Below are 57,671 nucleotides of genomic sequence, written 5' to 3' on the forward strand. Positions count from 1 at the left end.
ATTTGTTTTTTCTTTTTCACGTCTTGTTTAAAACCTGAGAGAATATTTTTTTATAAAGGCGTGTTTCGTTCAAAAATATGTTCAAGTAGACTTATCGGATGATTATCAGGAGTTCAATAGACTATACCCTGTTGGTTTTTTTGTGTCGAAATATATTTTTTTAATCATTGTATTAATAAGCTATATAAAAATATTATCTAAACTTCTACAGGCGTAAAATTGTACCCCTACATATTTTCTTTAAACTCCTTAAGTTGTTGAATATTAGTTTGAGCTTGATCACTTATTTCTTGAATACGAACATCGTAATCGCTTTGTTCAATATTTTGACTATTCACTATTTCTTGTACTTCATTAATGAGATTTTTTAAAGTATTTCCACTATGAACCGGTAAGCTGTCAGAAGTGAATCCAACCATTGTTAAATCATAGTTTTTCCCCATTAAATCATTATTAATATGCTTAATGACATATTCACGAGAAAAACTTGTAATATCTTGTTGGAAAGCCACCCAGTTGGTTATTAGATTCTGTAAGGCTTCTTCTTTTCCTGTATATTCTTCACTTATATCTTTTTCAATTGTATCTGACGAAGATTCCTCTTGCTTGACTATTTCACGGGAATATTCTGGAATAACATTTTCATTTTTCTTCTGTGTTGTATTCTGAGTAACGTTAGATTTTTCGGGTTGACTCAGACTAATAATTACTAAAATGATTCCTACTCCGATAATTAGAGCTATTTTTAAACCTCTACGAAAATTTTCAATATTATTTTTTCATATTTCCATGTTCTCTCCTTAACTTATTATTATATATAATATCATTATAAGTTCTTTGTTTGTATTGATTAAACGTCAAATATAGAAATATATTTATTCCAATTTTAGAATGTTAAAATGAATAGTCGCCTATCCTACAGTCTTGTGACTGGGAGGAGGTGTTCACATGTTCTTAGCTTTATTTCTGCCCCCTTCTTGTCGGCTTACTAGTAGCCACATATGAGTACTGGATACATACTCGCAACAAGAAGTAAAACAAATATGGCGACATTAACCAAAACAGAAAAGCCCTAGAGTATCCTACTACTCTAGGGCTTCAGTGTTCACATGTTCTTTTTCTGCAAAACAATCATATCATGATTTGTTGTTTTTTTAAATGGTGACCTCACCTATCGTTTTCCTTTGTATGTTCGCTTTTAGTTTAGAAATATTCATCATCTTTGTACCGATCAATTATTACCACTTCATCTATAACATCTTCTTTCATCTGTTTAGCAACCAAGCTAGGACGAATTTTTTCTAACCAGTCCTGATCAGGTACTTAGTCAATAAAATTTCCAAACGTCGTTAGGTTAGAACTACTTCATCACTAGATAATTCCGCTAATCTTATAAGCTTAAAAGGTGGGATTGCTGCTACGTAATTAACAAAGTTTTTATCAGTGTATTCAAAAGACCACATATATTTTAAACTTTTATTATCGTAAAGATCGATTCATTTCATGTCGTCATATTCTAGTCCTTATTTTTCAACGGTTCGATTTGTGGGTGGGACAAAAAATAAAATTCATTTTTTGTTGCATACCTTAAAACCGAATAAACGGTGTTTGCAAACCAGCTCCTTCAACATTGAGCTAAAAAATTGTCAAATATAAAAAGCAATTTTTCAGTTTTCTACCTTACTACTCAGATCAAAACACTTCTGTCACAAACTCGTCGAACCAGTGACCAGTCATCTAAAGGCTCACTTGGTGTGCTAACTTTTTCGCTAACGTGGGCGAGTGATATCAGATTGGCGCTCATGGTATTAGAGCGAAAGAAATTAGTGAAACACATGGATAAAAAATGTGTATATTACAAAAAACGAGTCCGATTTTGACAAAATACATCAAAATCAGACTCGTTTTTTATTTTCGAGAAAGGACAACCTGACTGTCCTACACTCTATCAACGCGTATGAACACTTAAGTTCTATCTAAAACAATTAAACATTCAAGATCCACATGAATCCTATAAAGACAAAGAACAGCGCGTACATGATCGGCGAAACTTCTTTGCCACGTTTTGCTGCTAGCATGGTGATTGGATAAAAGATGAATCCTAGTGCAATCCCATCTGAGATACTATAAGTCAACGGCATACCGATCAAGATCAAGAAGGCAGGAATAGCAATCTCCATTTTTCCCCATTCGATCTGACGTAATGATTGTGCCATCAACACACCAACTAAAATCAGCGCAGGTGCAGTCACTTGAGAAGTCACCACTGATAATAATGGTGAGAAAAACAAACCAAACAAGAATAAAATCCCTGTAGTGATTGCAGTTAAGCCAGATCGTCCACCGACGGCGATCCCTGCGGATGACTCAACAAAAGCCCCAACTGGCGATGTACCTAACAAAGAACCAGCTAACATCGCGGTAGAATCCGAAGCCAATGCTTTCCCAACACGTGGCATTTTGTTATCTTGCATGAAACCAGCTTGGTTTGCTAGACCAACCAATGTTCCAGCTGTATCAAAGAATGTCACTAACAAGAAAGTCAAAACGACTACCCACATTTGTAAGCTATTGATATCACCAACGTGTTTCAATGCAACTAGGAAAGTAGGTTTCAAGCTAGGTGCTGCCGCAACAAGCTGTGAAGGCATAGGAATCAGTCCAGTGACTAGTCCTAGAAGCGTGGTAGCTACCATTCCGATAAAAATCCCTCCTGGTACGCGACGGACTAACAATACCGCGGTAATGACTAACCCAAAAATCGTCAACCAAGTGGAACCAACACTCAATGAACCTAATCCAACAAGAGTTGATTCATTTGCCACGATCAAGCCACCTTCACTCAAGCCTAGAAAGGCAATAAACAAACCAATCCCGCCAGAAATCGCAAACTTCAAGTCTGTTGGAATGGCATCAATGATCATCTCACGTAATTTAAAAATGGTGATCAAAATAAAAATCAACGAAGCAACAAACACTCCTGCCAATGCTGTTTCCCATGGAATCCCCATACCTAAACAGACCGAGTAAGCAAAAAAGGCATTGATTCCTAGCGCAGGCGCTGTTCCAATCGGATAGCGTGCAACGACCCCCATCAAAATACAGCCAATGGCACTGGCTAATGCTGTCGCAGTAAACACTGCCCCTTCATCCATCCCCGAAGCACCGAGCACTGTTGGATTGACAAATAAGATATATGCCATAGAGATAAATGTCGTAAAACCAGCCAGTATCTCACGTTTCACCGTCGTACTCAGTGCGTCAATCTCGAAGTAGGAAAGTATCTTTTCCTTCATCATCCATCCCCCTAAAACCGAACATTTATAAAAAAGTTCTTACTATATTAGATTTATTAATAAAACAACGTGTTTAATATTAGCCCAAATAAAGAAATAAGTAAACAAAAAATTCGGATTTAATCAAAAATCCGAACATTACTATTTACCTATTCCGCTTTCATTTAGAGAAGAGTATGTCAATTACTAATAAATAAAACTAAGTACACAATAGTTGAAGAAGCTTCTATCTATGGGTTTCTTTACCGATTCGCTTTTGTTCTTCCGCACGAAATTGCTGATTATCGATTTGGCTGATTGGTAAATTACTCCCTTTTCCACGATAATCCAAAGAATTTAAACCGCCGAAGCCTGTATCGACCATTTTGTTCCATCCTTTGGTAGGATTTTTCCCAGTTTTCAAATTCTTCATTCTCAATTTATCACTCTTTTTCATCCGTTGCTTTTTGAAATAATCTTCTAGTGTTTCGGTGATCGAGATTTTCATCTTCTGTCTCCCTTTCATCTACTTTTCTGTCGATTCTAATTTTGCCATCACAAAAAAATTTCCTTCAGGATCGGAAAAGTTAAACGTCAACAAGCCATTATTCTCCAAGATTTCCCCAGCTGTTTCGATTTGTTCGTAAAGTTCGTCAAACTTATCTGTAAAGAAAATCATAGACGGTGGTGGTCCTAACACTTCTGGTGAAAATCGTTCAACGAATGTCCGTGGAAAAATAGCCAACTCCAATTCTTGCGACATACGCAAGACAATGCTTTGATATTCCTCTGGCAATTCCAACGTTTCAACGATTTCTGCCTTCAATTGTTCAACGAAAAACCAACTGACTAATGCGACATCTTCGACGTATAGCATGACACGAGATTTATGGATCATTTAACAACGCCTCCTCTAAATAAAAGCTTGTTTTCATTATAGCACGAAAGCGGAAACACACTCAGTGGAAGTCACTGCTATTAAGCACAAGTTGATTGAGCGAACGTTGCTGATTTTCGTGTTAAGCTATCAAAAGGCAAATCACCTGCAATCTTCAAGTTTCCTTAGTTTGAAGATTACGAGTGACTCCATCGTTTTGGTTATTTCCTACGTGTCCGGTCACAAAGTGATTTCTGGTTGTTCTTTCGACACTGTTTGTCTAGTACTCGACACACCAAATGTTCGTTCAATGTCTTCTTGCAAAGCAGATATTGCTTTTCCGGCAACATCTGCTTGTTGTGCGTTGACTGCCTCGATCACCAACACAGCGTTCGTCGTTTTTTCTGTTAACATGGTCCGTTGCGCTTCACGCCAGTTAAAGCAGCGACAAACTGCGCCTTCTTTGTCATAATAAATGATTTCTTCTGGTAATGCGGGAGCATCTGCTTCTGCGCCTAATGGCAAGAAATTTTCTCCACCTTGAGCTTTACCTAAATGAAGATCCCCAACGATCGTGTCAAGATCTTCTCCGCCACAGGGGACGCCAAAGCGTAAAGAGATACTATTATAGATATCCACTAACGGACTGATCGGGAAAAATTCGCGACCTTGACTGGCTCTTTTTAGCAGTGCTTCGATCGATGAACGTGCGCCTTTTTTTGTCTTGAACTGGGTAAACGCTTGACGCCATTGTGCAATCACTTCGTTTTGACTAAAAGGTTCTTCTGTTAAATAATTTCTTGCTTCATTAGCAGCACGATTCAATTTGTCATAGTAATCCGCTTTGTTTTCTTCAACGACTTCGTTATTGATCCCTTCTACCGTTAGGATCTCAATTTTTGCTTCTGGGAACACTTCCCAAAATGATGGATCTGCTACAAATTTTTTCATTCATTACACCTCATTAATTTTTTTTACTAAGATATGATCGATCTGTGCATCGTCTCCCATATAAAACACATGTTGTCCTTGGCGTATGAAACCATGTTTACGGTAAAAAGCTTGGGCTGGATCGTTATGTTCCCACACACCTAACCACACAGCTGTTTTCCCCTGTGCTTTCGCTTGAGCCAACGCCCACTTCATCAAGTGAGTGCCGATCCCTTTTTTCTTATAAGGTGGTCGAATATAGATCCGTTCAATTTCTAGATGATCCTCAGGCATATCCTCGGATTGTGCTTTTCCTATGTTCAGTTTTAGATAACCCGCAATTTCTCCATGATCTAGCGCCCAGAAAAAAGCTGAGTCTGGATGGATCAGTTCTTTTGTTAATCGCTTCAAATCATACGCTTGCGAAAGATATGCATCCATATCTGCCTGCGTGTTATATTCACCAAAAGTATCTGTGTACGTTTCAATGCTGATAGCTTGGAGACGTTCCACTTCACTCCCCACAATCGGTCTGATTTCTACCTTCTCCACTCCAACATCCCTTTCAATACAGGCGTTTATTGCCCTTTTTTACAAAATTCCAGTCTTCGCTGATATTTTTCCTTACGTGTGTCAATAATCTTTCCAACTGTTGGATTTCTTCTTCAGACAAGCCAGCTAAAGCGACTTTCGTAGAATAATGGTGTTCTCGGATGATCATCGGATAAAGTGCTTCTCCTTGCGCTGTCGGGTAACACCTTTTGTTTTTCTTGTTCTGTTCGTCAGTTACCCGTCGAATCAAGCCATTACTTTCCAACTTTTTCAGCGCACGGGCAGTTGTCGTTCGATCGACTTTAAGCATTTCGGCTATTTTTTCTTGAATGATGCCTGGATTTTCACAAATTCGAACGAGATACAGGTATTGCCCCCTCGTCAAAGCGACTTCCTTGAACTCAATATTACTGATCGAATCTAACGCTCGTGCTATCGCGCCAATTTCTCTTATGATCTCAGCCATCTCTTCTCTCCTTTAGTTGTACTTTTATTGTACTGATTTTTGTTGCAAATGCAACAAAAATATATTGATCACTCAAAGTAAGGCAAATCACCTTTCGCTAAGATCACAAGCTGTTCTTCTGTCGTCCGTTTTTGGGAAAGGATAGGCAAATCATCCAATGCAAAAAAGGCACTATTTGAAGTTTCATTATTCGTGATAAAAGAACCTCCGATTATCGAACATCCAAAAATGACTTTATAGTATTGAAAGGCTTGTGGAATATCTTTTCGGGTATTGGTATCAAAAATTGCCAGTAGTTGATCCACCGTCACCGTTAGCCCGGTTTCTTCTTTCACCTCTTTTCCAATATTTTCCTTTGGTGAATAGCCGATTTCTGCAAAACCACCTGGCAATGCCCATTCTTTTGTATGACTATCTTCCACTAGCAGTATCTTATTCTCTTGTTTGATGAAGGCACGCACATCGACTTTTGGTGTGGGATATCCTTCATTTTGGTCTAAAATAAAAGCAAGCTGATCTTCGATTTCCTTTTCGCCATTACTCAATAAAGATAAAGCAATCGATTTCAATTCTTGGTAACGTTCTTCGTCAAATGGATCTTTGCCATAGAAGAGACCGGCTTCTGCTATCGCTAATAAGCGTTTGTATTGTTCGATTTTTGTTGCCATTTTGATTCATTCCTTTCGATAAATCCGCGTTGCTATCTCTTACTCCAAAACTACAAGAAACCGCTTATGTAAGTCAAGGATTGTGTTATAATTTGTTTTAAAAGGAGGGATGTTGGATGTACTCGCTCATGCACCAAATCATCACTGAAAAAGATTTACAACGACAAGTCACGCTGATTGAATTACTTTTGAACCATCCCAAAATCACTGTCAATGAGCTTGCTGAAGAAACCAATACAACGGAACGTACGATTTTTTCCGACTTACAAGTCATCCGCTCACAATTACCTGATGGCTGGTTGATCGATAGTGATCAGTCAGGGATTCGTTTACTCAATCAAAAAAATCTACTTGCCAATGATCTGTGGGAATTGTTTCTAAAACAATCCGTGAGTGTACAATTGATCAAAGAACTATTGTTTACAAAAGAATGTTCCACAACCAATTTTTTAGCAGTCAATGGACTTTCTTACGAAACGCTGAAACGTCATACAAGAAAAGTCAATCGCCAACTCCTTCGTTATGGGTTACAGATCAAGCTGACAAAATATAAAAGTACGATGAGTGGTTCTGAGAATGCGATTCGCTTGTTTTATCATCGTCTTTTGATGCCATTTACTCATAATAATTATTTTTTTGAAGATTATTCCATCCATGAATCCCATTACTTTCGTTTTTTGAAACGCTTGAAGCAAACCCCTTTTTCTGTTGAAACAGAAGAGATCTTTGGAATTTGCTGGTTTTTCATCAACACGATACGTGTCAAGGCAAATTGCCGTATCAAGGACTCTTTCTTTAAACCTGAAGATACTCTTTACTCCACGTATGCTACTGAATTAACCGAACTTTATGAATTAGAAGGCGTGTATTTACAAAAAGATGAATTGATTTTTGCTTTCTTTTGCTTTTTAGAAAGTTGGAATTACAACAATCAATACCAAGAACCCGTGGCAGATATCTTGCAAAGTTATCCTTTTTCAGGCAAGATCAAACAATTCGTTCAGGATTTAGCTGATACCTTGCACTTAGAAAAACTAAACGAAACAAAACTTGCTGATAACCTGATTTTGTTACTGTTGAAATACCATGAATCACCTATCTTGATCGAGCAGCTGAATTTGCAATATCACTATTTTTTGGAAGAATATGAGCAACAATATCCGCAGTTGTACCCATTCAAACAAGAATTACTTGAGCAACTGAAACAAGAGTTGCCTATTCAAGAAGACGAATACTTTCTACGCCTACTATCCTTCTTGATCCAACAAGCAATCTTATCCGTTCGTCCAAATAAATTGAACCTGTATTTCTTCTTTCAAGGCGAACCCTCTTGGAAAGCCTTTTTGCAACAAGAATTAAATGATTACTTTGGGAAACGAGTTCAATTGATCCCAGTAGAATTATCTCAACTTTCTGATATCACGTTCCATAAAAACGACTTGTTCGTCTCGAACACCCCCCTCGACCAAGTCCCAATACCAATCATTTACATCTCTACCATACCAACCAAAAATGAGCTCGACCAATTGACCGAACTCACATTTAGAAGTTATTTGTAAGGTTGTGAAAGAAGCGTTCAGCACTGAGTAATAAGACAGGAAAATCGAAAATGGCTTTTTCATTTTTGATTTTTTTGGCTTATTATTGAAGTGTTGCTTCTTGAACACCGTTTATCTAGGTTGTGAAAAAGCCGTTCAGCTCCAAGTATTAAGGCAGAAATTGAGGAAATAGCTCCCCATATTTTTTGATTTTTTAGCTTAATGTTGAAGGTCAGCTTTTCGAACACCGTTTATCAGGTTTTAAAAGAAGCGTTCAGCTCCAAGTATTAAACCATAAAAAGCGACAGCCTTCCTCTACAGTAACCTAGGGGGAAGACTGTCGCTTTGACTTTATCTCTTAAACGATCGACGATTCTCAGTTACCGGCAAAAGCTTCTCTTTCTTTTCTTTTGATCCATGTTTTACTGATTCGTTTCTCGACTTCTACGATTGTAAATAATAGAAGTACATTTACAAGGATTGGTAAATGTTGAGCAAAGCTCAAACTTGTTGTTTCAATGACTTGTTGCGCAAAGGGTAGATAAATGACTCCAGTTTGGAGGACAAATAAAATACCTAATGAAATAAATAAGAATTTATTTTGGAAGAAGCCTTTATTCAATGAAGCATCGACTTGCTCACGGCAATTGATCATATAGACGGCTTGGGCAGCAACAATATTTTGTAAAAGAACAGTTTGTTGTAAGGCTTGACCTTCAAACTGCATTGCCAACCAATAAGCTGGGATAATGATCAAGAGGGACACATAGAAAATCCGAAAAACATTGTACTTCGTCAAAATCCCTTGGTTAGGATCTCTTGGTGGCCGACTCATCGTGTCTTTACTTGCTTGTTCAAAACCTAAAGCATAGGATAACGTGATTGTTGTCACCATATTGACCCATAAGATTTGGATCGGTGTCAAAGGCAATGGCTGATTCGCAAGTAATGCCCAGATGATCACCAAGCCTTGTGCTAAAGATGTAGGTAAGAAGAAGCTGATCGTTTTTTGTAAATTATCTAAAATCCGCCGTCCTTCTTTGACTGCTTTAGCGATCGTATGGAAGTTGTCATCGCCTAAGACCATATCTGCGGCTTGTTTACTGACTTCACTTCCTTTGATCCCCATAGCGATTCCTACATCTGCTCGTTTCAATGCTGGCGCATCATTGACACCATCACCAGTCATCCCAACGATTTCGCCATTTTTCTGCAAAGCTTCTACGATTCTTAATTTATGCTCCGGAGTAGTTCTAGCAAAGACATCGACTTTGCTCACTCTCTTCGCTAAATCTTGATCAGAGAGTCGATCGATATCGATTCCTTCAAGGACATTACTCGTATGCTTCAATCCGATTTGATCCGCAATTGCTTGGGCTGTGTCTTTGTGGTCACCAGTAATCATTTTCACTGAGATCCCTGCTTGCTGACATTCTCTTACCGCTTGGATCGCACTCTCTTTTGGTGGATCAATGATTCCTGCAATCCCAACAAATGTCAGTTGTTGCAACTGTGCATGGTCTAACTCTTGCTCAATAGGCATTTGCTTGTAGGCGAACCCTAATACACGTTGGCCTTTTTTCGCTAGTTGTGATGCTTGGTTGATCCATTGTTGCTGTTCTGACTGTGACAAAGAAGATCTCGATAATAAAACTTCTGGCGCTCCTTTGACAAACACTACTGCATGGTCCTGTTCTTCATGCAGTGTTGCCATATATTTGTAACTTGAGCTAAATGGCAATTTAGCAAGCGACGTTTTTAGGGGAAGATTTTGTTCAGCTGTGTATCGTAATAAAGCTAGCTCAGTTGGATTGCCACTCAACGTTTCCACTACTTGATCCTCTTTCGTTTGCACTTCTTGACAATTTTTCATGATTTCAAGTAAGCGTGTCTCATCTTCTGTCATTGTTTCCACAACAGTCATTTCATTTTTGGTCAACGTACCCGTTTTATCTGAACAGATCACCGTCATTGAACCAAGTGTTTCAACAGAAGGTAATCCTTTGATAATCGCTTGTTCTTGTGCCATTTCATTGACCCCAAGTGAGAGGATCATCGTCAATACCGCTGGCAAGCCTTCTGGGATCATAGAAACGATCAACGCAATGATTGTTGAGAATAAAAAGTTCCACTCTAAGCCATACCTAAATGAGGTAAAGAAAATCAAGAATAAACTTAGAAAAACGATTCCTCTGAAGATTTGCTTGTTTAACTGATGGATCTTGCGAACCAAAGGGGTTGTTTGTTGTTGGACTGATTGTAATGCTTGATTGATTTTTCCAATCTCCGTCGTATTCCCTGTTTCAACGACGACACCAAGTGCCGATCCAGCTTGGACAAGTGTACCTGAAAAAGCCATATTGAGTTGATCTCCTGCGCCTAATTCGTCGACTAACGGCTCACTTATTTTCTCGACCGCATCGGATTCACCGGTCAACGCAGCTTCTTCGATCATCAAACCATATGTTTCGACTAAACGAATATCGGCAGGCACGACATCTCCAGCTGTTAAACTAACTATATCCCCTTGCACGATCTCAGTGGCAGGGATACTTTTCTTGACGCCTTCAGAAAGAACCACTGCGTCTTGACTCATTAAACTTTTTAGCCCATTGAGTGACTCTTCTGCTTTTCTTTCTTGCCAATAACCAACAAAACTATTGATGATCACTACAAGTAAAATAATACTACCTTCAATATAATCACCCGTTAAAAACTTCAAAACAGAAGCCACCATAAGGATGATCATCAACAAATCCGTAAAATGCTTCAAAAATTTCCGAAGCGGACTGACTTTCTTTTTTACCTCTATTTCATTTCTTCCTTGTATTTCTAAACGACTGGTACGTTCTTGATTTGAAAGACCATCTTTGGTCGTCTTTAATTTATTCATTGTTTCTTCAGCAGTTTCTTTGTACCATGTCATCGGCAATCCCTCCTGTATTTCATTTGATAATACTTATTATACGTAAAAAGGAGGGTTTCTTATGTCGATTATTTCAGGCAAACATGAAATAATTAATGTGATTTAATATGAGCCAGGTTTCTGGGTTTGCTTTTCAAACGAAAATTTTTGCCTTTACTCCGATTGCTTCGTTGATTTTTGTTCACTCAATTTATTTTTTATTTCTTGTTCCCAAGAAGGTTTTCTAACTTTTTCGATACATAATGGAGCAACAAAAAGAATGCCGCTGATCAATGCGACAGCCACAAAGTTGATCCACGTACCAGCTTTTAATGTAAGTCCGACAGAAAAAACGATTGCTGCAAATAAGACTAGTACAACAAGCCATGCACCAAGATTCCCATTTCCCTCTTTTTTACCAATTCGGAATGGACGTGGGGTAGCTGGGTTTGTTTTTCTAAAGCGTAAAAATGCGACACCCATGATGAGATAGACGATACAATAAATCACTGTCGTTGCATTTACTAGCATCAAAAATGCTTGATTGACTCCTGGAATCAATAAATAGAATAGTGCAAACACAGAAATGATAATGGATTGTGTCAAGATCACCGCTTTTGACACATCAAATTCATTGGTTTTCCAAAAATTGAAACGAGGAGGATACGCACCTTTTCTTGCACTTTCTGTAACAGTTTTGGCTGGACCAGAAGCCCAAGCGGACAATTGTACAGCGACACCGACAAATACAAGTAAGCTGAATAGGTTCACAATCATATGTGGTAAGCCAAGAATTTGGCAATCGATCGAAATGGATTGGGCAATATTATTCAACTCCATTTGACCCTTTGGGACCACATTGGCAACGACCAACGCATTCAGCGTGTTTACCACAAATAAAAAGACTAACGCAGCGAAAATACCACGTATATAAGTTTTAACTGGATGTGTCAATCGAGTGATATAAACAGAAGACATTTCGATTCCAGTAAAAATGAACATGATCGGTGCAAAATAAACGAATGATTTTGCAGTACTTGGATCGGGAACTAAAAGATCCCAAGAAAATTCCCCTAATGTTCCATTTGGCATGATACCAACCTTGATCCACGCTGAGACACCTAATAGGAGCATCAATGCCAACGGGATATACAACCCCAACCAGACACCGATTTTCCCTCCAATTTTTGCCATGTCGAATTTTAAGTTCAATAGTGTGATGATCCAATAAACGACTAAAATCACGAGTAATGTGAATTTACTATTCAAGCCCAATGGGACGTTATTGACCATGTTGCCAAACAATGGGGCAAGTGCTGAGGCAACCATGACCATCCCTGGAAACATTTGAACCCATAAAAGCCAAGAGACGACAAATCCCCATTTTCTACCGAGGGATTGAGAGACCCATAGTTCTGGCCCTCCCTTTTGAGGAAACATCCCTGCAAACTCTCCTGAGATCAGAGAGATCGGAAACGCATAAAAGAGTACAGCAACTAACATATAAAACAACATCGTCCAACCGGTGGCAGCGACATCAGGAATATTACGGACGCTTGCGACTAAAGCGCAAGTCATCCCAATAAACGTTAACGTTGAAAGTTGTTTGGTAGATTTTGAGTCTGTCATGATCGATCCTTCTTTCTATCACTAAAACTACGCAAGAACTTCTCTTAATTTTTCTTCCATTGCGTGTTTGATGGCTTCGGTATAATAATCAAAGATGTTGTCATCGGTTAAATAGGGGGTCATGATCGCAGCTCGCAACAAAGTAACTTGTTGTTCTTTTTGCCATTCTTCTTGTGGAACGCCCATGCTTTCTACAAATGCTACTGGAGAATCGCCATAATCCGCTTGCGTGAAGGTCGTATGAGAAGTGATAAAGCGTTCTGCGTACACATCACCTTCCATATAAGACGACACATCAAACATTTCTTCATTCAAACGGTTGATTTCTTTTAAATCTGTACAACCTTGGACTTTGAATGCCCAATCGACCATATTGAAATCTGGATGATTCAATAGATAGACTTCGATTGTTTTCCCATTGACAGTAAAGCTTAATTGATCAAGAAATTCTCTGAAACGTTGAGCGGCTTCAATGGATGCACCAATCAATTGACCATAGCCAGTGACATTTAAAGGCAGAACTCGGTGTGCTGTCCAAACTGCCGCAGCCGTTGCCCCAGCTTTTGAACCTTCTAAAATATAGGCACCTAACATATCCGGTGCTTTAACGGATTTTTCAAACACATAAGGTGCAAAATAAGAGATGATATTCCGCATACTTTTATGTTTGATCGTGATTCCTCCTGCCGCATAAGGTACATAGCCCATCTTATGGGGATCAACAGTCACTGATTCTGCTTCACTGATTGCCTTGAATCCTTCATAAACACTTCGTTCGATTTTCACTTCATGATGGAAAACATGATGTTCTTCATAAAATTCTGCTAATGATGCGTAAGGCACAAATTCATACGCTTCATTCATGAACAAACAACGAGCATAGCCACCATAAGCTGCATCCACATGAAGGTAGAAATAAATGCTTTCATCTTTCAATTTTTCTCTAAGTTCAACGATTTGATCGACACGATCGACTTGTCCTTCTTCCGTTGTACCTACAACAGCGACCACACCTAGGATGGGAATATGTTGGATAGCTAGTTCACGAATCGTCTTTTCCAATACTTGGACATCCATTCGGTAGCAGTCATCAACGGGGATCGCGATCATTTGATCCAACCCAACACCACAAATATCTAGTGCTTTCATCCATGAATAGTGTTTTGTTTGAGGAACAAGCCATTTGCCCAATTCTTGGATGTGTTTCCCACTTCGTGAAGATGCAGCTTTGACTCGATCTAATTCTTCATCAGTAAATGTTTCGATCATTTCTAAGATTTCTTCTACAGATAGATTAAGTAATTCCCAACCCGATAGGTCTTTCACTTTTTCAGGGTAAGTTTCTTTGACCGCTAAAGGAATCGATTTGATACAACGGGCATACCATAGACCTTCTAAATTCGCAATTGAACCATCCGCTGTCAGATGGCCCCAACCATTCGGCATACTGAACAGCTTCGCAAAGTCTTCTCCGATTTCTGCTTCCATTTGTGACGTGGCCATTGAGGATTCCAATGCCACGTTATTAGGATTCCAAAGCATCGCAAAGTGATAAGCCAACAAAGCTGGCATCAATGTTTCTGCATTCATTTGTCCCCAATAACGTCCGGCTGAATGCCAAGGAATTGAACCGGCACGCATTCGTTCACTGACTTCATCTAAGACCTCCATCATATGTTGTCGAGTCGCAAGATAAGATGTTGTTGATTTGTCTGCTTCACTGATTGCGGGAAGGTCAGCTGGGAAATAATTTTCACGCCAACCTAAATGTTCATCCACCATCTTATTCAATAACATTTTATACACTTGGCCATTTTCTGCTTTGTCGCCAATAAAGACGGCTTTGATGTCCATATCTTTCATGATTCATTTCTCCTCTCTTGTTACCTGATCACAGGAAATAATCAGCCGGCTGTTGTTTCTTGATCAGTTTACGTGTTTGACTATACGCTCAAATTTCACATTTTTTTTTTAATAACATACCTTTATAGTTCTTACTTTGAAGACAAAAAAAATAAAGTCTGATTATTCTGTATTTTCAGCTCAAAAAAAACGAACGATGTGTCTAAACTTCCTACTAAAAATGGTTAAATTTATTGATTATAACGTTTAAGTCACGAACAAAAAAAAGAAATCAAATATACTTATTCGTTGAAAAATATTCATATTTGTTTTTTCTATTTGGTTCTTTTTATCAAACAGTTCCCAATTTTTTTAATTAAAACAGATACAATAACAAAAATAAGTAAATTTAGCATCTTGTTTGCTAAGAAAGATTGGATGATAGGTGCGTATCTACAAAAAACATGGCATAATAGCTAAGTGCTTGTGCATGACTATACAATAGGGAGGATTCCCCATGATTGAACATTATCTTGAGAAAAATCTCTTACGCCAACTCTTTCTTTGTGGACAATTTTATGTAAACAAAGAAGTCCATCTTCCAACGACTGCTACTTTGTTACATGTTTGTCAAACCACTTTGTTGAATGATATCAAATCATTAAGTAGAGAATTGAGCGACCAAATCATTTATCAATCCAAAGAAAAAGAAACTTATTCTCTATACTTCGCACCAACAACTTCTCGCTTCCAATTGATGCAACGACTCTCTCGGCCGTCTTTATTTTTAAAAACCTGCCTTCTTTACTTAGAAGATGAACCAGATTATATCCAACTAACCGAACTCGAATTTGTTTCAGTCAGCAAAGCTTACGCATTGAAGAAACAAGTGTTAGACTACTTTCAAGCATGCGATATCGCCATTGAACATCATTCCCCTCACTTTACTGACATCGAAAGACGCTTGGTTTTGCTAAATGGGAGCTATCGAACAGGTACGTTACCTGATTTCTCTGTTCCTGCCTCTTTTGACACCCAGGCGCAAGAATTTATCCAAGCAGTCACGAAAAAAAGTGGGCGGATCTATGATCGGGATACCCAAGAGATTTTGCAAACAGGCTTTCTGATCAGTCTGTTCTATCAAAAAGATGCCCCGCTATCAATCGATCAATCCTTCATCGATGAAATCAAAAAGAGACCGATTTATCATTTCGTTCTTGCAGCTTGGGAAGAAAGTCCGTTTAAGCAATTTTTTCAACCAAATGAATTTTATTTTATTCTGATACTCTTCAATTTATGTGATTATGGATTTGATTCTTATGAAGCAATCGAGCAGGATTTTGCCCAACTGCATCAGGTCTTTATTGAAAATAATCCAGAGACAAAACAATTGATCCAACAATTTGAACAACATTTTGATCATGCTTTTCTTGGAAACAAAGCTTTTGAACGTGCTTTGATACGTATTTTGCGTTCTGCTTGGAAAAACTATCAATTGTTCTTACCTGAAAAATTTCATTTATTAACCGATGAACAACGAGAGTTATTTGAAGAAGTAAAACGGATCGTTAGCGATTGGAGCCATGCACTTCCTTATCAATTAAAGATCAATCCAAATTGTCTGCGGTCATTCGTTATTGAATTGACTGGCATTTTACGCTTAGATAAACAAAAATTAACTGTGCGGATCGTGACCAACTCAGATATCAAATACCTGATTTATCGCGAAGCTTTAGAGGCTGTTACGACATGTGACATTTCCGTCGAGCCAATGATTTATAAACAATTAAGTAAAGAAGCTATCGATTTTGTGGCAGCCTCATCTAACCGGCTGTTGTGTGAACGTACACTCTACACACCTGTGGCCTTGTCCATGGAACAAATTATTCCAATCTCAGTCGAAACAGTGGAACAAGCAATTATACTGCTTGTAAAAAGTAGTTCATGAGGAAGGCATACTTTCGTAATAGTAACTCTTGCACACATTTATTCTGTCGTATAAAGTGTGTGAAAAGCTAGACAATTCCATAAAAAAAGCTAGAAAACCAAAAATTCATCCTACAAGATTTTGGCTTTTCTAGCTTTTTTTATAATCGTTACTTTCTGAAAAACTATTCAATTTTAAGAGACGTGATCACTAATATCATTTACCCATTCTGCCTATGATGATGCAAACTTAGACATCTGCTGGACCGATTTCTTTATTCAAGAAGTAAGAGATGATCGTACGAATCACAACTAATGCGGCCAACTGAAAAATATCTTGTAATGTCGGTTTGATGATCGACTCGATGATCCCAGCAGAAATCAATATCTCTAAACTCAACAAGATATACCCACACAGCATTTTTTTGATGCCATTATTTTGATGAATCTGTTCATTTTGTTTGAATGACGGGTTCAAGGAATCTTTCAAAAAATCTTTGATTGAAAGAAAGCCTCCCCATAATAAGACCACAATGGCAAAAATATCTAAAATCAAGACCAACCATTCAAGATATGGATAAAGAAGTGTCATCCAACTGATCGCCATCAAACTTCCCTTCTTTCATGCGATACATGACTCGCAATTTCTAAATTTAAGAAATAAGAGATGATCGTGCGAATGATAATGATCAATGCTAATTTTAAAATGTCTGTCCAAGTTGGTTTAATGACAGATTCAATGAGATCTGCCACGATCAGTACTTCTAAACTCAACAAAATGTAACTAGCTAGTAGTTTTCGAATATCCGCATTGCGCCGATTACGCGTCGCATAATCTTTAATCAATGGACGTTCCAACATCAAATTTTTTAAAACTAAAAAAATACCAACCAACAAGACTAAAATCGAGAAAATATTCAAAATCGCAGTCACCCATTCCAACAAATGGACTAACGTTTCACTAAACATCTTTACACCCCACTTTTTCTTCTACTCCTATCCCACTAAGAGTAAAGAGTTTCGTCCAGTTTTAGCAAAGCTAACCATTAGCTATTGAAAGCTGATCTTCATCTGACATCGCTCAAAAATATTACCGACCAAAATAAGCTGTTTCTTTTTATCTATTCGGTAAAATATGGCATATTTGTTTCCGATTAATATACGATATGTACATTCATGAAAATGATACAACGCAGATATTTCTTCATGCATTTCGGGAAAATTTTTAGTAAGTTCTATTGATTGATAGATCATCCTGATAAAACGATGTATATTTTCTTTAGATAAAAATAATTCATTTTCCCATTCCTCGATCAACTGCTCTAACCTCTGGCGAAAACTCTCCGAATACACTATCGTATATGCCATCTACTCACCCCAACCATACTTACTAAAAGTATCTTTCATTTCAGATTCGGAAACGATCAAACCTTTTGAGAAATCATCAAATGCTTTTTCTATTTCTTTACGGTCTTGTTCTCTCATCACTTCTTTTGTATCAATTATCAAAGTTGTACCTTCTTTCGTATAGCTCAAAATGTCCCCCTCATGTAACTCAAGTTCCTTGGGTAAAATGACACCGACACTGTTTCCAATTTTTCTCACCTTTAGACTCTTCATCTTTTTTCACACCTTTCTAATTCAAATAAATTATAACACGTTATAACTTAATTCCGAAAATTTCTTTACCTCTATTTTTTAAGAATCTATTACAAAACACACGAAAAAACAGACACTTCCACTAAACTGTCAAAAACCCATGTTACTTCCTTACCCTATCATTTGGCTTATTTTTCTAAACGCTCTATGCTTTGAAGTAGAAATAGTTCACAAACTAAAAGGAGGTTTTTTTATGAGCAAGAAATGGTTGAAAGTAGGCATTGGCTTAGGACTAGTCGCTATAGGTGCTGTTTATCTTGGCAAAAAAACAGGCTTACTAGAAGATGATCGTCACCTTTATGATGAATTTGAATCCATCTAGAAAAATCGCTGTGAAAATGAATTGGTAAATATTGGAGGAACGCATGATGCAAAAAAAGAAAGCAATTATGATTGGTGCAGGAATCGCGAATATGGCAGCTGCTGTTTATTTGATCCAAGAAGGCAAATGGCGTGGAGATCAAATCACTTTCTACTCCTTAGATGACCATGGATCAAATGATGGCGCTCCTGTGGACACAGTGACTGATGAATATTGGAACAAAAATCACCCATTAGAAAATCAAAAAGGCTACGTTGCACGTGGTGGACGTATGCTGAATTACCGTACGTATGTCGATTTGATGGATCTACTCAGTCGTATCCCTTCTGCCACAGAACCGGGCATGACAGCCGAAGAAGATACACGAGATTTCGATGCCAAACATCCGACATTTGATAAAGCTCGCTTATTGGAAGGTGGCAAGGGAATCATTGATGGCGGTAAATTAGGCTTCAACAATAAAGATCGCGTATTATTAACGAAACTAATCGCCATGCCTGATTCAGAAGAAGAAAAATTAGATAATGTGACGATTGCTGAATATTTCAAAGATGATCCTCATTTCTTTGAAACAAACTTCTGGTTTATGTGGGAAACGACTTTTGCTTTTCGAACACGTAGTTCTGCACAAGAATTACGTCGCTATATGCACCAAATGATTTATGAGTTTACTCAAATCGAGCATTTAGTTGGGGTCAATCGAACACGCTATAATCAATACGAAAGTATTATGTTGCCACTGATCAATTATTTGAAAGAACAAGGTTGTAAAATCATTTTGAATCGTCGTGTCGTTGACTGGGAATTCAAAGAAACAGCGATGCAAGATGAAATCACTGTGACTGGCTTGAAGATGATCAATACAAAAACACAAGAAGAAGAACATGTCGTCGTTGATGGAGATACTGGCGTATTATTTACGAATGGTTCGATCACTGATTCGGCAACACTTGGCGACTACGAAACACCCGCAGAGGAAAATATGGATTACGGTGCTGCTTCGAGTTTGTGGAAAAAAGCCAGTGAAAAATTCTACAATTTAGGTAATCCAGATAAATTTTTCGCAGATCGTGATGCAAGTGAATGGGTCAGCTTTACGTTGACAACGAAAAATCATGTGTTGCTAAATGAGATCACACGTATCACGACACAAGAACCAGGTAATGCGTTGAATTCATTTATTTCAACAACACCGATTACCCCACTTGGTCAAAAAGATGTCAATATGTCGATCGTCGTGCATCACCAACCGCACTTCACTTCACAAAAACCAAATGAAACAGTGATTTGGGGCTACTTCTTGTATCCAAGACGTCGTGGTGAATTTGTCGACAAAGAGTATATTAAAATGAACGGAAAAGAAATGTTAGAAGAATTACTTGGTCAGCTTTCAAAAGTTGATCCTGGTCCAGTAAACATTCGCGAAAAAGAAACCGAAATCTACGATAGTGTCATCAATAATATTCCGGTTTACATGCCATATGCTTCTGCCTTATTTAACAATCGTGCGAAAAGTGATCGACCAAAAGTCATTCCTAAACATTCAACAAACCTTGCCTTTACTGGTGAGTTCGTTGAACAACCTTATCAAATGATCTTTACCGAACAAAGTGCTGTTCGTTCAGGAGAAATTGCGGCATTCCATTTTGCAGGTATTCCAATGTCACGTTTGGTGAAAACACCACGTTATGACAAAGATATCCCTACGTTGATGCGTGCAGCGAAAAAAATGTTTGATTGAGGTTCACTAAAGGAATTCACTTTCCTGTGCTACTTCAGTCCTAAAACAAAAGTCCTCCACCTATGAGAATAGGCGGAAGACTTTTGTTTTTTCACTATTTTTGATTTTGCCCGACAGTTCTCTTTTTGTTTTCTCTTTTCGCAAGGAGCCATGCGAAGCCGCCCACAACAATCTCACTTCCTCCGATCAGTAAAACAATCAGGGTAAAGTTAGTGAGATATGTTCGCATCAATCCTTGAAGTGACGCCATTTGCTCCTCCGTCTGCAAAATCTGCGCATAGTATAAAGTTGCGGCAAATGCTAGACTTATCAGTCCAGCGCCCATCAGACTACACGCAAATTTTTTGATACGCGAACGGATAGAGCCTGGATTGAAATAAATGAACCCTGCTAAGATCAATAGGCTCACACTCACAATGCCCCAGGCATAGTGAAGTACCTGTTGGCGCAGCTCATTGATTCCTCGAATAAAAAGATGCAGATAACTTGGTTGGACACTTCGTTCAAAGATCCCGCCGATCATATGTAAAGCGAGTTCTTCTCCCGCAATCCCTTCTTCGATATTGATCTCATGTTCTGTTTTATATGTATGGATCGTCTCTTTGATATGTTCTTCCAAGTCCGTTGCTTGGATCAAGCTTGGTTGCTTGTCACGATAAGTTTCTTTGACAAAATGCTCGATATTCTTTTTGACTAATTCCTCAGATATACTGTCGGCAAGCACCTCTGGAGTGACTCTTGCTTCTTGGTGATAGCTCTGGACACGACCATTGATCTCTTTCGTTACCTTTTGTATGTAGTTTGCTTGTTTGATTTGTTCATTCATAAATCCTTCATTTGCTAAAGTCGTATAAAAAAGTCCGGCAATTGATAAAAAAAAGAGCCCGACTGTACACACAACTCCTATAATTATTTTGATTAATCGACTATTTCTCATTTCTCTCCTTTCCTAGGTCAGCACAAAAAATTGTTCTTTTACGTTTTATTTTGTTGGAAATCAACTACTATAATTATAACTTTCAGTCAATAAAACTACAACTTCCTTTTTTCGTCAAAAGTTATTTTACTGTTTTAAACTAAAACTAAAAGCGCGTTTCATTGTGAAAAAAAGTAACATTCCCTTAGAATGAGTTTATAAATAACTATCGTTAGTTTTATTAACGAAAACAGGAGAGGAGCACTACGATGAAAGCAGTCACTTGGCAAGGAAAGCAAAAAATGGAAATTAGAAATGTTGATGATCCAAAAATTTTAGCACCAACCGATGCAATCATCCGTATCACTGCGACAGCGATTTGTGGATCTGATCTCCATCTTTATCACCATGGGGAATCCGTTATGGAAAAAGGCTATGTCGTTGGACATGAACCTATGGGGATTGTTGAAGAAGTTGGTTCTGAAGTGAAAAAGTTGAAAAAAGGACAACGTGTAGTTATTCCTTTTAATATTAGTTGTGGTCATTGCCATTTTTGTACAAACCATATGGAAAGTCAGTGTGATAATTCCAATCAGGAAGAATTATACGGCGGATTATTCGGTTTTGGTAAATTGAACGGAAATCACTGGGGTGGGCAAGCAGAGTATCTTCGGGTACCTTTCGCCGACTCTACGTCATTTATCGTTCCAGATAATGATTTACCTGATGAAAAAGTTTTATTTTTATCTGATATTTTACCGACCGCTTATTGGAGCGTTGCAAATGCAGGGGTTAAAAAAGATGATACAGTCGTCGTCTTAGGTTCAGGTCCTGTTGGTTTATTTGCACAAAAATTTGCTGTGATGGCAGGAGCAAAACGTGTCATTGCGGTCGATCCAGTCAAACACCGATTAGACAAAGCAGTCCGCTATAATCAAATCGAAACCTATCTATTAGACGATGTGAACCAAGCCGGAGATGATTTATATGAGTTAGCTCGTGGCGGTGCAGATGTCATCATTGATTGTGTCGGAATGGATGGTTTAGAGCCAACAAAAGAAAAAGCTAAAAATTTAGTTAGTTTACAAAGTGGAACGATCTCACCTATCCAAATGGCTGCTAAAGCGGTGAAAAAATTTGGTACAGTGCAAATCACTGGTGTTTATATGACACCTGCTTCTTCCTATCCACTTCAAGAATTCTTTATGCGCAATATTGATGTCAAACATGGGCAAGCACCAGTTGTCCATTTGATGCCAAAAATTTATGACATGATTACAGAAGGAATGTTTGATCCAACTCAAATCATCACTCATTCGATGCCGTTAGAAGAAGCGGCTCGAGCATACGAGATTTTTGATAAAAAAGAAGATAAAAATATCAAAGTTGTTTTGAAACCGTAGAAATAAAAACTAGTTAGGTGATTTTATATGCCAAGAATCAAACGAAATACCCATGATGTCGAGATTGGCAAAGAAGAAGATATTGAGATCCGCGGACGGCGTTTTCGCTTGTATTTCCAAAATCGTTACACATTGATTTCTTTAGCGGTTGATTTGCTTACAGGGATTTTTTATGTCTTAGGGAGTATTGCTTTGCTCACGAAAATCCCTGATTATTACAGCAATTACTTATATTTAGCAGGCGCCATCTTCTTGACCACTCGCCCCATCTTACGTATCGTGCGAAATGTCTTTATTTACGATGAAAAGAAACAACGAAGAGAACAAGCGAAAAAAGAGAAGCATGAGATTTGATACAACATCTCATGCTTCTCTTTATGTTGTTGTAGTGATTTGATACAACCGGGTAGTTGTTCCACTTTCTTCCTTGACCATAGTTAAAAATGACCAATCATATCGTTCATAAAAGGAGGTGTGGTCTGTCATCAAATAAAGTTTCTTGAACCCTAATCGATGCATCTCTTCTCTGGTTTGTTCTAATATCCATTTTGCTAATCCCTGATTCCGATACTCCGGTTCAACATATAAAGCACAAAGATTAGGTGCTAAATCTGGACGGTCGTGGAAGTCATTTTCGATGACACCTGCTCCTCCAACGATTGCACCTTTTTCATCGAGAATGACATACCATCGAGAATGACATACCATTGAGGAATACTTTCCTTCTCGATGATTCCAGTACGTATACTTTCCGCATAAACCTCAGCAGGGATGCCCCACTTTGAGGAAAACCAACTTGCGGTTTCTTCCAGTAATTCTGGGTGTTCATTTAATTTGATCCATTGATACATATTCAACTTTTAAATCTCCATTCATTATTCATGCGTCGTGTAAAATAGATGCCTAAGCATGTTTATCTATGTTTGAATTTTTGCTTCTTCTTCCGACCTAAGCTAGAATAGATGTCAAAGGAGTGAGCGAGATGATTGCACACAAAAGAGACGGACTCCATGTAGTTTAAGCAAATAAAAAAATTACATGGAGGAATCAAACATGACAAATATTTACGATGATCAACAATTTTTTGACCGATACAAAGAAATGCCTCGTAGCAAAAATGGCTTACAAGGTACTGGAGAATGGCCAACGCTTGCATCTATCTTCCCCAATCTCCATGGTCAAACAGTCCTTGATCTTGGATGTGGCTATGGGTGGCACTGTCGTTACGCTGCTTCGCAAGGGGCAAAAAAAATCATTGGTGTCGACTTGTCTGAGAAGATGCTAGCAGAAGCTAGAGCTCGAACAAACGATACCACGATCAGTTATATGCAAGACGATATTTCAACGATTCGGTTTGCGAAAGACTCATTTGATTTCGTGTTCAGTTCTTTAGCTATCCATTATGTAGAAAATTGGGAACAACTCGTCCAGCATGTCCATCACTTCCTAAAACCGAATGGGCAATTTCTTTTTTCAGTTGAACATCCTATTTTCACAGCAGATGGTCGGCAAGACTGGATTTATACAGACAACGGTCAGATCATGCACTTTCCAGTTAATCATTATTTTGACGAAGGGGAGCGTGACACAAACTTCCTAGGATCTTCTGTAAAAAAATATCATCGAACGATTACAACTTATCTTGAGACATTATTGTCTAATGGCTTTCAAATCAACCATGTGCTTGAACCAATACCACCGTCACATATGTTAGATATGCCTGGTATGAAAGACGAATTAAGACGTCCGATGATGTTGATTATTTCTGTGACAAAAATGTAGCGGCGAATCATCGATCCAAACATTCTTATTCTTAGTCCATCTGCACAAATTTTATTGAGCGTCTGGAAATAGGTTGTCCCTATTTCCAGACCTTTTTCATCGACTAGAAAATGATTTATGCCCTTCAAGCTTTCAATCACTTTCTATCACTGAGTTTTTGATTTCTTCTTGTTTCTTTTTAGCGAATTTAGCTAGTACCAATTTATAAGAAATCAAAATCATTTTCTCGATTTCCTCGTCTGACAATTCATCTTTGACTAACATGATCGAATTCCAATGTTTCTTATCGGCATAGTAACCAGGTATAATGCTCTCAGGGTACATCGTTCGTAATTCCTCGTTTTTTTCTGGGAAATGTTTTAACGTGATCAATGCTTTTTCATTCGCTTCTGGACTCATCATCCCAAACTGTTTACCATCTAAATCAAAATAAAGCGTTTTCCAATCTTCGCGAAAATATACCCTAGCTCCTGGAAGGGTGTTCCCATATACTTGGAATCGTTCGATCCTTTTTTGAATATCTGTTGTATTCATATGCTATCCTCCTATTCAAAAAAAATACTTACAAAAACTATACGTTGCTTTCTGAAAAATAGCAATGATAACAGTAGTAACACAAAAAACGGAAAGCAATCACTTGCTCTCCGTTTTTTATTTTTACGCGTTCAATGCCTCTTTTTTCATTTCTTGGATCGTTGCTACTTTAACGAATGGTAGATAGATCAGAATTGAAATCAGTAAGTTGACCGCAGATAACACTGCGCCTGAAAGACTGTTTGTTGCTAAAAATCCGCCGATCACTGGTGGTGTTACCCATGGTGGCATTACTGTCGCTGCTGGTACAAGTCCTGTTGATGTCGCAAAGTACGCAACAGTTACTAAAACCATTGGTGTTAAAATAAATGGAATAAACATCACTGGATTCAAAACGATTGGTAGACCAAACATTGTTGGTTCGTTGATATTGAATACTCCTGGTGCAATCGATAAGTTCGTTACGACCATATAAGGTTTGTTTCTACGTCCTACTAAATAGATCGCAATCAGTAATCCTAGTGTCGCACCTGTACCACCTAAATTGACAAAGCTGTCAAAAAAAGGTTTATTGACGATAAATGGTGCACTTTGACCGTTGGCAATCGCTTCGACGTTTGCTTGGATCGCTGGCGCATTGATGGTTTGCATCAATGGATCGACCATGTTTGCTCCATGTAATCCGAAGAACCAAAGGAACGGTGTAATAAATGCAAGCAATAATGCAGATGGGTAAGAGTTAGCAAGCCCCATAAATGGTTCTTGAACCACCGTGTAGAATGCGCCAACAATATCAGCAACACCGAATGCTGCAAAAATCGCAGCGATTAGTGCGAAAAATGAGATCGTGATCATTGCTGGTAATAATGACGCAAATGCTTTTGCTACTGCTGGTGGCACTCCGTCTGGCATTTTGATGATCAATTTTTCATTTCCACTTAAACGAACAAAAATCTCTGTTGAAATAATTCCGACAATAATTGCAATAAATAATCCGTTTGAACTCATACCTAAAGCGCCGCCTAGTGCGAAGAATGAACCTAATGAAATCACTCCAGCAGATACGCCATCTTTACGGTAACCGTTTGCTAAATGATAAGCTAATAAGAACGCAATCAAAACAGAAAGAATCGCAAACGTTCCGTTCCAAGCAGCCGCACCGAATCCTTTCCATGCTTCACCACCAAAAATCGAATTCATCAATTCTTGGAATCCAGGGATCGGCAAGTTATTGATCATTACAGCTAAAGCGCCTAAGATCATTAATGGCATACTGACCATAAAAGCGTCACGAATGGCCACTAAATGGCGTTGTGCACCGATTTTTGATGCGACTGGTATAAAGTGTTTCTCCATAAATGCTACAAAGCTATCCATATCTTTTCCTCTTTTCTCCTTTAAAAAACTTTTATTTAAGCATCTATACGACGGTATAGATCAATGATTTCTTTTGCTAAATCTGTAAACGCGATCGATGTCATCAAATGATCTTGACTATGAACGGTTAACAAAGTAACTTCCATGTGTTCCCCTTGTGCTTCTTGTGTTAATAACCCTGTTTGCGAATGATGCGCTTGAACCAATGATTCTTCTGCATCTTTGATTTTTGCATCTGCTAATTCAAAGTCACCTTTTTTCGCAGCAGCAATCGCTTCCATTGCATCGCTTTTTGCGTTGCCACCGAACATGATCAAACCCATGATCGCTTCTAAATTTTTTTGATCTTCCATTTTCTTTCCTCTTTTTCTTGTTTTTATTTATTGATCAATGATTCTGCTTGTTCCAATACTTTTGCCCCGTTCATCATGCCATAGTCTTGCATGTTGATAACATCTAACGGAATCCCTTTTGGTGCTAGTTTTTCAGCAAATTGACTTTGCATGAAACGTACTTGTGGCCCTAATAATAAAACGTCTACATTTTTTGATTCTAGTTGGCTATCAGCTTCTGATGCTGAAACTGCAAAGATGTCCGCTTCTACACCTTTTTCTTCTGCTGCTTTTTGCATTTTTGTCACTAATAAACTTGTACTCATTCCTGCAGAGCAGACAAGCATGATTGTTCTTTTCTCCATTTTGAACACTTCCTTTTCTTCTTCTTACACTTTTATATAATGCAAGTATCGTGCCAACTTTGAAATCGCTTTACCACTTTGATATAAAAGGGTTTTCATGTTGTTTTTTATCAAACACACTCTAATTTTTATGTCGCACACTATTTTTAGTGTGCAAAAAAAGAGAATGGAACACCAAAAACCACCAAGTAAAAAATAAGTCTGCTCCTCACTTGGTAGATTTCAATGATTGTTTGCTAGAATTAATCAACAAGTAGTTACTTCGTTGATTGATTTTTTGATTCAATCGCATCGATTCTTCCCATAAATTTCAATTCTTGTAACACTTCTATAGAAGTAACACGTTTTTTTGCCAAGACTTCAAATTTTTGTCGTTTGTAAGCCCATACGATTTTATCTAAAAAATCAGTATTTATAAACTGAAATTATTGAAAAAACCATTTTTTTAACTTTTGATCATCAACAGTTTACTAACTATTGCATTGACCTTTTGTGTCTACATGCTATTTGAACTAGAAAATGCGCGAATAAATGCCCATCAGACTATTCTCGAGTTTGTTGAACAGGTCGTCAAAGAACCAAAAAAACGTTTGGAATAACTAACAGGACCATTCAAGTAAAAAAAGGGGATTGTTTTCTTGTATATCTGGGCGAATGGTCAACTTCAAAAAAAAGAAAGGGCCATATATCTTAATATGGCTGCTTTTATGTGTTGTTTTTACTTATTCACTTCATCGCTATCACTTTCGACAAGTTACTGGAACATCGATTTAGCCAACGGCAATATTGTGATCGTAGACAAGTTTTCGGCACTCACACGTTATATCATCATCGCTATTCAGCGATCCTCTACGGATGAAATCATTAAACGAATCATCGGAATCCCAGGAGATTCTATAAAAGTACATGACAATGAACTGACCTTGCATTTGGGAAACGAGCCACATTCTCCTACAGATATTTTTTGGCTGAGTCCAGAAGTAGTTGCGCAAATGAACCATTCACAAAAAAAATAAGTGAGCTAACGCTAGAAACAGCGATAATGTCAGAAAACAAAACAGGAACCGATAGCCACTCGTCCCCCGAATCTTTAATACAAACCGGAGAGGATAGACGTATTTTGTATGTTAAGGCTCTTTCTGCTGCGTCGGAAACGAATTTGAAACAAATAGAAAAGGAACAAAAAAGCAAGACGATAAAACCTTCACTTTAGAAGAACAAGAAGGTAAGCTATTGTACCAAGTAAAAATGAAGAAAAACAAGCTACGCCGTCTGTCTCTACATCACCTCTCAAACACAAGATATGATAGCATAAGCAAGAGGAGGTCGGAACAGAAGTATTCAGCCTCGATAAATAAGGCGCCAGCCACTAAAATTGTTCTACAAATTTCCGTGGCTGGCGCCTTATTTCCGAAGAGGTTACTTCTGTCCCTACCGTTTATTCGGTTTTAGAATATGCATGAGGACTAATCTCCCAGACACGCTTGCTTTTGTTGTATCCACTTCAACGTGATTTTCTCACACGTTAATTTTCTGCCAAAATCATTTCGATCGTTGCTAGTTCTTCTGGTGCAAAGACGAGATTATCTTTCATTTTGACACTTTCCTGCAACTGACTCAAACGGCTAGCACCGACTAAAACACTTGTCACTGATGGTTGTCGCACATTCCACGCCAATGCCATCTGAGCCAATGTTTGTCCTCTCGCTTCCGCCACTTCCTGTAACTGTGTGATTTTACGTAGTGTCGGTGCAATCTGTTCTTCTGAAAGAAAAGGGATTTCTTTTCGATGCGCACGTGAATCTTCAGGAATCCCATGTAAGTAGCGATTCGTTAACAAGCCTTGTGCTAATGGACTAAACGTGATTGCACCTAGTCCATTTTCAGCAAGGACAGGTGCTAAGTCCGTCTCAAGCAATTCTCTTGAAAACAGATTGTAACGCATTTGATGGATCACGAAGGGCGCATCTTTTTTGCGTAAAATTTCCGCCATTTTCTGTGTGTCCGCCCCATTGTAGTTAGAGATACCGATATAAAGGGCCTTTCCTTGTCGAACTAATTGCATCAATGCCTCTGCGGTTTCTTCCAAAGGCGTTTCAGGATCTGGACGATGATGATAGAAAATATCCACATAGTCCAAACCCATACGTTGCAAACTCTGGTCACAACTGGCAATGATCGACTTACGAGACCCCCAATTGCCGTAAGGCCCATCCCACATATAATAGCCTGCTTTACTAGAGATAATCAGTTCATCTCGATAGGGTTTGAGATCCTCTTTAAAAAGTCGTCCAAAGTTTGTTTCCGCTGCTCCAGCAGGTCCACCATAATTATTGGCTAGATCAAAATGGGTGATGCCTAAATCAAAAGCCCCCTTTAAAATTTCCCGCTGATTACTGATGGGATCATATTCCCCAAAATTTTGCCATAATCCTAAGGAAAGTAAAGGCAGTTTTAATCCAGATTGACCGCTTTTACGATACTCCATGTTTTCATAACGCGTTTTATCAGCTACATACATTTCATTCACTCCTTATTTTATGATTATCACAGAAGTCTTCCACTCCAAAAAAATAAAGAGTTACTTCTGGAATGCCGTTTTTCATTTTCAAGAATAGCAGATGACTACTGACCAAGATTTTTTAGCCATCTCTATTTCAAGTCCCCATAGATTACTTTCAAATTTATATCTCTTCAACAGAAAACGCTACCAAAATTATGTTGCTTGTTTTAGTTCTTCGCTTTTTTCCCCCAATTGGTAGTCATTTTTTGCAAAAATGCTAATTGACGACGAGTTTGTTTTATTTTTTTGTAACGTTTTGGTTGCTTCCGATAAAATTGCTGATGGTAATTTTCTGCCGGCCAAAAAGCTGTCGCTGGTAAAATAGCCGTAACTATCGGTTTTCTGTAGCGACCTGATGCGCTTAATGCTTGTTTCGACGCTTCAGCAGTTTTTTGTTGCTCTTCATTTTGAACAAAAATGATTGGACGATATTGTTCTCCGCGGTCTTGGAATTGTCCAAATTCATCCGTCGGGTCCGTTACTTGCCAGTAAATCTCGACTAGCTCTTGATAACTGATCAATCGCTTATCAAATATGATCTCCACTGCTTCCACATGACCGGTATAGCCGCCACTGACTTGGTCATAATTAGGGGAATCAAACTGCCCGCCTGTATATCCAGACATCACAGAAATAATTCCTGCTTTTTTCTCAAAAGGCTCTACCATACACCAAAAACAACCGCCAGCAAACACTGCTCGTTCTTGAACTGCCGGATCTGTCAGTTCGTGTTTAGAAAAATCATACCGCGCTTCCCCTAACGGATCGCCGACCATTTGCAAATAGAAATCCATGACATCTGGAGTTAGATTTTGTCGTAAAGCCAATGGTCGCAAAGAAACTTCCAACTTTTCAAGTACCTCTTTTAGAGAAACAGAAGTTGCTAACGCTTCTTTCGCTGTCATTAGTTGTTGTCGCTCCCAGTCTCGCGTGTTTGGGTTTAAAATCAAATTGTAGAGAGTGGTGATTTCTTCCTCTTTCTTCATCGGGTCTCCCCCTCCCAAAGTGTCTACTGCCGACCCAAGGAAACAGGAAAAAGCTGAGATTGCTTTTCCCCTATTTTCTTTGAATCATTTAACGTCTCTTAATAATACACTTCATCTAGAAAAAGCGCATGGGCGGGAACTGTCTCGCCTGCTTGCTGTCTGACTTTCGTTTCAAAAATCGTATCGATCAAAGATAAATCAGCTTTACCTGAACCAATATCTAAAATCGTTCCCATTAAGATCCGTACCATTTTATACAAAAAACCATCCCCTACAAATGTAAAATGAAGCATATTACCTTCTTGTTGGACCGATAATTTTTCAATTGTACGTACTGTTGATTTTTTTGTTTTTTTCAATGCTGAAAATCCAATAAAATCATGTTTTCCTTCTAGTTTCCGACAAGCTTCTTCCATTTTCTCCAAATCAAGTGCCTTAGGATAATCAAAACTATGGTTTCTTTCAAACACTGTTGGAATTGGAGCATTCCAAACGTAGTAACTATATTTTTTCCCTTTTGCATTATATCTAGCATGAAAACGTTCAGGTACTTCTTCCACTTTTTTGACCACAATATCTCTTGGCAAATAACGATTGAGAAAATCCAGCATCTCCATTCGACTCATTGTACTAGCTGTTTTGAAATTAGCTACTTGACCTCTGGCGTGTGTTCCAGCGTCTGTTCGACCAGAACCGATAATCTCAATCGTTTCCCCGGTCATTTGCGAAATGATCGCTTCGATTTTTCCTTGGATCGTTTTTTCATCATTACCAAGTCGTTGCCAACCAGAATATCTTTTTCCATCATATTCGATCGTTAATTTTATATTTCTCATGTATTCTCCCTCTATTGGATCAAATGATCCATTGTTTTCATTTAGTGTCAGTATAGCAGATAACACCATCTTCTTCTCAAAAAAAAACGCAATCCAGAAATTTCTCTGTTTTGCGTTTTTTTCTTTTATAATTTTGATCAACCTAAGAATTTGAAGACTTCTTCTCGGTCGTAAAGTTTCAAGACTTTTTCAAATACCAATTGCGTAAATAAAGCAGCCGCGACTGGTACGACGAACCAACAAATCAACACCATCACGATATTTAGTCCAGCATCTAATGAAGCAAGAGGGCCAACTAAACCTACGATCCCAAAGCCCGCAGAAGCTGGTGTTCCTGATACAGAGAAAAGTGCGACAGGTATCGCTGTGATAACCGCACTGACTAAACATGGAAGCAAGATGATCGGTTTACGGAATAAGTTCGGCATCATCATCTTCATCGCACCTAAAGCAATCGCGATCGTGACACCTGATTTATTGACACGCCAAGAATTGACGATCAACACAAATGTTGTGGCAGCAACACCCATAGCAGCAGCTCCTGCAGAAATTCCATCCAATTGGATCGCTAAACCAATTGCAACGGTTGAAATCGGTGAAATGATCAAAAAGGCAAATGAACAGCCGATCAAAATAGACATCAAAATAGGTTGCAATGTCGTAAAGTTATTGATACCTTCACCAATTGCAGAGGTGATCGCTGTCACATAAGGGAATAAATAAAACCCAATAAGACCTGCGCCCACACCGACTACGATTGGTGTTAATACGATTGCGACTGAGCCAAAGCGGTCACCGATCAATAGGATCAGACCAACAGCAATCGCTGCAGTGATCATCGTATTGATGATATCTCCTGTACCTGCCCCTACATATACCCCTGCTTCACCAAGGTCTGGCATAAAGCGGACAACACCAGAGCCGACAAATGCAGCACCAGCTACTACCATCATTTGCATCGGATTAAACCCAAATTGTAACCCGATCAAACCACCAATGATCAACGGTGTCGCTAATTGGAAGATCACCGCTAGTTGTGCGATCGTCACAGCAACAGGATATTCACTGAAATACTTTAAAATAGCTCCTAAAACAGCATTTGGAATCAGACCTACGATGATCCCTGTTGCTGTTCCAGCTAATACTTTGTTCAAAAAAATTCTTGGCGTCAATTTATTCGTCGTATCCATTTATTTGTTCCTCCTATTTCGCCTCTAGAATCTGTTCTTTTGCATGCACGAGCGCTGTCAAAAAGTCACAGTAAGGCGTAGCGATCCCGTATTTCTTTCCTTTACGTGAAATCGCACCGTTGATATAGTCGATTTCTGTCAATCGGTTGTTTTTGATCAAATCTTGATGCATCGATGGGAAATGCATACCGATCGTCTCAGGATCAAAACAAGTTTCACAGTGTGCGACTGCTTCTGCCACATCTAAATCAATATTTTCTGCTTTTGCTACTTGACCAAATTCATTTACGATAGCAACAACCATATCATGAGCCGTAGAAGTACGACCAAGTCCTGCCATATTCACGTCTAAAATCGTACATAAGCCGTTCATCGTGCCATTGACACAAGCTTTACGATAGATCGAGTAATGGATATTACTTGAATACTTCGCATTCAAACCAGATTCAGCTAAAGCTTCTGCCAATTCTTTCGCAGCTTCTTCTTGTCCGTCTCCTAAGTTTTGTAGTTCTACTGAACCACTACCGAATAATTTCACACGTCCAGGACCTTCTAGGCCTGCCGTCCACATTGTATTACCAATAAAAATATTTTTCATTGGTACAAATTTTTCAATAATATCTTCATGGCCGATTCCATTCAATAAACAAAGGACTTTTGTCTCCTCTTTGATCATTGGACGAATATCTTCCAACATTTTTTCTAGTTGCATTGCTTTTGTGAATAAGACGATCAAATCAACTTTTTCTGCGTCATTGATTTCTGATTGAAGAACGACTGGGATATCGACAACGATGTCCTCACCGTTAAAGTTAGCTTTCAATCCGTTTTCTTTGATTGCTTCTACATGGTCTTTCCAACCATCGATCAATGTCACGTCATTTCCACCTTTTTGTAACATGAGTCCAAAGCGACTCCCCATTGCACCTGCACCAGCAATTGCTATCTTCATTTCTTTGTTCTCCCCCTTTAATTTAGTTATACGACGAATAAGCAAATAATTCCCCTCACGATCATTCAATCATTCACAATGTCCGCTAGTTATGAATGATCAATCGCTTGAAAAACTATTTTACTTGACTCATTTTCCCATTTCCTTTGATTTATTTCAAATAGCCTGATTGATTACTCACAAACGTAAGCGCTATCTATCCATTTTAAGCCCTAGTAGATGGGTTGTCGTACGACACTAAGGAGTATTATACACTAAAAACAGCTCGTTTTTTTAATATAACCTCGATTATTTTTGTTAATTTTTTAAATCTACTACGTTATATAACAAATCAGATACAATTGTGAACCATCACACGATCCTATCCAAAAAACAGGTTATCTGGTACTTTATAAATATATATTTCGCTAAAAAATCCTATTCCTCCTATTTGTTACAAAAAAAGCAGCTGCCAGAAAGGATCACTGGTTTGCTGCTATTCATTACGCAATCTTGTCTATTTTTTTCAATCAGGATGCCGCATCAATCGATTGATATGCACACCTAGATAGGTAACTTCCTCTTTCGTGATTTCCTGTTGGATCATTTTCTGGATATATTGCCTTACTTTATCTGCGTTTTCCATCGCCAATGGATACAAGGTACACATTTGCTGATATAGCCCATCATCTTGTCCATCCAGCATCTTATTCGCAAATAACCGTTCAACGAAAAAACGAACATGAGTAATAAAACGACTATAATGGATCGAGTCTGGAGCAATGTCGATTCGAATCGAATATTTTACTAAGTTGACGATACCACCAATCATTTTCGCTTGTTTCATACTATCGTTTCCCTGACTTTCTTGGGACAATGAATTAATGACATGAAAGGCAATATTTGCCGCTTCTTCATTGGGTAACTCGACATCAGATTTTTCATTGAAGATCGTTAGCGCTTGCTCCGCTGCTTGGTATTCTTCCGGATAGTAATTCTTGATCTCCCAATATAACCGGTTGGTGATGATGATTCCTTTAGCCATACGTTCAACTGAAAAATGTAAATGATCAGGTAATGTTAAATAAATACTAGAGTTTAACCGTTTCCCTAGTCGTTTTTCCATACTGGAGACCATTGCTTTCGTTAATTCAAAATAGGTTAAAGGAACCTCTTTGATCAAATCCAATAATTGCATAGCTTTGCCTTCATCATAGGGCAGATAGATTTCATCAATCGAATCATCCGAGATGATCTCACCGGGCTTTTTACCAAAACCGATCCCTTTTCCTAAAGCAATCATTTTTTGCTGATTGCTGTCGATCAATACCACACTGGAGTTAAGCACCTTTAGTATTTTCCTCATGATATCCTCCTTCGCTCAAGGTTACTCCTTAAGCGCATCGAACAGTTCCTTCACTCGATGGATCGACCGTTCGTTCTAATAACTTCTTTATACCAGTAAAATGAATCTTTACGCAAGCGATCATAACTTCCATTTCCTTCATCATCCGCATCTACATAAATGAATCCGTAACGTTTTGACATTTGAGAGGTTCCGGCACTGACTAAATCAATAGGTCCCCAACTTGTATACCCAATCAAATCAACCCCTTCATCGATGGCTGCTTTCATCGCTTTGAAATGTGCAGTAAAATAGGCGATTCGATAGGGATCATGGATTTCATCGTCAATAACTTCATCAAAGGCTCCCATGCCATTTTCAACAATCATCAAGGGTACTTGATAACGGTCATATAATTCTAGTAAAGAAATTTTCAAGCCTAAAGGATCAATTTGCCATCCCCAATCTGTCGCTTCTAAATAAGGATTTTTAACACCCAAAACGGTATTCCCCGGTGTCCGCTCTGCCTTTGGATCTGCGGATTCACACATCGACATATAATAACTAAACGATAAGAAATCTGCCGTATGTTCTTTCAATAATTCCTTGTCGCCTGGTAACATATCGATTGTGATATGACGGTTGGCTAAGTCTTTCAATACGAGTGGCGGATACGTACCTTTGACTTGAACATCCGCATAAAAATGATTGTTCATATTCTTTTTTAATGTTCGTTCCACATCTTCTGGTCGACTCGTCAACGGATAGGTCATCAATTTCGTCAACATACAACCAACTTGGCTACCAGGGATCTTTTCATGGCAATGTTTCGTTGCTAAAGCCCCTGTCACAAATTGATGATGTAACGCTTGATAGATAACCGCTTCGATTTTGTCTGGTTCGATCCTATCAGTCAAAATCCCGGCAGTCGTAAATGGATGTCTAAAAATACTATCCACTTCATTGAACGTCAACCAGTAATGAACATACTCCCCAAATTCGTCAAAACAAGTATCTGCAAATCGAACAAAGTCATCCACCACACTGCGTTGAATCCAACCGTTGCCTTTCATCGCTAATGCTAGTGGCATCTCATAATGAGATAAGGTCACAATCGGTTCGATTCCTAAGCGCTTCATTTCTTTAAAAACTTCTTTGTAAAATGAGACACCTTCAGGATTAGCTGTCTTTTCATCCCCATTTGGAAAGAGTCGGGACCAAGCAATCGACAAACGTAATGTAGTAAACCCCATTTCCGCAAATAACGCTAAATCCTCTTTGTAACGATGATAGAAATCGACCCCTCGTCGTTTAGGGAACCACTTGTCTGTAGGGTCAGCTATTGCTTCTTCTACTTTTTTGATCGTCACACCTACATGGGCTGCGTAATCTTTGTTGTCTACATCGGGTTTGTAGGTTGCAACATCGGCCACAGATAGCCCTTTTCCACCAATATTCCATGCTCCTTCTACTTGGTTTGCTGCAATTGCACCTCCCCATAGAAATCCTTCGGGAAAACCTGTTTGTGTTGTATCCATTTTTCTATTCCTCACTTTCATTTTTTCATTTTACTAAAGCAGAAATCATCAATAACTCAGTTTCGGGTGTCACTGATTGATTTTCTACTTGACGATCAATGTGATACTCCTTCTGATTGGTCACGACCACCACAACGACTGGATCAAATCCTGCTTGTTTGATTTTTTCAATATCAAACGCAAGCAAACGCTCACCTGGTTGTACCATCTGACCTTCTTTAACAAAAGCCTGGAAGCCTTCACCTTGTAACTTGACTGTATCGATCCCTACATGAATCAGTAATTCTACTCCGCTCACCGTTCGTAAACCGATTGCATGACCTGTCTCAAATAGCATGGTCACTTGTGCTTCTTCAGGAGAAAAAACAATACCTTCTTCTGGAATGACTCCGACACCTTCGCCAACCATCCCACTAGAAAAGACATCATCTGGTACTGTTTCAAGAGGAATCACTTGACCTTTGACTGGGCTCACGATACCCCAAGTTCCTACCCTACGACTCTCGTTTTCTTCTTGTGAAGTTGCTTCTTCTTGATCTTTAAAAAATACCAAGCCACCTACAAACGACACGACAAAAGAAAGGGCTGTACAGACAAATGCCCAGACAAGGTTCATCGGTTGATCTGCACTAGCAAACATCGTGATACTCGCAATCCCTGGTCCAACCAATGCGAAAGCTTCTAAAGCCATGATCCCGGCAAATATCCCGCCGATGAAACTAGAAACCATCACGATACTCAATACCCGTTTGTGTAAGATCGTGACCCCATATAATGCGGGTTCAGTGATACCAAATAAAGCTGAGATTCCTGCAGAAATCGCTGTTTGTCGCAATTTCATATTTTTTGTCTTTAAACTTACGGCAAAACATGCACCAGATTCAGCGATATTATGTGCCAAAGAAGCCGGTAAATAGAGCATCTCTTTTCCTAACTCTCCCATTGAAGAAACAGCATAAGGAATCATTGCTTTGTGCATACCAGTAACGACCATCAATGGTAGAACTGCGGCAAGTAAGCCTGTCGCTAACCAGCCTAATCGTTGATATAACTCGACGATCAAATATGAGAATGCGCCACCAACGTTATAGCCTAACGGTCCTAAAATCAGCAGTGCAACTGGGACAGTCACTAATAAAGCAACCATCGGTACAAAGAAAATACGAATCGGCTTCGGAGAGATTTTCGTGACATATTTTTCGACGATACTGTAAAACAACACCGTTAAGATTGCTGGGAAAACTTGAGAAGCATACGCAATATTTTCAATTGAGAACCCTAGAAAGGAGGTTCCGTCTGCTAGAAGGGTTGCCATTTCTGGTAAAAGCAAGGCACTCACTGCTGAAACAGCTACGATTTCATTGACTTTTAGCTTTCTTGCCGTCGTCATCGCAACTAAAATCGGTAAGAAATAAAGAGGTGCTCCTCCGATCAAATTCAATAGCAGGTAAGTAGATGAGTTTGCATCCATGACACCCAATAAAGATAAGAGCAGTAAAAGTGATTTTAAGACACCGCCACCTGCAATCGCGGGAATCAACGGTTGAAAAACTGAAATGATAAAATCAAGTAAAATTGTTCCAACAGGTTTCTTTTCTTTATTTATGTTCTGATCTGCAGAAATTTCTCCGATCAGTTTGGCCAATTCGTCATACACTTCCACTACTTCATTCCCAATGATTACTTGGAATTGAGCATTGCTACGAACACCGATGACCCCATCTAAGCGTTCTAACTCTTCACGATTTGTTTGTTTGACATCTTTCAACGTAAAACGAAGTCTAGTTGAACAATGTTCCAAATGAATGATATTTTCTTTTCCGCCAACGAATTGTAAAATATGCTTTGCTAAAGTTTGATAATCCATTTTTTCCACCCCTTCTTTCGTTTTTCTTTTTCGCTGCGCAGACAAAAAAGAAAAAAGCAGGCAAGACCATAAGAAATAACAACAAAGGATTCTTTGTGTGTCGTTCTTTAGGTCCTGCCTGCTTTACCAGTCACATGCCTGTTTTATTTACACTTACTAAAACAAGTATTTCTTTTGATTGCAACCCCTTTCTTTTCATTCATTTAGCTACGGCTAAAAATCTCATAATCGATTTCATCGACTGATTTCGCCACTAGGATCGCTGAATACACATCAGAATTGACATTCAAAATCGTACGCAACATCCCCACCGACCATTCGACACCGCCAAAAATGGCAATACTTTCAATAGGTAACCCCATTTGCGGCACGATGATGGCTAAAGAAACGAGCCCCGCACCAGGAACTACCGCATTGGCTAAAGAAATAAAAGTGGCTAAAATTGCAAGATAGACCATGGTCGTCCATCGAAACTCTACTTGGTACATCTGGGCGATCGTGATCACCGTCAGTGCCATGTGCATGGCTGAGCCATTACTGTTCAATGACATTCCTAATGGTAAGACTAAGTGACTGATTCGCTTACTCAACCCTAATTTATGTTGTGCTTCTTCTAATTCGATTGGTAAAGTGATGGCTGAAGAAGTCGTTGCAAGTGCCATGATCGACATATTCTTCATATTCATGATCAATTTTAACGGATGTAATCGGCCGTATATACTGACAACAACTAACCATCCCAGTAAGAACAATACTGTAGCTAAGCTATACACCAGTAGATATTTCACCATTGGCAGAATGACTTGTGCCCCTAATTGACTGATACTGCTACTCACCAAGGCAAATATCCCAATAGGGGCAAAATGCATCACATACTTGATGACTTGGATAATCACTTCGTTAAAATCAATGATTAGTTGAAACAACTTCGATTGGGGCTGTTTTTGTCCATAATGATTCAAGGCTAGGCCGAAAAAAATCGCGAAAACAATGATTTGGATAATCGAACCTTGCGTAAGGGATTCAAAAATATTTTTAGGCACAAACTGGAGAAACGTTTCTTGGATCGACAGCTCTTGCGCCTCAATCGTAGGACTTAATCGCTCTATATGTTCCATGCCAGATCCAGGCGTAAACAAAACAGCCAATAACACACCCCATAAAGCTGCCAATAAGGAGGAAATCCCAAAGATGAGCAAGGTGCGTGTCCCAATACTTGCTAATTCCTTCAAATCAATACTACCTAAAGCTTGAATGATCTGACCAAGAATCAATAATGGAATCGCCATCTGCATCAGTCGTAAAAATACTTCGCCAAGCGGTTTTAACACAGACGCACTTATTGGCCAGAACATCCCAACCAGAATACCTAAAGCCAATGCAAGGCTAATTTGAATGATCATGGCATTTTTTTTCATCACTCGTTACCCCGTTTGTTGAATCACTGTTCCCGCACCTTCAGTCAAATGGTTCAATTTTTCAATTGAAGTAATGACTGCTTGACGTTTTGGATCCCTTGCAACAAAACGGACCGCTGCCTCTACTTTTGGCAACATACTTCCAGCTGCAAAATGACCACCAGCTACGTATTCTTTTGCTTCTTCGGGAGTCATCGTCCGTAAAGCTTGTTCTTCTGGTTTTCCATAGTTGATATAGATATGCTCGACACCAGTTAAAATGATCAAACGATCGGCACCCACAGCGTCTGCCAATACGGCTGCTGAGAAATCTTTATCATTGACTGCTTCCACGCCTTGATAAATCCCAGATGACTCGATCACTGGGATACCACCTCCACCTGCACAAATCGTGACAACATTAGCTGCCACTAATGCTTGGAGCGCTTCTTTTTCCACAATTTCTTTTGGTTGAGGAGATGCAACGACTTTACGGTAGCCACGTCCTGCATCTTCCACGTATGTCCCACCATTCTTTTGTGCCAAATCCTTTGCTTCCTCTTCTGTATAAAATGGTCCAATCGGTTTCGTTGGCTTCTGAAACGATGGATCATTCGGATCAACTAGCACTTGTGTCACGATGGAGACGACCGGTTGGTTGATCCCATGTTGCGTAAACGCATTGGTTAACGCTTGTTGTAACCAATAGCCAATACTTCCTTGCGTCATTGCCACACATGTATCCAAGCTCATTGGAGGATTTTTTTCGCTTATTCCTGCTTGTTGCTGCAATAATAAATTGCCAACCTGCGGACCATTGCCATGACAAAGAATGACTTGTTCTCCTTGTTCAACAAAAGCTGCGATAGCTTCAGTCGCCTGTTCGACTACGGCTTTTTGTCCTTTATCAGTTGGATCAGTTTCTAAAATCGCATTCCCACCTAAAGCAATCACATTTAATCCCATGTCTTTCCTACACCTCTTTCTATTACTTCAGCGTTTGTGTACGATCCTCTTTTGCCAATAGGGCAAAGAGAATCAACCCGATGATCAACAAGACACAAGAGAGGTAAAAACCAACTTGCATCGAACCTGAAGTATCTGCTAAATAACCAGTAACGTAAGGCGCTAAAATCGAGCCTGACATCCCGATAAAATTATACGCACTTAACGTCGTTCCTAAGGCTGCTCTTGGTGCATGTTTCGTGACAAACGTCACCATGATCGGGTCAAGTGCTAATTTCCCAGTCAATCCATAAAGGATCAGCACTGTGATCAATAAGGTACGATTGGTTACAAAAGCGATAGCAAAAACTGAAACGATGGCTAATGGAACCAAAACAAAGACTAGTTTCTTCGTCGCTCCTGTTTTATCGTTGATCCGTGCAAAGAGTAAGGCGCCTGGTATCGATGCCCAAGGAACTAAAGAAGAAATAAAGCCAACACTCGCTCCAGTAAATCCACGTTCTGCAATCAAAAACTGCGGCAACCAAGTAAGAATCACAAAATTAGCATAAATGCTGGTAAAACATAAGATAAAGGCTGCTACTAAGTTACGATTTGTAAAAATCTGTTTTAAAGAAATTTTTTCTTTTGGCCCTTCTTCCACTTCTGCTTCTTCACCCGGACGGATCACTTTTTCTTTCAAAAACACATAAAACAATATGCCGACAATCAATGTAGGGATCGCCATAAGATAAAAAGGTTTACTCCAATCATCCCCGTTTTCTAAGACCAATTTACTTGATAGAAGATAACCGCCTGATGTTCCAAATGCCATACCACTATTAATGATGGCATTTCCAATCGTCCGTTTACTCTTTGGAATCGCTTCTGTCGACAAGGCAAACTGTGGACCGTAGTAAGCACCTTGCCCGATACCAGCGATGGCACGAATCACTAAGAATAAAATAAACGTCGTGGCTAATCCGGTGAAATATGTCGCTACTGCCAAAAGTAAAAATCCTACCGTAATGACTAACTTTCGTCCAATTTTGTCTCCGACGATCCCAAAAGGAATCTGAGCGATGGCATATGTCAGAAAGAAGATACTATTTGCTAAGCCTAATTGCGTATTGCTTAAACCGAATTCTTCCCCGACCACCCCCATGATCGGGTTGAAAATCGTTCGTGTGGCATACATCAAGATCCAACCAATAAAAAAGATTGCTACTACTTTGATCCAGTAAGTATCACTGACTCTTACTGCTTGTTTTTGTTTACTCGCTTCCATGTTTCACCCTCACTTTCTTCTCCTCCGATTGCTTGTAGCGCCAACCAAATACCAAAAGCTAGATCCTTTCCCGAAGAATGACCAATTCTCATGATTTTCTCTAACTGTTCTTCTATTTTCTCCTCTTGATTTTGTACTAAGTCTGAAAATAATTGATACACTAGTGAATTGGCGTACCCCTTTGTCGCACAAGTTAGATATGCTTGGCTGATTGCAGTCGTTGCCGTTTGGGCTTCTCCCAGAGCAACCGCGAGCGCGATTCCTCTGGGATCTGAAACAGTCCCTAAAACAAGCTGATAACCCATCAATAGGTCATCACCACTAGGCGTCAACCCTTTGCCTCTGCCTAAAAGATAACCAACGACTTCTTGCCATTCAGTTGTCGTCCACTCTCTGTTTGGCTGTGCCATTCGAGCAAACAGCGTGGATGCACGTTTATCTAACGGTAACCCGATTTTTGTCTGCCAGTTTTTTTCAGCCAAAAATGGTTTCAATAAAAGTAGTTGTTTTTTTGATAGACCTAACGTGAAGACGTTGAGAGGAACCAGCCGACACGGTTTTAATGTCACTTGTCTGACACTTGAAATACTGTAAATCGTCAATACATCATCATTTATTTTCACACGATTTCCTGTTTGAAGAGCCGGAGCAAGTGTGTTAAATCGATCTTCAGGAAGATTGATACCAAAACTAGATAGATAGTCATGAAAACAGGCGATATTGATCAATTGTTGCTTGATTTCAACATTAAAGGAATGCTCAAATACGCTGTGGATCACACCTATTTTTCCAAATTGCAAAAGTGGAGATAAATACTCGCTCAATTGAATTTCTTGATTACTCAACGTTGATCCCTAGCTCCTTAGCATAGGCCTCTAAGGCTTGCTCAAAACAAGCGAGTGGTGCCCGAACTGTACCTGCGCCAATTTGCCCCACTCCAGCATTTTTGTGCGCGATCCCAGTATTTATAACAGGAGTGATTCCTGTTTCCACCACTTTGCGAATATCGATTCCTAAGCAAGTTCCTTGAAAATCCCAAGTTGGTATCGAAAACGTTGGGTTGTGCCCTTCGCAGATCTTCGCCATTTCATTTGAGGTTGCTAACGCATCTTCAAAACCACCTGCGCCAACAAAACGGGTCACACCTGGTGCTGCCACCATGGCCATTCCACCTACACCGACAGTTTCAGTGATCGCACTATCGCCAATATCGGGATTACCATCTTCTTCATTGAATCCTGTAAAGTACAAGCCCTTTGGTGTATTTACAGGTGCTAGATGCCATGTATCGCCTGTTTCTGCGATTCGAACACCAAAATCAACACCATTACGTGTCATCGTTGTCACGATTGTTCCTTTAGTCCCTTGGCGCGCACCATCGACGATTGCTTTTCCCGTAGCCATCATGATATTCAAGAAAAATTGATCCGTATCTGCTAAGAACTTGATTACATCATATTTTTGTTCTTCAGGAATCTCCGTTTGAATGATCAATGGCGCGATTTCTTTCAGGAAATTCAAAGAAGCAGCAATATTTCTTTGATGGAATTCATCCCCCATCGTAATCGACCGGGCGATCAAAACATTTAGATTCAATCCTTCCTCGGTGAATGCCAATGCTTGATGGATTGTTGGTCCTAGTACTTCTTTGATCCAATCTAAGCGATCAACGACTTCTTGGGAATACGCACCAAAACGTAATACCTTACCGATACCTTCATTCAAGATACAGAAGGCTTGATTGCCTTCTTTCCGGTTTTCAACAATGAAGACCGGCATATTACCAGAAGTGATCCCTCCCATCGGTCCTACTGCTTGTACATGATGACAAGGAATGAATCGCACGTCATTTGCTTCAAAAAGTGCTAATGCTTCTTCTTCGTTTTCTGCCCAACGTTCGAATAACGCTGCACCTAGACACGCGCCTCGCATCGGTCCGGTCATCGCCTCCCAAGTGATTGGCGGGCCTGCATGCAATAGTGTTTTTTGCTTTGGATCATTTAATTCAGGAATCACCGTTTTTGCAGGGACCACATCAACCAGAAACGGCTGTGCGTTCTTGATTTTTTCTGTCACTTTTTGATTTTCTTCGTCAATTTGCTCCTGATGCTCTTCCAACGCATCTAAAATTTTGATCATTTTCTTGTTACCGCTCGCGCGAGGCCGCCAATCCAACTGGACTGTTTGTCCACCATAAGTGACAATCGATTCGTTGAAGCTTTTCAAACCGACATTCACTACACGCGGTTTCGTCGTCAATAACTCCATGACTTGCTCACTCGGTTGTGGTACAGCAACTGTTTTTCCATCATATGCTAAGACTTCTTTATCTGCTTCAGACAATCTGATGCCTTTTAACAACAATGCCAGTTGAACCGCTTTAGCATTACTCTCTGCGACAAAAACACCTGCTTCTTTCAAGCGTTCCACTGATTTTTGGTAGTCTTGTGGATCATTCTTCGTCCCACACACTGTCGCCACGAAATAAAGTTCACGTCCTGCTTTTTCCGCTTCTGACTGCGCAGATTGGATCGTTGGTAACAACGCACCCACCATGTCTTCATGTGCACCATATCCTAAAACAATATCAAATAAGATAACGCCAGTTTCTTCTTCCTTGGCATACTCTTCTATTTTATGGATCCGGACTTCCGGATCGATCATTGGGTGTGGTTTACCTTGTGTATAACGATCATCTCCTAAATCAATCACTTCATACCCTTGAGATTTCAAGATATACCCATCTTCTTTGACCAGACCACCTAAATTTAATGCTTCTGAAATCAGCATGCCTGCTTCAGCTGCGAGCGTTCCTCCAGAATATAGCCCTTTGACGACTTTTTCTTTAGCAAGCGTCAAGACATCCGGCTGTTCTAGTGCTTCAAAGTAATTTTTTTTCACTGTTGCTTCGTTTGCTAAATCTACAGCGATACGGGCAGTTTCCTCTAACGTATGTGCCAGATAGACTTTCCCTTCATGATTCGTTGGTTTTTCTCCTAAAAATATAGCGACGACTGGTTTTGAAATACTCTGCAATAATTGCACTACTTCGTCACGTACCTCTTTTGCAGGTGGTTTAGAAATCACACAGATCACATCTGTTGGTTCATGGTTTTCAAGTGCCACGATCGCATCTTTGACCGTTATTGCTCCCACCTTGTCGCTCAGATCACGACCACCGGTACCGATGGCATGAACCACACCTCCACCTAGACGATCAATGATTGTCGTCACTTCTTGGATACCCGTACCAGATGCACCAACTACACCAATATTTCCAGGTGCGACAACATTTGTAAAAGCAATTGGAATACTCGATAAAATACCTGTCCCACAATCTGGGCCCATCATCAGTAACCCTTTTTCATGCGCTAGTTTTTTCAGACGGACTTCATCTTCGATCGCAATATTATCCGTAAATGAAAAAACATGCAGATTATGCTTCAACGCACGTGCCATTTCTGTTGCGCCGTATTCCCCCGGAATACTAAACAAAGCGACATTGGCATCTGGTAATTGTTTCAATGCTTCTTTCCACGTGGTCACTGATTTATTCGGTTGCGCTGTCTCTTTTGCTGATAGATCCGCTAAAAAATCATCAATCATTGGCAGTACCTTTTCCATGATTGATTCATCCTCACTTTCTACCACGATCATTAGATCGTTCGCAGACGCAGTTTGTGCCTTTTCTGTTAAAAGTGACGTGTTATTCAAAATATCTTTATTCGCATCCGTTCCCATCATGATCTGGCTCATGTTGACTTCCTCAAGCGAATTGATTTGATTAGTCAATAGCATCAAGTTGATGGAATCTTGATAATTATTTGGTAAAACAACCGTTTCTAACATAATGCCCCTCCTTATTCATTCTTACACTGTCATTGTAGAAGATTAAGAAAGTGTTCTCATCGGACGTATTTCTAAAAGAATGCTATACTTTTTATCCATAAAAGGAAAAAAGGAGAATATGATGAAATTAAGGGAGTTATTATTGCTAGGTGAACTAAAAAAAGGGAAGATTCTAACGAATGAGATCGGTTTAGATAATGAAGTCGAAACTGCAATGGTCTTAGAAGCCATTGATATCGAAAATTGGAGCAAACAAAATCAGCTGATCCTGACCTCGTTTTATGCATTGAACGACTTGTCAGAAAAAGAACTGGAAGATTTTTTCATCAAGATGTGTCAAATCGGGATCAGCGGTCTTGTATTAAAAACCGATCGTTTTATCAAGGTGATCCCCGAATGGTTTATTGAGTTATGCTTCAAATATGAAATCCCATTGATCAAAATCAGTCAAGAGATCAGCTATGAAAAAATTCTATTAACGATTTATGAGCCGTTACTCAATGCACATGCCCATACTTTACGAACCTACTATGAAGCACGCCAAAGATTCAACCGTCTAGAAAAACAGTTTTCTTCTTTAGAAACGATCATGCAAGAGTTTTATCAAATCATCGAACTTCCTTTTTCCTTAAAATTGCTTGATAAAGAAATCGAAATTTGCGAAGGGAGGATTCCAACCGATGCCATCGTACTCTCACGTGAATCGCTGCCACAAACAGATTTCATGAAAAACGATTATTCTTTACTGACACTTTATGCTCAAACAGACTCGAAAAAACGCTATGCATTAGAGATTGCGATTTTCAATAACTATTCTCTCAATTGCTTATTGCTTGTTTATCTGAACAACCAACAAATCAAAGAAACGGACCTAGTCATTATCGAAAATGCCATTGACGCCTTGCAAGAAAAATTCAATACAGAAAGCCTATTGAAAAAAGAACGCTATACCCGTTTAAATAATTTAGCTGATGCGATTTTACAAAATACACCACGAAATCCTGAAGAACTAGATAGCTTGCTACAAGAAGCGCATATGCAGTCAAAAGATACTTACCAGACAATCGTCTTTTCAACTAAAGAGATGCAAACGCAATTAATGAAAAATCGCATCCTTACACTTTTACGGACACTGAAAAAAGAGGCGATTTTCTTTGACCAACATCAATATTCAGCTGTTTTATTCAACTTTGCTCAATCGGAAGGGCCTATCACTAAAGATCAGATTTCACGTCTGATGGTAGAAATACTTGCAGAAAATGAACAAGTAACATTTGCCATCAGCCAAGCAAAACCACGACAGGAAATCAAGGAATTGTTGTTTGAATGTTTGGATATTTTGAATTTCAATACCTCATTTTACAATGGTCCTGTTGTGACATCCGAAGATATCGGCATATTCAAACATTTTATTCGAGAAAATCAGATAGCAACATTACAAGAAGCAATCCCTCTAAAATTGGCGCAGTTGGCTCAAACAGACTATGACTTATTTGAAACTTTTTATTGTTTTTTACAACACAATCGGAACTACAAACAAACAGCAGAAGCAATGTTTTTACATGCTAAAACGATTCGTTATCGTCTCCACAAAATTTCCGATTATCTATCAATTGATTTAACAAATCCGTTACAAATGATCAATCATGAGATTGGCGCCTATATTATCAAAATGAGGAGACAGGCAAATGAAAGAAACCAAACAACTACTCGATGACATTACAGTAACCATTTATCCTGCTCAGAGTGATACACCGAAATATATCCTTTATTTGCATGGTGGCGGATTGATTTACGGATCAAAAGGTGACATACCCAATAGGCTAAAAGATCTCTTTTTAGCTCATGGCTACACTCTGCTAGCTCTTGATTACCTGTTGGCACCAAATACATCTGTAACAGAAATCATTGCAAAACTAAATGAAAGCTTTGATGCCTTAAAAAAGACAATCATCCATGAACACCCCTTTGGTATTTGCGGGCGTTCTGCCGGAAGTTATTTGATGTTCCACCTAACCAAATATTTGCGTGTGGATCGAGGGCTTTCACCCAATTTCCTAATCAACTTTTATGGCTATGCTGATTTTGAATTTCTGAAGAAACAAACCACTCCCACCACACACACATTAACAGAAGAAATGCTGATAGGCATTGATCAACAAACACCCACGGCAGATGATCCACTGATGAGTCGCGCCTTACTTTATTACTATGGACGACAACAAGGAATCTTAGCCGATTACTATCGCTTACCGAAATCACTGGGTTGGTCGGATTATGCCATTCGTGAAAAAGAACTTGCAGTTTTTCCTCCTTGCTATAGTACCGCCAGCACCTCAGACCAAGAAGTACCTTTTGCTTCAAGTAAAAGGATAAGTAAACAGATCCCGAATAGTCGATTCAAACCTGTTTATGATCTAGAACATGATTTTTTGAAACAAACAAACGACCCCCAAGTCCAAACAGTCTTAAAGGAATTATCAGATTGGTTATCCACCAAAGAGTCGCTTTGACATATGGCACGGAAATCCAGTAATGAAAATAAAAAAGCCTATCTCTTGATAAATAGGAGGATAGGCTTTTACTTTTTACGATTCATTTTAAAACTTGAATCAATCAACTAGATATTAATTTTTATTGGTCATTCGCCACTCGCCACTCTAACTCGTTTAACAGTGGCGTATAATCCACTTTGGTGAAATCAGTCACATCGAATGTATAAAGCGTTCCAAGTTCAAAGTGTTCATACTTTCGATCATTTATAACAGATCTAAATTCTTCTTTGGTGATATGATTGGTTCCTAACGATCGATCGTCCAACGTATCCCCATAATGATAATGGTCCATAATATAACTCAAATGACGTTCAGGATCACGATCTCTTTTATAACGTCGTTGCCATAGTACATCAAAGTCTGCGTGCAAGCGAATCGTGATCACTTCATATCCATATTTTTTTGATAACGCTCCTAATGGTCCTTTTTGTTTGTCACTGAAAGGATATTCTGAAACAATCACTTTCTTCCCTGCTTCCATGTACAGTTCCAACGCTTGATAAAAGAATGGATACACCTTGTTTTTTTCTTGCTCTGCTCGTTCAGCTAAATTATCGAATCCAATTGATTCAGCGTAATACTCTTTGACTTCATCTAAGGTAAGACGATACATCGTTGGAAACCGTTCGAATAGACGTTCCATCAAATAAGTTTTTCCTGTCCCAGGACTTCCTGCCAAAAGAAACAAATATTTTTTCATTTTAGCTCTTTCCTGCATAGATCTCACTTCCTGTGTTCAAAAACAGGCCGATTTTATGTTTGATGATTGCCTTTACTGCTTCGTTGGCTGGAATCACGTTGTGGCGTAATGATCGGCTGACTTCTGTTTCCCCAAAGCTTTCTTTTGCTGTTTTCGTCCAGTTGACAAGTAGCTCTGTCCCAACATTGAATTTGCGGATTCCGTGGTTGATCAACTCTGGATAATCTTCCTCTTTCACTCCAGTACCGCCGTGGATGACCAAGGGAACATCGACTACTGCGTCGATTTCTTTCAGGAGTGGTAGATTGACTTCTGTTTTTGATTTGAATTGCCCATGGTTGGTTCCAATAGCAATTGCTAATGCGTCTACTCCAGTTGCTGCTACGAATTCTACCGCATCTTCGGGTTTCGTATACACTTTATCATCTTCTGCCACATGGATTCCTTCTTCCGTCCCACCAATTGTTCCTAGCTCCCCTTCTACTGAGACACCACGAGCATGGGCGTATTCAACGACTGCTTTTGTTTTCAAGATATTTTCTTTAAAAGGTAGATGGGAACCATCATACATTACTGAAGTATAACCGCTATCGATTGCTTGCTTGATATCAGAGAAATCACGCGCATGATCCAGATGAAGAACAGCGTCCACCATTTCTTCTTCAGAGATCGTTTTCACTACATTGACTAAGACATTCATCCCAATATATTTCGCCGTATCCACACTTGTTTGGATAATGATCGGCGCACCCATTTCTTTGGCTGCTCGTAACATTTCTGGCAACATCTCTAAGTTATGCGTGTTGAATGCGCCCACGGTAAAATTCAAAGCTTCTGCTGTTTTTGTTACCTCTTTTAATGTCGTATACATTTTTTTATAGCCACCTTTATTCTTATTTATTCCCTGTAATCGTAAGTTGTTTAGCAATTTGTCGCATCTCGTCCATTTTCCCCATATAATGATCAATTCCTTGATCGTCCCCACCTCGTGCAGCTTCTGCTCTTTTTGCATTATATAAAGACATCAACTTCTTGTACCCATCATTGATACTTTTCTTCAGTGATAAACTTTTCTCAAGGTGTTCGATTGCCTGATCGTTATCCCCTAACTCAGCGAGCTTTAGTCCTACTTGTTCAAAAAGAACAGCTCGTTGGTCTGCTTCTTCTGTCTGGTCGATATCTTTCTTTAGTCGTTCGATCGCTGTTTGAAGTTCTTCTTTTTCTTCGATGGAAAGCGTCTGTATTACTTCATGTTGCTCTTTTTTCTTTTTCAAAAAACCAAACATTATGATCCCTACTTTCACATTAGAATGCTTTTAAAATCGGACTTAAGATCCAAGCGTACAGTAGCGCTACCACTACTGTATCGACATCTGTCGCTGTTGCACTAACAAATCCCATTGAATTGAAAATCGTTACTAGTAATGCTGGCAACAAGGTAATAAAGAAGCCATGAGCGATTCCACCAATGATTGCTCCTCGTCGTCCCCCAACTGCATTACCAAAAATACCCGCTGTCCCCCCAGCAAAGAAATTCGTCAACATCCCTGGCAGAATCATCGCTAATCCAAACATCGGCAACGTAAACATCGCAATGACCGTACCGATCGTTGTTGTGATAAACCCTAAAATCACTGCATTGGGACTATAAGGGAAGAACACCGGACAGTCTAACGCTGGAATCGCATCAGGAACTAGTTTCATCGCAATCCCACGAAACGCAGGAACGATCTCGCCTAGTAATAAGCGTACCCCTGAAAGTAATACGTATACACCAACAACAAACTGGATGGCTTGTAAAAAGGCAAACATGATATAGTTTTGCCCCCCTGATAGCTCAGCCGCAAACGTCTCTCCTGCAAACAACACAGTCACAATATAAAGTGGTACCATCACCATCATGACTGATAAATACGTATCTTGTAAAAATTCAAAGTGAGCAGGCAACTTAATGTCTTCAATCGATTTCTTGTTCTCGCCTCTTTCACCAAAGATTTTTGCTACCCCAGCTTCAAATAAATAACCGATCGTACAAAAATGCCCTAAAGCAATATCGTTTGAACCGGTGACCTTACGGATGATTGGTTGCGCCATCGCTGGCATCGCAATAGCAAACACTGCCCCAATGAAACCACCAACTAAAATCAAAACAAACCCACGTAACCCAGCAAAGTACCCAAATACAGTGGTCATCGTCGCCATCCATAAGATTGCTTGACCAGTCAAGAAGATATATTTCCACTTCGTAAAACGGGCAAGTAAGATATTAAAGATAAAAATAGCTAAAAATGTTAACGCGATATCTCTACCTAGACCAAGTTCATTCATTGCTTGACCATTGATTGCTTCAATTGACGGGATGATCCCTTCCATTTGGAACCCTTCGGTAAAAATTTGCCCAAAATACGTCAAACTACCGACGATGATACTCGAACCCGCACTTAAAACTTGAAAGCCTAGCAATGTTTTCAATGTACCCGAAATAATTTGACCCGTTGATTTCTTTTGTAGGATCAGCCCTAGCATCGCAATCAAAGCAATCGTGATCGATGCTTGAGTCAAAATATTTTCGATAATAAAATTGATAACGACCATGTTTTCTCCCCCTATTTTTTCTTGATTAGATAGCTCCCTTACTTTGTAAAACTGGTGTTAACTTCTCTTCGATCTCAACTTTTGAGACGATATTTTTCAAGTAAATCATGGCTGTTGTCGGATCAATGGTAAATTTTTCAAATTGTGAACGAAAATTCTCTGCGGTAATGATCACATCTGGCTTCATCGAAACGGCCGAAGAGATATCGCAGTGATCCAGCTTAGCTGTTACGCCTAATTTATTCAATACATCCTCGGCTGACATTTGAGCGGCAAAACTACTTCCTAGTCCTGCGCCACATACAAATAAAATATTCAATTTGTTCATTCCATTCTCTCCTTTTAGCTACTTAAATAGTAGTTTTTTAAATGAATCTACATTTGGACTTTCGATCAAACGAGTCAATTTCGTTTCGTCATTGATCAACTCGATCAACTCCTTCATGATGGTTAAATGGGAATATGAATCCACTGCTGCTAAGCAGAAAATGATTTTTACTGGGTCCATCTCTTCATTGCCAAAATCAACTGGCTGACGAATTGTCGCGACACTCACGCCTAACTTATTGACGCCATCTTCTGGTCTGGCATGGGCTAATGCCAGATGCTTGCCAATAACGATATAGGCGCCATACTCTTCTACTGCACGGACCATCGCATCAACATAACTTGACTCAACGATATTTTCTTTCAACAATGGTTTAGCCACTCGTTCAATCGCTTCTTGCCAATTGTCTACGTGTTCTTGGATCAATATATGATTATCTGTCAAAATGTCTTTTAGCATTGGTTGGATCTCCCTTTTATTGATTTCTAAATGATTTTGCTCAAATAATGTTTCTAATTTGGTGTAGATTGGCCGATCAATCTTGCCTCCACTTTCTTCCACGATCCGCAAAACGTCGGTAAACAATTCTGTTTGCCCACTCTCTGTCGGAATCAGTCGTTGGACCTTTTGGTGAGCATTTAAAAAATCTGCAATGATCGGACGATTCGCATCGGTTAAAATAGGCTCCAACACGAGCAACGGCTTGTTCTGATCTGATAATTGGAACGTACTGAAAATCAAGTCGACATCCAACTTATCCACCAACTCTGCTTCTTTAGAACTCAATACCGCGACAACTTCAATTTGTGGGAACTTCTCTTTTAAATTTTCTGCTAATAGATTGCCTGTCGCCAGTCCATGGTGACAAACCACCACTGATTTATACATGTACGTAACATTCTGTTTGATCGTGCTAGCAATCGTCGAAAAATGGATCACTAGAAAAGCAAGTTCATCTTCGATTATCTCTCCACCAATGACTTCCTCGATCGTTGGGACAAACAACTCAACGGCTTCATAAATTGGACGGTAATTAGCCCGAATATTTTCTTTCAAAGGATTCGTGACTTGGATTCGATGTTTCATGCGGATAATCAAAGCGGTCATATGTTTATAAAGATTTTCACACAGGATTTCTTCTTTTAAGTGAAATGGGATACGGGTCTGTTCCTCGACGAATTGGATCAGTTGGATCGTCAACAGTTGGGCTTGGACCCATTCCAATGAATTACTGATATCTTTTGAACTGAATGTCTCAATCGTAAAACGAAGGTAGTTTTTTTCAACCGGTGGAACGTCTGTCAAGCGAAACTCAACGATGACTTTTTCAATAAAATCAGTGAAACAGTCTTTTTTTTCGTTATTATTTTTCCAATTGATTGCTGAAATAAGTTCATGCTTTCTGACTCGCTGGACCCAGATCATTGTAAACAGCAACAGTTGATTTTTGTAGATATCATCTTCTTGTCTGATCATAGTATCTGTATAGATGGCTTCGAGCTTTACAATCTCCGAAGGTGAAAAATACTGTTGGAAAATTCTTTGAGCCGCAGTGATTTTCGTACCGTTTCTTGCTGAAAAATCAATTCTCCCTAGATTTTTATTAATCAAGTCATAAATCATCGTGCGGATGGAGCGCTCCGCTCCTTTATAGACCAATCCCTGTCTGCCAAAACTCACGATCTCGATACCGTATTTGATCAAATCCGCTCGCAAACGACGCATATCTTCATCCATCGTACTTTTCGAGATCATGAATGCTTCTTCCTTACGATTCAAATAAACTGGCTGTTGCTCATAAGCAATTGATAACACTAAATCAAAGGTCCTCTCGTCACGATTCAACAACTCCTCTTGATAAGTCACCAATGCTTCTGTCAGTCTTTTTTCTTCCTCATCGCTTAAACGCAACAGAAACCCTTGCTTACGAACCGTTTGGATCTCTGCTAATTGATTGGCTCGCAACCAACTATTGACATCCAGCACATCTTGACGAATCGTTCGTTGACTGACTTGATACTCTAACGCTAATTGTTCCGCTTTGATTGGATAATGATATGCTCTAAATCTTTGAAGTAACTCAATCGTTCTCGTTTTCATATGATTGATTTTCCTTTCTGAACCAAGTATATGTTTGCGCTTCCAAAATAAAAAGTAGAGATTTCTGCCAATTAAGTTGGCAGAAAAGTAAGAACACCTGTACTAATTTTTCAAGCAAGAAAGTAGCAGAAGTACCTACTTTCGAGAAATGAGCCGCACAAGTCGAAAATAGTCTCTCCTATTTTTGGCTTGCGCGGCTCATTTCTCGAAAAAATCCTCTTCAGGAAGCTCGCTTATTCGATTGTTTAGAAATAACCATTTCGCTCACCCAAACAGCTATTTTGTCACTCGTTTTAGTTGGTTGGTACCTACTGATATGATCGTTAAATAATTGAAGAAGTAACTCAATCTTTGACAAAAACCTAGTTTATCTAATAGTGGAAGGTGATTCAGCACTGGGATCCTTGCCAGTCCGTAAATCATCGCACTCAGCAGACTCAAGCTGATTAAAACGATATACACTCGACGGATTGGTTGATTCGCTTCTTTTCGATAAAGCAATAAAGCAAAAACCGGAAATAAAAGAAAGCCACTATAACCTAAACTAGAACCAACATTATGTACCCACGTTGAGAAATCCCACGAAGTAGCTTGGGTGTTAAGACTAAACAATCCTGTAAAAAGGCAATCGCCTATCGCATAGAAACCTAGTGAAACAACCAACCATTTCGCTAAATGAGTAGATACTTTTTCAAACGAAGAATACAGTGCAGGTAAGGATAAGCTAAAAAAGATGCCTGAAAAAACAGAACAAACAAGAAAGAATGTTCTCACTGGACTTGTGACGTCACCGAATACACTGATTGGCAACCTCAATTGATCTAAGCCTGGATAGAACAAGCCCAAAATATAAGGTGTTGAAAAATCACTCAATACTCCTAGAAATAAAAAATAAAGCCCATAACGTCGTAAAAAAACCATGTACTCCTCCAAAACACTTTTATTCTTATATACAGAATAACATTTTCAATTTAATTGCAAAACAAAAAATCCTATTGATTCTGTCACACTCAGTGGTTTAGGATCAAAGGATTTTTTGCTTTGATAGAGCTTATTAACTATATTCTCAAAAAAGTTATCATTTTAAAATCAATGGTTCACGACGAGCTAGTTTAAATGAATGGATAATGAATGACCTCTTTGTACGTTTCAAATAATTCAGTATTCAATTGATCGCCACCGTCTATATTGGCAGAATAAAAAATCGGTGGGTGTTTCACTCCCTCAGAAATTAACTGTCCACAAACTTCTACGATGATCGTATTGAGAATGGTCCCTCCAAACACCGTAGAAGAAGGGCTGACCTTTTGTGATAGCCCTGTTAACAAATGACGATAGAAAGATTCCTCTATTGCAATTCACTCAAACGACTTTTGATCGAAACATCCTCGCCATTTCTTTTTCTAGCACCTAGTTCACCAATTGCAGTAAATAGTAAGTCACTGGAAGAATTTAAAGCTGTCTCAACTGAGTCTTGGATGACCCCAATAATAAACCCGATTCCTACCACTTGCATCGCAATATCATTTGAGATGCCAAATAAGCTACAAGCCAAAGGAATCAATAGTAATGAACCCCCAGCTACTCCAGATGCACCACAAGCAGCTAAAGCCGCCAAGATGCTTAAAATCAATTTCAAGCCAAAAGAAGCTTCGATACCTAGTGCCTGAACAGTCGTTAACGTCATCACTGTAATCGTCACTGCCGCTCCCCCCATATTGATCGTTGCTCCTAATGGAATCGAAATGGCATAAGATTCCTTTGTTAATTTCAGTTTTTCTGCCAACATCATATTGATCGGAATGTTCGCCGCAGAACTACGCGTAAAGAAAGCAGAGATTGCACTTTCTTTTAAACAAAAGAAAATTAATGGATAGGGATTTTCTTTGATAAACAAAAAAGTAAGTAATGGATAGATGATCAAAGCAACAAAGAGCATCGTACCTACTAACACAAGAACTAATTGGAGATACTCGGTCAGTCCAGAAAGACCAGTCGTTGCAATTGATTCATAGACTAACCCCAAAATACCGATCGGAGCGAAAGAAATAATCAATTGAACCACCTGTGACAATGCGACCGAAATCTGATCGATAACTTCTTTCGTTGCTTCCGTACGTGTCCGCAATGCCAATCCTAATAATACCGCCCAAAATAGCACACCTAAATAATTAGAGTCAATAATTGCTTGAATCGGATTTTGCGTGACATTGGTCAGTATCGTTGATAAAACAGTCCCAATATTTTGAGGCGCTTGTTCCGAAACAGTTTCCTGTAGAGTGATCGGTACCGTAAAAATCGAACTAGTGATCACCGCCACAAAAGCCGCTAAAAAAGTCCCACCTAAATACAATCCTAAAATCGGCTTTACGAATGTTTCATTCCCCATTTTATGTTTTGCAATTGAAGCTGCAGTCAAGAAAAACACTAACAGCGGCGCAATCGCTTTTAAACAACTAACAAACAACGTTCCCAATAAAGCAATAAATCCCCAGGTCGGTAAAAAAATACCTAATATTATACCAATTAAAATACCGCAACCAATACGTTGGACTAACGACATGTCCAAAAATTTCTCTAACAAACAATCACCCCTTTATAGATTAACAACTATTCTAACATCTTCATGAGAGAAACAAAAGATTAATTTTCAGAAAATTCTTGTTATTTCGCATATCTATGTGTCCCTTAAAAAAATAACGAACGATTTTGATTTGGAAAAATAAAAAACATCATTATAATCTTAGGCACAAATTGCAATGATGACTCCTATAAATATTTTTTATAAAAAGAATGAATTTAGTGATAGATTTATCCTAAGAGCTAGTTCTTCGCCTAAAGACACGCTATCAATCTAAAAATATCGGTTGAATAAAATCTGCTTGCCAAATTTTTTCTTTTTCAGAGTAGTTGAAATACCATACTTGCGAAAAATAAAGCCTTTCCCGCTTATCTCCTGAAATCAACTGCTGGTTCTTTCGATCGACTAAGTAATCGAAACAACTAAAATCGATTCGAATAGAGAAACTAGTATCATTGATCTGTCGGTAGTTAGCCAATTCTTGAATGGCTATTTTCGTTGTATGATTTCTTACACCTTCATCTTTATTTTTTTGTAATACTTGCTGGTGTTCTTCAAGTAATCTTGAAGTATAACAATTTTTTACTTTTTCAGGTGCCTCTTCTTCCCAAGATTTTTGTATTGCATAAAAGATTGTGTTGATCTCAGAAAGCAATTTTTTCTTTTCACGCTTTGTTCCAGGCATTCTTGATAACAAATCATGGATATCCGTACTGTGCGTTTTCTTTTTTTTAACTAAAGAAAAAACAAATATACTTCCTAATGATAAGCCAACAAAGAGAAAATCTTCTGACGTACTGTTACTATTAGTCGTCCGACTCCTCCGATAATAGGAATTGGAACCTCCCCCTATCGAACCGCCACCAGAGCCACCACCGGTTGAACCACCACCATGCCCACCTGCTACGGCAAAAGTTTGAACAGGCATAAAAAACAAAAAAGCCATGATCAATAGACAAATCACTTGATAATTTTTCTTCATCTGAATCCTCTTTCTCAATCCCCCACGATGATACCTTATCAAATAATTATTACAAG

General features: G+C 39.0%; 52 protein-coding genes and 2 pseudogenes. 10 read left to right on the forward strand and 44 right to left on the reverse strand.

Annotation, left to right across the window (positions count from 1 at the left end):
- Positions 1-227: 227 nt before the first annotated feature.
- From P3R27_RS05030 to P3R27_RS05065, 8 genes are all read right to left on the reverse strand, one after another.
- Positions 228-512: a hypothetical protein gene (locus P3R27_RS05030; protein WP_034690492.1), complete on the reverse strand. Its 285-nt coding sequence runs from the start codon at positions 510-512 to the stop codon at positions 228-230.
- 1,473 nt (positions 513-1,985) lie between these two features.
- A complete protein-coding gene (locus P3R27_RS05035) occupies positions 1,986-3,296 on the reverse strand; it encodes an NCS2 family permease (RefSeq protein WP_126133853.1) in 1,311 nt (436 codons plus the stop codon).
- Positions 3,297-3,522: 226 nt separating this feature from the next.
- Complete coding sequence (locus tag P3R27_RS05040) at positions 3,523-3,783, reverse strand: hypothetical protein (RefSeq protein ID WP_126133852.1); 261 nt, start codon at positions 3,781-3,783, stop codon at positions 3,523-3,525.
- Between the two features lie 18 nt (positions 3,784-3,801).
- Positions 3,802-4,173 carry a VOC family protein gene (locus P3R27_RS05045; RefSeq protein ID WP_126133851.1) on the reverse strand — a complete coding sequence of 124 codons (372 nt, stop codon included), beginning with the start codon at positions 4,171-4,173 and terminating at the stop codon, positions 3,802-3,804.
- Positions 4,174-4,392: 219 nt separating this feature from the next.
- A complete protein-coding gene (locus tag P3R27_RS05050) occupies positions 4,393-5,103 on the reverse strand; it encodes a B3/B4 domain-containing protein (RefSeq protein WP_126133850.1) in 711 nt (236 codons plus the stop codon).
- A gap of 3 nt (positions 5,104-5,106) precedes the next feature.
- A complete protein-coding gene (locus tag P3R27_RS05055) occupies positions 5,107-5,634 on the reverse strand; it encodes a GNAT family N-acetyltransferase (protein ID WP_126133849.1) in 528 nt (175 codons plus the stop codon).
- A 13-nt stretch (positions 5,635-5,647) separates the two neighbouring features.
- Positions 5,648-6,100: a MarR family winged helix-turn-helix transcriptional regulator gene (locus P3R27_RS05060; protein WP_023519026.1), complete on the reverse strand. Its 453-nt coding sequence runs from the start codon at positions 6,098-6,100 to the stop codon at positions 5,648-5,650.
- A gap of 68 nt (positions 6,101-6,168) precedes the next feature.
- Entirely contained in the window at positions 6,169-6,768 is a 600-nt protein-coding gene (locus P3R27_RS05065; RefSeq protein WP_034690509.1) for an NUDIX hydrolase N-terminal domain-containing protein, read from the reverse strand.
- Positions 6,769-6,884: 116 nt separating this feature from the next.
- Between P3R27_RS05065 and mafR the strand changes: the two genes are divergently transcribed.
- The gene (gene mafR / locus P3R27_RS05070; RefSeq protein WP_034690511.1) at positions 6,885-8,327 is read left to right on the forward strand and encodes a global transcriptional activator MafR; all 1,443 of its coding nucleotides are present in this window, start codon (positions 6,885-6,887) and stop codon (positions 8,325-8,327) included.
- Positions 8,328-8,682: 355 nt separating this feature from the next.
- Here mafR and P3R27_RS05075 read toward each other — a convergent pair whose 3' ends face one another.
- The 3 genes from P3R27_RS05075 to tdc form a co-directional block, all read right to left on the reverse strand.
- On the reverse strand, positions 8,683-11,232 hold the full coding sequence (locus P3R27_RS05075) for an HAD-IC family P-type ATPase (protein ID WP_034690513.1): 2,550 nt from the start codon (positions 11,230-11,232) through the stop codon (positions 8,683-8,685).
- Between the two features lie 153 nt (positions 11,233-11,385).
- Positions 11,386-12,840 carry an amino acid permease gene (locus tag P3R27_RS05080; protein WP_034690515.1) on the reverse strand — a complete coding sequence of 485 codons (1,455 nt, stop codon included), beginning with the start codon at positions 12,838-12,840 and terminating at the stop codon, positions 11,386-11,388.
- A 27-nt stretch (positions 12,841-12,867) separates the two neighbouring features.
- Positions 12,868-14,703, reverse strand: a complete 1,836-nt coding sequence (tdc, locus tag P3R27_RS05085; RefSeq protein WP_126133848.1) for a tyrosine decarboxylase — start codon at positions 14,701-14,703, stop codon at positions 12,868-12,870.
- A 496-nt stretch (positions 14,704-15,199) separates the two neighbouring features.
- Here tdc and P3R27_RS05090 point away from each other — a divergent pair, with 496 nt between their 5' ends.
- Positions 15,200-16,630, forward strand: a complete 1,431-nt coding sequence (locus P3R27_RS05090; protein ID WP_034690518.1) for a hypothetical protein — start codon at positions 15,200-15,202, stop codon at positions 16,628-16,630.
- A 228-nt stretch (positions 16,631-16,858) separates the two neighbouring features.
- Here P3R27_RS05090 and P3R27_RS05095 read toward each other — a convergent pair whose 3' ends face one another.
- From P3R27_RS05095 to P3R27_RS05110, 4 genes are all read right to left on the reverse strand, one after another.
- Positions 16,859-17,215, reverse strand: a complete 357-nt coding sequence (locus P3R27_RS05095; protein WP_301356768.1) for a DUF1622 domain-containing protein — start codon at positions 17,213-17,215, stop codon at positions 16,859-16,861.
- A complete protein-coding gene (locus tag P3R27_RS05100) occupies positions 17,215-17,577 on the reverse strand; it encodes a DUF1622 domain-containing protein (protein WP_010736474.1) in 363 nt (120 codons plus the stop codon). Before P3R27_RS05100 ends, P3R27_RS05095 begins: the two co-directional genes overlap by 1 nt.
- 81 nt (positions 17,578-17,658) lie before the next feature.
- Entirely contained in the window at positions 17,659-17,976 is a 318-nt protein-coding gene (locus P3R27_RS05105; protein ID WP_034689897.1) for a toxin RelE, read from the reverse strand.
- Complete coding sequence (locus P3R27_RS05110; protein ID WP_010736476.1) at positions 17,977-18,228, reverse strand: AbrB/MazE/SpoVT family DNA-binding domain-containing protein; 252 nt, start codon at positions 18,226-18,228, stop codon at positions 17,977-17,979.
- Positions 18,229-18,460: 232 nt separating this feature from the next.
- On the opposite strand from P3R27_RS05110, the gene P3R27_RS05115 reads away from it, so the two are divergent.
- Positions 18,461-18,589, forward strand: a complete 129-nt coding sequence (locus P3R27_RS05115) for a hypothetical protein (protein WP_010736477.1) — start codon at positions 18,461-18,463, stop codon at positions 18,587-18,589.
- 46 nt (positions 18,590-18,635) lie between these two features.
- A complete protein-coding gene (locus P3R27_RS05120) occupies positions 18,636-20,330 on the forward strand; it encodes an oleate hydratase (protein WP_034689906.1) in 1,695 nt (564 codons plus the stop codon).
- A 94-nt stretch (positions 20,331-20,424) separates the two neighbouring features.
- Here P3R27_RS05120 and P3R27_RS05125 read toward each other — a convergent pair whose 3' ends face one another.
- Positions 20,425-21,267: a hypothetical protein gene (locus P3R27_RS05125; protein WP_126133847.1), complete on the reverse strand. Its 843-nt coding sequence runs from the start codon at positions 21,265-21,267 to the stop codon at positions 20,425-20,427.
- Positions 21,268-21,515: 248 nt separating this feature from the next.
- Here P3R27_RS05125 and P3R27_RS05130 point away from each other — a divergent pair, with 248 nt between their 5' ends.
- Positions 21,516-22,649 (forward strand): alcohol dehydrogenase catalytic domain-containing protein, encoded by a 1,134-nt coding sequence (locus P3R27_RS05130; RefSeq protein WP_034689911.1) that lies wholly within the window; start codon positions 21,516-21,518, stop codon positions 22,647-22,649.
- Positions 22,650-22,676: 27 nt separating this feature from the next.
- The gene (locus P3R27_RS05135) at positions 22,677-23,003 is read left to right on the forward strand and encodes a YrhK family protein (RefSeq protein ID WP_010736481.1); all 327 of its coding nucleotides are present in this window, start codon (positions 22,677-22,679) and stop codon (positions 23,001-23,003) included.
- A gap of 21 nt (positions 23,004-23,024) precedes the next feature.
- Here P3R27_RS05135 and P3R27_RS05140 read toward each other — a convergent pair.
- A pseudogene (locus P3R27_RS05140) lies at positions 23,025-23,500 on the reverse strand (GNAT family N-acetyltransferase).
- 202 nt (positions 23,501-23,702) lie between these two features.
- Between P3R27_RS05140 and P3R27_RS05145 the strand changes: the two are divergent.
- On the forward strand, positions 23,703-24,431 hold the full coding sequence (locus P3R27_RS05145) for a class I SAM-dependent methyltransferase (protein WP_284592235.1): 729 nt from the start codon (positions 23,703-23,705) through the stop codon (positions 24,429-24,431).
- Between the two features lie 132 nt (positions 24,432-24,563).
- Here the strand turns inward: P3R27_RS05145 and P3R27_RS05150 are convergent, their stop codons facing one another.
- From P3R27_RS05150 to P3R27_RS05165, 4 genes are all read right to left on the reverse strand, one after another.
- Positions 24,564-24,965, reverse strand: a complete 402-nt coding sequence (locus P3R27_RS05150; protein WP_034689914.1) for an MmcQ/YjbR family DNA-binding protein — start codon at positions 24,963-24,965, stop codon at positions 24,564-24,566.
- Between the two features lie 123 nt (positions 24,966-25,088).
- Positions 25,089-26,342 carry a PTS sugar transporter subunit IIC gene (locus P3R27_RS05155; RefSeq protein ID WP_010736485.1) on the reverse strand — a complete coding sequence of 418 codons (1,254 nt, stop codon included), beginning with the start codon at positions 26,340-26,342 and terminating at the stop codon, positions 25,089-25,091.
- 35 nt (positions 26,343-26,377) lie between these two features.
- Complete coding sequence (locus P3R27_RS05160) at positions 26,378-26,695, reverse strand: PTS lactose/cellobiose transporter subunit IIA (RefSeq protein ID WP_010736486.1); 318 nt, start codon at positions 26,693-26,695, stop codon at positions 26,378-26,380.
- 23 nt (positions 26,696-26,718) lie between these two features.
- Positions 26,719-27,039: a PTS sugar transporter subunit IIB gene (locus tag P3R27_RS05165; protein WP_010736487.1), complete on the reverse strand. Its 321-nt coding sequence runs from the start codon at positions 27,037-27,039 to the stop codon at positions 26,719-26,721.
- Positions 27,040-27,677: 638 nt separating this feature from the next.
- Between P3R27_RS05165 and P3R27_RS05170 the strand changes: the two genes are divergently transcribed.
- The gene (locus P3R27_RS05170) at positions 27,678-28,055 is read left to right on the forward strand and encodes a S26 family signal peptidase (protein WP_034689915.1); all 378 of its coding nucleotides are present in this window, start codon (positions 27,678-27,680) and stop codon (positions 28,053-28,055) included.
- Between the two features lie 509 nt (positions 28,056-28,564).
- Here P3R27_RS05170 and P3R27_RS05175 read toward each other — a convergent pair.
- From P3R27_RS05175 to P3R27_RS05235, 13 genes are all read right to left on the reverse strand, one after another.
- Entirely contained in the window at positions 28,565-29,560 is a 996-nt protein-coding gene (locus tag P3R27_RS05175) for an aldo/keto reductase (RefSeq protein ID WP_034689916.1), read from the reverse strand.
- 209 nt (positions 29,561-29,769) lie between these two features.
- Positions 29,770-30,588 carry a peptide-methionine (S)-S-oxide reductase MsrA gene (gene msrA / locus P3R27_RS05180; RefSeq protein WP_034689917.1) on the reverse strand — a complete coding sequence of 273 codons (819 nt, stop codon included), beginning with the start codon at positions 30,586-30,588 and terminating at the stop codon, positions 29,770-29,772.
- 98 nt (positions 30,589-30,686) lie between these two features.
- Positions 30,687-31,424 carry a tRNA pseudouridine(38-40) synthase TruA gene (gene truA / locus P3R27_RS05185; protein ID WP_023519006.1) on the reverse strand — a complete coding sequence of 246 codons (738 nt, stop codon included), beginning with the start codon at positions 31,422-31,424 and terminating at the stop codon, positions 30,687-30,689.
- 137 nt (positions 31,425-31,561) lie between these two features.
- Entirely contained in the window at positions 31,562-32,614 is a 1,053-nt protein-coding gene (locus tag P3R27_RS05190) for a PTS sugar transporter subunit IIC (protein ID WP_034689918.1), read from the reverse strand.
- 13 nt (positions 32,615-32,627) lie between these two features.
- Positions 32,628-33,566: a 2-dehydropantoate 2-reductase gene (locus tag P3R27_RS05195; protein WP_034689919.1), complete on the reverse strand. Its 939-nt coding sequence runs from the start codon at positions 33,564-33,566 to the stop codon at positions 32,628-32,630.
- 505 nt (positions 33,567-34,071) lie between these two features.
- The gene (locus tag P3R27_RS05200; protein WP_034689921.1) at positions 34,072-34,911 is read right to left on the reverse strand and encodes a PRD domain-containing protein; all 840 of its coding nucleotides are present in this window, start codon (positions 34,909-34,911) and stop codon (positions 34,072-34,074) included.
- A 50-nt stretch (positions 34,912-34,961) separates the two neighbouring features.
- Positions 34,962-36,428, reverse strand: coding sequence for a glycoside hydrolase family 1 protein (locus P3R27_RS05205; RefSeq protein WP_265262202.1), 1,467 nt, complete (start codon positions 36,426-36,428; stop codon positions 34,962-34,964).
- Positions 36,429-36,453: 25 nt separating this feature from the next.
- The gene (locus P3R27_RS05210; RefSeq protein WP_034689923.1) at positions 36,454-38,295 is read right to left on the reverse strand and encodes a beta-glucoside-specific PTS transporter subunit IIABC; all 1,842 of its coding nucleotides are present in this window, start codon (positions 38,293-38,295) and stop codon (positions 36,454-36,456) included.
- 203 nt (positions 38,296-38,498) lie between these two features.
- Positions 38,499-39,713 carry a dicarboxylate/amino acid:cation symporter gene (locus tag P3R27_RS05215; protein ID WP_126133843.1) on the reverse strand — a complete coding sequence of 405 codons (1,215 nt, stop codon included), beginning with the start codon at positions 39,711-39,713 and terminating at the stop codon, positions 38,499-38,501.
- A 6-nt stretch (positions 39,714-39,719) separates the two neighbouring features.
- The gene (gene arcC / locus P3R27_RS05220; protein ID WP_034689925.1) at positions 39,720-40,658 is read right to left on the reverse strand and encodes a carbamate kinase; all 939 of its coding nucleotides are present in this window, start codon (positions 40,656-40,658) and stop codon (positions 39,720-39,722) included.
- A 22-nt stretch (positions 40,659-40,680) separates the two neighbouring features.
- Positions 40,681-41,925: an MFS transporter gene (locus P3R27_RS05225; RefSeq protein ID WP_034689926.1), complete on the reverse strand. Its 1,245-nt coding sequence runs from the start codon at positions 41,923-41,925 to the stop codon at positions 40,681-40,683.
- Positions 41,895-42,770, reverse strand: coding sequence for an oxamate carbamoyltransferase subunit AllH family protein (locus P3R27_RS05230; RefSeq protein ID WP_265262201.1), 876 nt, complete (start codon positions 42,768-42,770; stop codon positions 41,895-41,897). Before P3R27_RS05230 ends, P3R27_RS05225 begins: the two co-directional genes overlap by 31 nt.
- Positions 42,763-45,774, reverse strand: coding sequence for a bifunctional FdrA/YlbE family protein (locus tag P3R27_RS05235; protein ID WP_126133842.1), 3,012 nt, complete (start codon positions 45,772-45,774; stop codon positions 42,763-42,765). The genes P3R27_RS05230 and P3R27_RS05235 overlap by 8 nt, the downstream gene beginning before the upstream one ends.
- A 121-nt stretch (positions 45,775-45,895) precedes the next feature.
- Here P3R27_RS05235 and P3R27_RS05240 point away from each other — a divergent pair, with 121 nt between their 5' ends.
- Both P3R27_RS05240 and P3R27_RS05245 read left to right on the forward strand, forming a co-directional pair.
- Entirely contained in the window at positions 45,896-47,491 is a 1,596-nt protein-coding gene (locus P3R27_RS05240; RefSeq protein ID WP_034689933.1) for a PucR family transcriptional regulator, read from the forward strand.
- Positions 47,463-48,287, forward strand: a complete 825-nt coding sequence (locus P3R27_RS05245) for an alpha/beta hydrolase (RefSeq protein WP_034689934.1) — start codon at positions 47,463-47,465, stop codon at positions 48,285-48,287. Before P3R27_RS05240 ends, P3R27_RS05245 begins: the two co-directional genes overlap by 29 nt.
- 121 nt (positions 48,288-48,408) lie before the next feature.
- Here the strand turns inward: P3R27_RS05245 and P3R27_RS05250 are convergent, their stop codons facing one another.
- The 10 genes and pseudogenes from P3R27_RS05250 to P3R27_RS05295 form a co-directional block, all read right to left on the reverse strand.
- Positions 48,409-49,029 (reverse strand): P-loop nucleotide/nucleoside kinase family protein, encoded by a 621-nt coding sequence (locus P3R27_RS05250; RefSeq protein WP_034689958.1) that lies wholly within the window; start codon positions 49,027-49,029, stop codon positions 48,409-48,411.
- Between the two features lies 1 nt (position 49,030).
- Positions 49,031-49,900, reverse strand: coding sequence for a class II fructose-bisphosphate aldolase (locus P3R27_RS05255; RefSeq protein ID WP_126133841.1), 870 nt, complete (start codon positions 49,898-49,900; stop codon positions 49,031-49,033).
- A 22-nt stretch (positions 49,901-49,922) separates the two neighbouring features.
- Entirely contained in the window at positions 49,923-50,315 is a 393-nt protein-coding gene (locus P3R27_RS05260) for a hypothetical protein (RefSeq protein ID WP_034689937.1), read from the reverse strand.
- A 19-nt stretch (positions 50,316-50,334) separates the two neighbouring features.
- Positions 50,335-51,624 carry a PTS sugar transporter subunit IIC gene (locus P3R27_RS05265; RefSeq protein ID WP_301356760.1) on the reverse strand — a complete coding sequence of 430 codons (1,290 nt, stop codon included), beginning with the start codon at positions 51,622-51,624 and terminating at the stop codon, positions 50,335-50,337.
- Between the two features lie 25 nt (positions 51,625-51,649).
- Positions 51,650-51,952, reverse strand: coding sequence for a PTS sugar transporter subunit IIB (locus P3R27_RS05270; protein ID WP_010736508.1), 303 nt, complete (start codon positions 51,950-51,952; stop codon positions 51,650-51,652).
- A gap of 18 nt (positions 51,953-51,970) precedes the next feature.
- Positions 51,971-54,052 carry a BglG family transcription antiterminator gene (locus P3R27_RS05275; RefSeq protein ID WP_301356759.1) on the reverse strand — a complete coding sequence of 694 codons (2,082 nt, stop codon included), beginning with the start codon at positions 54,050-54,052 and terminating at the stop codon, positions 51,971-51,973.
- Between the two features lie 276 nt (positions 54,053-54,328).
- Complete coding sequence (locus P3R27_RS05280; RefSeq protein WP_034689942.1) at positions 54,329-54,973, reverse strand: DUF998 domain-containing protein; 645 nt, start codon at positions 54,971-54,973, stop codon at positions 54,329-54,331.
- A 191-nt stretch (positions 54,974-55,164) separates the two neighbouring features.
- Positions 55,165-55,377, reverse strand: a pseudogene (locus P3R27_RS05285) (hypothetical protein); the annotation flags it as partial.
- A 23-nt stretch (positions 55,378-55,400) separates the two neighbouring features.
- Positions 55,401-56,636, reverse strand: a complete 1,236-nt coding sequence (gene sstT, locus P3R27_RS05290) for a serine/threonine transporter SstT (protein ID WP_301356758.1) — start codon at positions 56,634-56,636, stop codon at positions 55,401-55,403.
- A 265-nt stretch (positions 56,637-56,901) separates the two neighbouring features.
- Positions 56,902-57,615 carry a TIM44-like domain-containing protein gene (locus P3R27_RS05295; protein ID WP_301356757.1) on the reverse strand — a complete coding sequence of 238 codons (714 nt, stop codon included), beginning with the start codon at positions 57,613-57,615 and terminating at the stop codon, positions 56,902-56,904.
- Positions 57,616-57,671 lie beyond the last annotated feature (56 nt).

The sequence above is a fragment of the Enterococcus spodopteracolus genome (assembly GCF_030441955.1).
GTDB lineage: Bacteria > Bacillota > Bacilli > Lactobacillales > Enterococcaceae > Enterococcus_B > Enterococcus_B spodopteracolus.

Bases quoted from the DNA above. Each gene is read 5' to 3' on its own strand.
- P3R27_RS05035 (WP_126133853.1), bottom strand. From the start codon at position 3,296: ATGAAGGAAAAGATACTTTCCTACTTCGAGATTGACGCACTGAGTACG.
- P3R27_RS05040 (WP_126133852.1), bottom strand. From the start codon at position 3,783: ATGAAAATCTCGATCACCGAAACACTAGAAGATTATTTCAAAAAGCAA.
- P3R27_RS05045 (WP_126133851.1), bottom strand. From the start codon at position 4,173: ATGATCCATAAATCTCGTGTCATGCTATACGTCGAAGATGTCGCATTA.
- P3R27_RS05050 (WP_126133850.1), bottom strand. From the start codon at position 5,103: ATGAAAAAATTTGTAGCAGATCCATCATTTTGGGAAGTGTTCCCAGAA.
- P3R27_RS05060 (WP_023519026.1), bottom strand. From the start codon at position 6,100: ATGGCTGAGATCATAAGAGAAATTGGCGCGATAGCACGAGCGTTAGAT.
- P3R27_RS05065 (WP_034690509.1), bottom strand. From the start codon at position 6,768: ATGGCAACAAAAATCGAACAATACAAACGCTTATTAGCGATAGCAGAA.
- mafR (WP_034690511.1), top strand. From the start codon at position 6,885: ATGTACTCGCTCATGCACCAAATCATCACTGAAAAAGATTTACAACGA.
- P3R27_RS05075 (WP_034690513.1), bottom strand. From the start codon at position 11,232: ATGACATGGTACAAAGAAACTGCTGAAGAAACAATGAATAAATTAAAG.
- P3R27_RS05080 (WP_034690515.1), bottom strand. From the start codon at position 12,840: ATGACAGACTCAAAATCTACCAAACAACTTTCAACGTTAACGTTTATT.
- tdc (WP_126133848.1), bottom strand. From the start codon at position 14,703: ATGAAAGATATGGACATCAAAGCCGTCTTTATTGGCGACAAAGCAGAA.
- P3R27_RS05090 (WP_034690518.1), top strand. From the start codon at position 15,200: ATGATTGAACATTATCTTGAGAAAAATCTCTTACGCCAACTCTTTCTT.
- P3R27_RS05095 (WP_301356768.1), bottom strand. From the start codon at position 17,215: ATGGCGATCAGTTGGATGACACTTCTTTATCCATATCTTGAATGGTTG.
- P3R27_RS05100 (WP_010736474.1), bottom strand. From the start codon at position 17,577: ATGTTTAGTGAAACGTTAGTCCATTTGTTGGAATGGGTGACTGCGATT.
- P3R27_RS05105 (WP_034689897.1), bottom strand. From the start codon at position 17,976: ATGGCATATACGATAGTGTATTCGGAGAGTTTTCGCCAGAGGTTAGAG.
- P3R27_RS05110 (WP_010736476.1), bottom strand. From the start codon at position 18,228: ATGAAGAGTCTAAAGGTGAGAAAAATTGGAAACAGTGTCGGTGTCATT.
- P3R27_RS05115 (WP_010736477.1), top strand. From the start codon at position 18,461: ATGAGCAAGAAATGGTTGAAAGTAGGCATTGGCTTAGGACTAGTCGCT.
- P3R27_RS05120 (WP_034689906.1), top strand. From the start codon at position 18,636: ATGCAAAAAAAGAAAGCAATTATGATTGGTGCAGGAATCGCGAATATG.
- P3R27_RS05125 (WP_126133847.1), bottom strand. From the start codon at position 21,267: ATGAGAAATAGTCGATTAATCAAAATAATTATAGGAGTTGTGTGTACA.
- P3R27_RS05130 (WP_034689911.1), top strand. From the start codon at position 21,516: ATGAAAGCAGTCACTTGGCAAGGAAAGCAAAAAATGGAAATTAGAAAT.
- P3R27_RS05135 (WP_010736481.1), top strand. From the start codon at position 22,677: ATGCCAAGAATCAAACGAAATACCCATGATGTCGAGATTGGCAAAGAA.
- P3R27_RS05145 (WP_284592235.1), top strand. From the start codon at position 23,703: ATGACAAATATTTACGATGATCAACAATTTTTTGACCGATACAAAGAA.
- P3R27_RS05150 (WP_034689914.1), bottom strand. From the start codon at position 24,965: ATGAATACAACAGATATTCAAAAAAGGATCGAACGATTCCAAGTATAT.
- P3R27_RS05155 (WP_010736485.1), bottom strand. From the start codon at position 26,342: ATGGATAGCTTTGTAGCATTTATGGAGAAACACTTTATACCAGTCGCA.
- P3R27_RS05160 (WP_010736486.1), bottom strand. From the start codon at position 26,695: ATGGAAGATCAAAAAAATTTAGAAGCGATCATGGGTTTGATCATGTTC.
- P3R27_RS05165 (WP_010736487.1), bottom strand. From the start codon at position 27,039: ATGGAGAAAAGAACAATCATGCTTGTCTGCTCTGCAGGAATGAGTACA.
- P3R27_RS05175 (WP_034689916.1), bottom strand. From the start codon at position 29,560: ATGTATGTAGCTGATAAAACGCGTTATGAAAACATGGAGTATCGTAAA.
- msrA (WP_034689917.1), bottom strand. From the start codon at position 30,588: ATGAAGAAAGAGGAAGAAATCACCACTCTCTACAATTTGATTTTAAAC.
- truA (WP_023519006.1), bottom strand. From the start codon at position 31,424: ATGAGAAATATAAAATTAACGATCGAATATGATGGAAAAAGATATTCT.
- P3R27_RS05190 (WP_034689918.1), bottom strand. From the start codon at position 32,614: ATGGATACGACGAATAAATTGACGCCAAGAATTTTTTTGAACAAAGTA.
- P3R27_RS05195 (WP_034689919.1), bottom strand. From the start codon at position 33,566: ATGAAGATAGCAATTGCTGGTGCAGGTGCAATGGGGAGTCGCTTTGGA.
- P3R27_RS05200 (WP_034689921.1), bottom strand. From the start codon at position 34,911: ATGAGGAAAATACTAAAGGTGCTTAACTCCAGTGTGGTATTGATCGAC.
- P3R27_RS05205 (WP_265262202.1), bottom strand. From the start codon at position 36,428: ATGGATACAACACAAACAGGTTTTCCCGAAGGATTTCTATGGGGAGGT.
- P3R27_RS05210 (WP_034689923.1), bottom strand. From the start codon at position 38,295: ATGGATTATCAAACTTTAGCAAAGCATATTTTACAATTCGTTGGCGGA.
- P3R27_RS05215 (WP_126133843.1), bottom strand. From the start codon at position 39,713: ATGAAAAAAAATGCCATGATCATTCAAATTAGCCTTGCATTGGCTTTA.
- arcC (WP_034689925.1), bottom strand. From the start codon at position 40,658: ATGGGATTAAATGTGATTGCTTTAGGTGGGAATGCGATTTTAGAAACT.
- P3R27_RS05225 (WP_034689926.1), bottom strand. From the start codon at position 41,925: ATGGAAGCGAGTAAACAAAAACAAGCAGTAAGAGTCAGTGATACTTAC.
- P3R27_RS05235 (WP_126133842.1), bottom strand. From the start codon at position 45,774: ATGTTAGAAACGGTTGTTTTACCAAATAATTATCAAGATTCCATCAAC.
- P3R27_RS05240 (WP_034689933.1), top strand. From the start codon at position 45,896: ATGAAATTAAGGGAGTTATTATTGCTAGGTGAACTAAAAAAAGGGAAG.
- P3R27_RS05245 (WP_034689934.1), top strand. From the start codon at position 47,463: ATGAAAGAAACCAAACAACTACTCGATGACATTACAGTAACCATTTAT.
- P3R27_RS05250 (WP_034689958.1), bottom strand. From the start codon at position 49,029: ATGAAAAAATATTTGTTTCTTTTGGCAGGAAGTCCTGGGACAGGAAAA.
- P3R27_RS05255 (WP_126133841.1), bottom strand. From the start codon at position 49,900: ATGTATACGACATTAAAAGAGGTAACAAAAACAGCAGAAGCTTTGAAT.
- P3R27_RS05260 (WP_034689937.1), bottom strand. From the start codon at position 50,315: ATGTTTGGTTTTTTGAAAAAGAAAAAAGAGCAACATGAAGTAATACAG.
- P3R27_RS05265 (WP_301356760.1), bottom strand. From the start codon at position 51,624: ATGGTCGTTATCAATTTTATTATCGAAAATATTTTGACTCAAGCATCG.
- P3R27_RS05270 (WP_010736508.1), bottom strand. From the start codon at position 51,952: ATGAACAAATTGAATATTTTATTTGTATGTGGCGCAGGACTAGGAAGT.
- P3R27_RS05275 (WP_301356759.1), bottom strand. From the start codon at position 54,052: ATGAAAACGAGAACGATTGAGTTACTTCAAAGATTTAGAGCATATCAT.
- P3R27_RS05280 (WP_034689942.1), bottom strand. From the start codon at position 54,973: ATGGTTTTTTTACGACGTTATGGGCTTTATTTTTTATTTCTAGGAGTA.
- P3R27_RS05295 (WP_301356757.1), bottom strand. From the start codon at position 57,615: ATGAAGAAAAATTATCAAGTGATTTGTCTATTGATCATGGCTTTTTTG.